General features: G+C 34.0%; 47 protein-coding genes. 10 read left to right on the top strand and 37 right to left on the bottom strand.

The genetic code is table 11. The features are described 5' to 3' along the window. Positions 1-160: 160 nt before the first annotated feature. The 36 genes from ACKWCA_RS17685 to xerA all read right to left on the bottom strand — a co-directional run bounded on the left by ACKWCA_RS17685 (position 161) and on the right by xerA (position 37792). On the bottom strand, positions 161-1261 hold the full coding sequence (locus ACKWCA_RS17685) for a nickel-binding protein (RefSeq protein ID WP_413979555.1): 1101 nt from the start codon (positions 1259-1261) through the stop codon (positions 161-163). A gap of 82 nt (positions 1262-1343) precedes the next feature. Next, positions 1344-1718 (bottom strand): DUF4242 domain-containing protein, encoded by a 375-nt coding sequence (locus tag ACKWCA_RS17680; protein ID WP_413979554.1) that lies wholly within the window; start codon positions 1716-1718, stop codon positions 1344-1346. A 248-nt stretch (positions 1719-1966) separates the two neighbouring features. Then, the gene (locus ACKWCA_RS17675; protein ID WP_413979553.1) at positions 1967-2524 is read right to left on the bottom strand and encodes a YbhB/YbcL family Raf kinase inhibitor-like protein; all 558 of its coding nucleotides are present in this window, start codon (positions 2522-2524) and stop codon (positions 1967-1969) included. A gap of 94 nt (positions 2525-2618) precedes the next feature. Then, positions 2619-3458, bottom strand: coding sequence for a helix-turn-helix domain-containing protein (locus ACKWCA_RS17670; protein WP_413979552.1), 840 nt, complete (start codon positions 3456-3458; stop codon positions 2619-2621). A gap of 144 nt (positions 3459-3602) precedes the next feature. After that, positions 3603-5312, bottom strand: coding sequence for an amidohydrolase (locus tag ACKWCA_RS17665; protein WP_413979551.1), 1710 nt, complete (start codon positions 5310-5312; stop codon positions 3603-3605). A 141-nt stretch (positions 5313-5453) separates the two neighbouring features. Continuing rightward, entirely contained in the window at positions 5454-6917 is a 1464-nt protein-coding gene (locus tag ACKWCA_RS17660) for a serine hydrolase (protein ID WP_413979550.1), read from the bottom strand. A gap of 160 nt (positions 6918-7077) precedes the next feature. Then, entirely contained in the window at positions 7078-7545 is a 468-nt protein-coding gene (locus ACKWCA_RS17655; protein WP_413979549.1) for a nuclear transport factor 2-like protein, read from the bottom strand. 68 nt (positions 7546-7613) lie between these two features. Further along, positions 7614-7961 (bottom strand): hypothetical protein, encoded by a 348-nt coding sequence (locus tag ACKWCA_RS17650; RefSeq protein ID WP_413979548.1) that lies wholly within the window; start codon positions 7959-7961, stop codon positions 7614-7616. Between the two features lie 343 nt (positions 7962-8304). Further along, a complete protein-coding gene (locus tag ACKWCA_RS17645) occupies positions 8305-8697 on the bottom strand; it encodes a DUF1428 domain-containing protein (RefSeq protein WP_413979547.1) in 393 nt (130 codons plus the stop codon). A gap of 295 nt (positions 8698-8992) precedes the next feature. Then, positions 8993-9511, bottom strand: coding sequence for a nuclear transport factor 2 family protein (locus ACKWCA_RS17640; protein ID WP_413979546.1), 519 nt, complete (start codon positions 9509-9511; stop codon positions 8993-8995). Between the two features lie 352 nt (positions 9512-9863). Continuing rightward, positions 9864-11357, bottom strand: coding sequence for an amidohydrolase family protein (locus ACKWCA_RS17635; protein WP_413979545.1), 1494 nt, complete (start codon positions 11355-11357; stop codon positions 9864-9866). A gap of 135 nt (positions 11358-11492) precedes the next feature. After that, the gene (locus ACKWCA_RS17630) at positions 11493-12233 is read right to left on the bottom strand and encodes a DUF2268 domain-containing putative Zn-dependent protease (protein WP_413979544.1); all 741 of its coding nucleotides are present in this window, start codon (positions 12231-12233) and stop codon (positions 11493-11495) included. Positions 12234-12414: 181 nt separating this feature from the next. Further along, positions 12415-13944, bottom strand: coding sequence for an alpha/beta hydrolase (locus ACKWCA_RS17625; protein ID WP_413979543.1), 1530 nt, complete (start codon positions 13942-13944; stop codon positions 12415-12417). A 186-nt stretch (positions 13945-14130) separates the two neighbouring features. Next, on the bottom strand, positions 14131-14931 hold the full coding sequence (locus ACKWCA_RS17620) for an alpha/beta hydrolase family protein (RefSeq protein ID WP_413979542.1): 801 nt from the start codon (positions 14929-14931) through the stop codon (positions 14131-14133). 403 nt (positions 14932-15334) lie between these two features. Continuing rightward, complete coding sequence (locus ACKWCA_RS17615; protein WP_413979541.1) at positions 15335-16279, bottom strand: glycoside hydrolase family 43 protein; 945 nt, start codon at positions 16277-16279, stop codon at positions 15335-15337. Between the two features lie 160 nt (positions 16280-16439). Further along, positions 16440-18299 carry a hypothetical protein gene (locus tag ACKWCA_RS17610; RefSeq protein WP_413979540.1) on the bottom strand — a complete coding sequence of 620 codons (1860 nt, stop codon included), beginning with the start codon at positions 18297-18299 and terminating at the stop codon, positions 16440-16442. Positions 18300-18389: 90 nt separating this feature from the next. Continuing rightward, on the bottom strand, positions 18390-19181 hold the full coding sequence (locus ACKWCA_RS17605) for a helix-turn-helix transcriptional regulator (protein WP_413979539.1): 792 nt from the start codon (positions 19179-19181) through the stop codon (positions 18390-18392). Between the two features lie 235 nt (positions 19182-19416). Then, the gene (locus ACKWCA_RS17600) at positions 19417-19932 is read right to left on the bottom strand and encodes a hypothetical protein (protein WP_413979538.1); all 516 of its coding nucleotides are present in this window, start codon (positions 19930-19932) and stop codon (positions 19417-19419) included. Positions 19933-20081: 149 nt separating this feature from the next. Beyond that, positions 20082-21587, bottom strand: coding sequence for a S41 family peptidase (locus ACKWCA_RS17595; RefSeq protein ID WP_413979537.1), 1506 nt, complete (start codon positions 21585-21587; stop codon positions 20082-20084). 207 nt (positions 21588-21794) lie between these two features. After that, positions 21795-22301, bottom strand: a complete 507-nt coding sequence (locus tag ACKWCA_RS17590) for a hypothetical protein (RefSeq protein ID WP_413979536.1) — start codon at positions 22299-22301, stop codon at positions 21795-21797. A gap of 186 nt (positions 22302-22487) precedes the next feature. Next, positions 22488-23870, bottom strand: coding sequence for an APC family permease (locus tag ACKWCA_RS17585; RefSeq protein ID WP_413979535.1), 1383 nt, complete (start codon positions 23868-23870; stop codon positions 22488-22490). Between the two features lies 1 nt (position 23871). Next, positions 23872-24609 (bottom strand): hypothetical protein, encoded by a 738-nt coding sequence (locus tag ACKWCA_RS17580; protein WP_413979534.1) that lies wholly within the window; start codon positions 24607-24609, stop codon positions 23872-23874. 524 nt (positions 24610-25133) lie between these two features. Beyond that, a complete protein-coding gene (locus ACKWCA_RS17575; RefSeq protein ID WP_413979533.1) occupies positions 25134-26885 on the bottom strand; it encodes a carboxypeptidase regulatory-like domain-containing protein in 1752 nt (583 codons plus the stop codon). 263 nt (positions 26886-27148) lie between these two features. After that, positions 27149-27682, bottom strand: coding sequence for a hypothetical protein (locus tag ACKWCA_RS17570; protein ID WP_413979532.1), 534 nt, complete (start codon positions 27680-27682; stop codon positions 27149-27151). A gap of 270 nt (positions 27683-27952) precedes the next feature. Further along, positions 27953-28687: a DUF7003 family protein gene (locus tag ACKWCA_RS17565; RefSeq protein WP_413979531.1), complete on the bottom strand. Its 735-nt coding sequence runs from the start codon at positions 28685-28687 to the stop codon at positions 27953-27955. Positions 28688-28868: 181 nt separating this feature from the next. After that, the gene (locus ACKWCA_RS17560) at positions 28869-29453 is read right to left on the bottom strand and encodes a hypothetical protein (RefSeq protein WP_413979530.1); all 585 of its coding nucleotides are present in this window, start codon (positions 29451-29453) and stop codon (positions 28869-28871) included. 224 nt (positions 29454-29677) lie between these two features. Continuing rightward, the gene (locus ACKWCA_RS17555; RefSeq protein WP_413979529.1) at positions 29678-30049 is read right to left on the bottom strand and encodes a hypothetical protein; all 372 of its coding nucleotides are present in this window, start codon (positions 30047-30049) and stop codon (positions 29678-29680) included. A 321-nt stretch (positions 30050-30370) separates the two neighbouring features. Then, positions 30371-31060: a hypothetical protein gene (locus ACKWCA_RS17550; protein ID WP_413979528.1), complete on the bottom strand. Its 690-nt coding sequence runs from the start codon at positions 31058-31060 to the stop codon at positions 30371-30373. A 142-nt stretch (positions 31061-31202) separates the two neighbouring features. After that, a complete protein-coding gene (locus ACKWCA_RS17545) occupies positions 31203-31664 on the bottom strand; it encodes a hypothetical protein (protein ID WP_413979527.1) in 462 nt (153 codons plus the stop codon). A 375-nt stretch (positions 31665-32039) separates the two neighbouring features. Then, positions 32040-32363, bottom strand: coding sequence for a hypothetical protein (locus ACKWCA_RS17540; RefSeq protein WP_413979526.1), 324 nt, complete (start codon positions 32361-32363; stop codon positions 32040-32042). Between the two features lie 243 nt (positions 32364-32606). Then, positions 32607-33185, bottom strand: a complete 579-nt coding sequence (locus ACKWCA_RS17535) for an RDD family protein (RefSeq protein ID WP_413979525.1) — start codon at positions 33183-33185, stop codon at positions 32607-32609. 190 nt (positions 33186-33375) lie between these two features. Beyond that, positions 33376-34116, bottom strand: a complete 741-nt coding sequence (locus tag ACKWCA_RS17530; RefSeq protein WP_413979524.1) for a YqjF family protein — start codon at positions 34114-34116, stop codon at positions 33376-33378. 269 nt (positions 34117-34385) lie between these two features. Next, a complete protein-coding gene (locus ACKWCA_RS17525; protein ID WP_413979523.1) occupies positions 34386-34838 on the bottom strand; it encodes a hypothetical protein in 453 nt (150 codons plus the stop codon). Positions 34839-35040: 202 nt separating this feature from the next. Next, positions 35041-35538 carry an MlaD family protein gene (locus tag ACKWCA_RS17520; RefSeq protein ID WP_413979522.1) on the bottom strand — a complete coding sequence of 166 codons (498 nt, stop codon included), beginning with the start codon at positions 35536-35538 and terminating at the stop codon, positions 35041-35043. Between the two features lie 144 nt (positions 35539-35682). Then, a complete protein-coding gene (locus ACKWCA_RS17515; RefSeq protein WP_413979521.1) occupies positions 35683-36594 on the bottom strand; it encodes a hypothetical protein in 912 nt (303 codons plus the stop codon). Positions 36595-36664: 70 nt separating this feature from the next. After that, the gene (gene xerA, locus ACKWCA_RS17510; protein WP_413979520.1) at positions 36665-37792 is read right to left on the bottom strand and encodes a site-specific tyrosine recombinase/integron integrase; all 1128 of its coding nucleotides are present in this window, start codon (positions 37790-37792) and stop codon (positions 36665-36667) included. Positions 37793-38576: 784 nt separating this feature from the next. Here xerA and ACKWCA_RS17505 point away from each other — a divergent pair. The 3 genes from ACKWCA_RS17505 (at position 38577) to ACKWCA_RS17495 (ending at position 40458) form a co-directional block, all read left to right on the top strand. Then, complete coding sequence (locus tag ACKWCA_RS17505) at positions 38577-39788, top strand: tyrosine-type recombinase/integrase (RefSeq protein ID WP_413979519.1); 1212 nt, start codon at positions 38577-38579, stop codon at positions 39786-39788. Positions 39789-39909: 121 nt separating this feature from the next. Further along, the gene (locus ACKWCA_RS17500; protein WP_413979518.1) at positions 39910-40179 is read left to right on the top strand and encodes a helix-turn-helix domain-containing protein; all 270 of its coding nucleotides are present in this window, start codon (positions 39910-39912) and stop codon (positions 40177-40179) included. A 3-nt stretch (positions 40180-40182) separates the two neighbouring features. Continuing rightward, positions 40183-40458 carry a hypothetical protein gene (locus ACKWCA_RS17495; RefSeq protein WP_413979517.1) on the top strand — a complete coding sequence of 92 codons (276 nt, stop codon included), beginning with the start codon at positions 40183-40185 and terminating at the stop codon, positions 40456-40458. A 35-nt stretch (positions 40459-40493) separates the two neighbouring features. Here the strand turns inward: ACKWCA_RS17495 and ACKWCA_RS17490 are convergent, their stop codons facing one another. Beyond that, the gene (locus ACKWCA_RS17490) at positions 40494-41195 is read right to left on the bottom strand and encodes a response regulator (protein WP_413979516.1); all 702 of its coding nucleotides are present in this window, start codon (positions 41193-41195) and stop codon (positions 40494-40496) included. A gap of 945 nt (positions 41196-42140) precedes the next feature. Between ACKWCA_RS17490 and ACKWCA_RS17485 the strand changes: the two genes are divergently transcribed. From ACKWCA_RS17485 to ACKWCA_RS17455, 7 genes are all read left to right on the top strand, one after another. Beyond that, positions 42141-42674: a UpxY family transcription antiterminator gene (locus ACKWCA_RS17485; protein WP_413979515.1), complete on the top strand. Its 534-nt coding sequence runs from the start codon at positions 42141-42143 to the stop codon at positions 42672-42674. A gap of 203 nt (positions 42675-42877) precedes the next feature. Further along, on the top strand, positions 42878-49318 hold the full coding sequence (locus ACKWCA_RS17480) for an amino acid adenylation domain-containing protein (protein ID WP_413979514.1): 6441 nt from the start codon (positions 42878-42880) through the stop codon (positions 49316-49318). 395 nt (positions 49319-49713) lie between these two features. Further along, positions 49714-50694 (top strand): 2,3-diaminopropionate biosynthesis protein SbnA, encoded by a 981-nt coding sequence (gene sbnA / locus ACKWCA_RS17475; RefSeq protein ID WP_413979513.1) that lies wholly within the window; start codon positions 49714-49716, stop codon positions 50692-50694. Positions 50695-50806: 112 nt separating this feature from the next. Continuing rightward, positions 50807-51775: a 2,3-diaminopropionate biosynthesis protein SbnB gene (locus tag ACKWCA_RS17470; protein WP_413979512.1), complete on the top strand. Its 969-nt coding sequence runs from the start codon at positions 50807-50809 to the stop codon at positions 51773-51775. Between the two features lie 387 nt (positions 51776-52162). After that, positions 52163-53653: a serine hydrolase gene (locus ACKWCA_RS17465; RefSeq protein WP_413979511.1), complete on the top strand. Its 1491-nt coding sequence runs from the start codon at positions 52163-52165 to the stop codon at positions 53651-53653. Between the two features lie 56 nt (positions 53654-53709). Further along, positions 53710-56088 carry an ABC transporter permease gene (locus ACKWCA_RS17460; protein WP_413979510.1) on the top strand — a complete coding sequence of 793 codons (2379 nt, stop codon included), beginning with the start codon at positions 53710-53712 and terminating at the stop codon, positions 56086-56088. A gap of 129 nt (positions 56089-56217) precedes the next feature. Then, positions 56218-57671 (top strand): condensation domain-containing protein (locus ACKWCA_RS17455; protein ID WP_413979509.1); only part of this gene is annotated, 1454 nt, incomplete at its 3' end.

Genomic DNA, 57671 nt, shown 5'->3' with positions numbered 1-57671 from the left:
GAATCTGCAGAATTTAAGGATATGCAATAAATCAGTAGTTTAAAGATATAAGTTTTAATTGGAGTAGAAGTAGAGCACTAATTATACACGTTGTAACCTGGTGCCTTTTCCTGAATAGGCTTGCATTAATTGGAAATCATATTGTTTGGGTATTTTTATCTTATGTCAATTGCAGCTTTAGATAATTTGACGGCAAAATTCCATATTCTTCCTGAAAACATTTAGAAAAATAAGTGGGGCTACTAAATCCAGTTTGATAGGCAATCTCTGAAATATTCGACTCTTGTTTTTCTAACAATTCAATAGCCATATTTAACCTATAATTCTTTAAAAAACCATTTGGAGACATACCTATGACGGACATCATGATTCTATAAAGTTTAGATTTACTATAGCCAAGGTTTTTATGAAAATCGGTAACATTAATATTTGAATATGACCATACCTTTTCAGTATACTGCATTAGTTTCACCACAAATTCCTCATCCGTTGAATTTAGTACATTAAATACATTATTTTCATGTTTAGAATTTTGTCGATTCTCGCTTTCATACAAATCTTTAACATCTTTTGAAATAGCAATTTTTTCACCGGCTAGATAGCATAAATAATTAGCTTTTTTTATTGTGTCTTCAAAAATACTTTCTTTAATAGTGACCGGTATACCAGCACTAATGCCTATTTGAAATTGTAAATCAGGAGTAATTACGGGGTTATAGATTTCTTGAATTTCTAAGGCGCTTTTGATTGCATTGGTGACTGAATCAAAAGACATCAAATACTTATTTGCTTTTTCTTTAACGATACGGCCTTTTTGTTTACTAATTATATTAGTAATTGATTTATGATATCCGCGAATGGCAGCACTTAAAGTTTTATAGCCCTCTTTTCGTAAGTTTTTCTTCCCTATGCTAACTACCATTAAAGTTCTAAAGGCGGGGTCGTTTATGATATTAAGTTTTGTGTTTTGCGACTTTTCCGGATCTTCAATTCTACCCAAAAAGGATTCTACAATTGTGTCGTTTACTTCAATAATTCGTTGTGGAACAGCACCATGCGCTTTTTGATGTAAGTCTACGATTGCTTGTTCGTTAGGGGCTTCTATTAAGCAAAATGCAGTTTGTCGACGTTCATCACACCAATAAGTTAAACCACGACAATTATATTTATGTTCAATTTTTAAATCTGCCTGGTGCATTTCGGCAACATGCGCTGCTGTTACTCCATCGGGTAAATCGTGAAAGTCCATATATATTGGCATAACATGTTTTTTTGTAAGGTACTAATTTCATAAAACAAGAAACACCATGATTTTGGTAATTTCTTGTTTATGGAATGTTCTGCTATTGTTCTGCTGTTACCGGGCTGATAGTTGCTGCGACTTCGCTTATTGAATTTGCCGGAAAATTTCCTTTTTCAGCATGTTCTTCAATTAATTCTTTGTTTTTTGCTTTGTAAACACAATAAACTTTATCGCCTGTCACATAGCTATGTTGCCACTCGATTATTGGTCCCATTTCCATTAAGACAGAACACGATGTTTGGGAGATTCCTTTTAGTTGTTCTGCTGTTAAGTCTCCTGCTCCTGGAATAATACGTTCGATAACATAAGTTTTCATAGTGTCATTGTTTTTAATTGTTTCATTTTCTTTTTGTTGTGCTTGTGCATAATTGAGCGTAAACACAATTAGGACTAAAACCAATTTGATTTTTTTCATTATAAATGTTTTAAGAATTAATACTTCAAAACTAAAACAGTTCATAATCAATCAATTATGCTTTTAGTCCAAAAAATCACAATTTTGGTTCAATGTTTATTTAGGCTTGTACGTAGCGAATAGTATAAGAGCTGTAACGGATTACTAAGCAACTACTTTTCGGATAATACTTTAACTATTTAGATACAAAAACGGCTTGAGTGTACACCCAAACCGTTATTACTTTTATACCTTGTTAGTGACTGTTTTTACTTCTTGTTTCTTTGATAATAAGTCACAATACTGGCCTTAGCCAATGTGTTGTTCCATAAGTAATATCCAACTACGGCAGGATTTGTACTTTCGTTTAATCCAAGTTTATCCGTTTTAAGAGCGTAAACTGTAATTACATATTGATGTAAACCATGTCCTTCTGGAGGACAAGGCCCACCATAACCACTTGCGCCATAATCTGTTATACTTTGTATAGCACCTTCAGGTGTTAGATTTAGTTCCGTATTGCCAGCTCCTGATACTAACTCATTAGTACTTGCCGGGATATCAAATACAACCCAATGCCACCATCCACTGCCTGTAGGAGCATCAGGGTCGTACATAGTTATAGCAAAACTTTTAGTGTCTTCTGGGGCATTTTTCCAAGACAACTGTGGGGACTTATTTTTGCCAAGACACCCAAAGCCATTGAATTCCTCGTTAATTGTAGCTTGTCCTCCTAGGTCTTTACTTGATAAAGTAAATGTATTTTGGCCGAAAACAGAGGTTGATAAGGCAATTAATACTGTTAAGATTTGAAATGATTTTATCATAATATTTGTTTTGATTATTAATTTATGATGCAAATCTAGGGAGCAATTTAGGGTTTGTGTTAATCAGAAAAGTTCAAAAAGTATTGATAAAAGTTCAACTTGATTGGTACTGTTTTGGAGTAACTCCGAATTTTGATTTAAAAGCTTGAATAAAATTGGATAAGTTTTCATACCCAATTTCTTCAAAAATATCTGAAGGTCTTTTTGATTCGTTTTTTAGCAGAAAAGCTGAATGTTCGAGTCTTTTATCTTGAAACCACTTGCTAGGTGAACTATGAAAGTTTTTCTTAAATTCTCTTTTGAAAGTCGACACACTCATATTGGATAAAAATGAAAGCTCTTTTATTGTAAGTTTATTAAGTCTGTTGTTTTCAATTGTTTGTATGAACTTTTGATTTTGATTATCACTATTGTTAATCAAGGAGTAAATGAAGTCTACCCCTTTGAAGTCTATAAGGTAAAGCAATATTTCCTCGAGTTTTGTTTTCAGAATATTTTCTTGAATCGACTTAGAAAGTTCCGATATATTTAAAAGGCTTTCAACAAATCTTTTGATAAATGAATCATAATTGAACGAATGTATCGAGTACAGTTGTCTAGAATTGGAAGTTTCTAATTTGAATTTTCGTAAAAATTTAAAAACTTCTTCGTCAGAAAAGAAAAATAGTACACTACGATAGTGCGCTGACTCGTTAGAGAGCTTTTCCGTCATTAAACAATGCCCAGATTTCATTAATAAAAATTGAGAATTATCTATTGCGTGTGCCGAATTATCAAAAAACACTTCTTTAGTCCCTTTTTGAAGAAAGCTAAACGTATTTTTATTCAATAAAACTTGTTGTTTTGATATTTCAGTAATACTCTCATAGTCATAAATTACAATAGACTTAGAAGAACTTAAATTTAATTCGTCAGGCAGTGTAATTGTTTTCATTGGGTTCTCTAACAACAGTTTTGTATATGATTTCGTTACGTGTTTATGAACCGAAATTAGCAAACACAAACCGAATGCAAAATCCTTTGGATTTTCTTAAGCAAGCCTTATCTAGCATTAAATTATATACGTTGTTGGCAACGGTTACTTTTTAAAGATTGTTTTACCGTCTTTTATAGTCTCCACTACAGTGATGTCCTTAATCTTTAACGGATTGACTTTTAAAGGGTTCTTGTCTAGTATAACTAGATCTGCTCTTTTACCTTTTTCTAAAGTACCTTTAGAATCTAGCTCATCGTATTGTTCCGCTGTAAACCTTGTCATTGTCAAAAGACCTTCATATGGAGTAACCTTTTGATCAGAACCTACTTCAGAACCTGCTCTTGAAATACGATTTACTGCAGAATACAGCATAAACATTTGGTCAAGAGGAGCAACTACGAAATCCGTATGGTTACTTGGTTTTAAACCTGCATCAATAGCATCACGCATAGGGCTTATATATTGTGCTTGTTCCAAACCTCGATTTGAAAGATGAGCCTCGTAAAAATAGTAAGTATGTAATGTATAAAATGAAGGCCGTATACCATATTCAACGAATTTTGGTATATGATCTTTCCTCATAAATTGTGTATGAATAGTTGTCACATTCCAAGGTTCCGTATCATCGTTACGAACATACTCATATGCTTCAAGGAAAGTGTCAATTGCAGCATCGCCATTACAATGAAGTATAAGAGGAACCTTTAAGTCGTAAACACGCTTTACCGCTTTGTTAACGATATCTTTTGGGAATGTAAGCTCTCCATACCAGTTTTTTTCGCCAGCTGGTCCCCCTTTTAAGTAAGGTGAAGTAAAAGCTGCTGTTTTTCCTTGAGGAGATCCATCAATAGTTATTTTAATTCCGCCAATTTTGAAGTTGTTAGTATATTTTAACCATTCAGATTTAGCAATAAGTTCTAATGATGTGTCAATTTCTGTAACGAAGGGGTAGGCAACAACATCAATAATATTAGCACCGGTATCGGAAACTGCTTTTATTGTTTTAAGGTTGTCTATAAGAGTAAACCCTTCTTGAGCTGTAGTTATTCCTTCCTTTGCATATAACATTTGCCCAGCTTTGGTCGCTTCAATCTCCTGCTCCAAAGACATTTTCTCAATCTTTTCCGCTATGGGTTTGTATGCAGTTTCCATAATTAAACCGTAAGGTTCATTTGTTCCTGGCTTTCTAACGATTATTCCACCTGGGGGTGTTTTTGTTTCAGCATTTATTCCGTAGTATTCCATAGCTTTACTATTTAATACCGTTCCATGCATGGAGACGTGGTCAATTCTCACGGGATTATCAGGGAAGGCTTCATCCAAATCATCTCTATTAAGAAGTCGACCATTCGGCATTACGGAATCATCATAACCATACCCAGTAATCATTTCTCCTTTTTTAATAGTGTTATCTGTTGCAAATTTTTTGAGTGTGGCAATAATACTTTCAACATCTGAACCTGGACCTGAAGGTGGCGCATACAACATACATTGATTGGCAACCATTAGTGAATTTATATAATGTCCATGACCATCTAAAAAACCTGGTAATAGTGTTTTTCCTTCAAGATTTATCATTTTATGTCCTGAACCGGCAATTTTCATGGCTTCATCTGATGTGCCCGTAAACTGAATTTTACCATCATTGATTACAATGGCTTCTGCATATTCAGGGTTATCCCCGGCCATAGTGATGATATCACCTCCAAAATATACAACTGCTTTGTTTTCTAGTTGCATTTTTTCATTGTCTTTACAGGAGAATAGTAATGACATTACTAAAACTAGCAGTAAGTGGATTTTTTGTTTCATATGAATTGTTTTAATTATTGCCAACGGTCTCCTGTAGGAGTAGTAATGGATTCTTACTTAAAAAACCTTTCGATTTTTTACTAAACATTGTTTTACGTTTATACGCTTGTTTTGTCACTTAAACCCCCTTGTAACAGAGAATTATTTATTTTCATTTAACCATTGTTGAGCTTCATTTGTATACCAATTTTTAGAAAAATTCTTAGCATTTACGATACTCTCAAAGTAGTTTTTGGCTTTTTCTTTTTTTCCTTTTCTATCGTAGAATGTTCCCAGATACATATGTGCATAAGGATTATTTGATTCTTCCGCTATCAATTTTTTTCCAATACGTTCTATTTGAGTGTCAAAATCATTAAACTCACCAAGTTCCATATGGAAGGCGACATCTTTTAGAAAGGTAAGATTATGTAATAGATTTAAATCGGCATACTCTAAATAGTTTGGGTATTCAGAAAAGACGTGATTTAATAGTTTTGCGCTTGACTTTAATTTTTCTGGGTCAAATCTGGCCATATACGATTCTGCGAGCGCTTGCCCCAATATCTTTTTTCTATGCAATTCTACATTTAAAAGTGTTTCAGATATAGCATCCGGTTTTTCAAACAAAGGCATTTCAGTCAGTCCCAGTATATAGTTTTTCATAAAACTGAGAGCAAACAAAGATGATGTGGCATCCCCATAAATAAGTCTGGCTGGGTCACTTAAAAGGTTATTATTTGCTAGTATGGTCAATGTGATATTTTCAGATGGAATTTTCAATAACAGACTGGAATAACAATCATATTGTCCGTAAGCCCAAACCATATTTAGGGTGTCAAATTGTTGATTGAAAATTCCATATCCGTATGGCAATCCTTCACTAGAGGAGGAGAACATAAAGTCTTTCGATTTTTTGTCTATGATTAGGTTGTTGTCCAATGCGTTGTTAAAAACGGCTAAATCTTCTAAATTTGAAACGATCCCAGCCGAAGACGAATAGCCATAATCAATAAAACCAGTTTCTATGCCATTATCCAAGATATAAGGTTTGGCTATTCTTTTAATTTGAGTGGAGTCTTTCAGTAAAAATGTGTTTTTAAGTTTTAAAGGAATTAAGATTTCCTTTTCCATTACTTCTGCAAAAGATTTACCAGTAGTTTGTTCGACTACATTTGTTAGAAGCCCAAACCTTGAACTATAATAAAATTTCTCTCCTACATTTCCTTGTGAGGTATGTGATAAAATGTGTTTCACTAAAATTGAATCCCCAAAAACAGGTTTCGGCAAGAATTTATTGATTGATTCATCAAGTGAAAGTTTTTTTTCCTCAACGAGTTTCATAACCAAAACTCCAGAAAAGACTTTGGTTATTGAAGCAATTGGGAATAAAGTTGTAGCATCTAAACTAGTGGGATTTTCTATATCCGATACACCGAAAAATTCTCGATAAATATTTTCTCCCTTTTTGTCAATAGAAACAGCAAGCCCAGGAATTTTAAAATATTCCTTTAATTCTATGAGCTCTGAAGTGAATTGTTCTGCTTGTTTGTCAATATGTTCTTTTTCCTCAGAACAGCCTGAAATCAATACGGTAAGAATCAGAATTTTTAAGAGTTCTTTCATTTAGGTTCTATAGTTGTTTGTAAAGTTTCGGCTATGATTAGTGCGGCGTAGAAATCCTACGGGTTTCCAGCAATGCGCTAAGCAAAAGCTTTTGGTTTTGCTGGCAGGTAAGCCCGAGGCTCGTATTGTTTATGGCCTTGTTGGGCACAGTTTTATTCCGCTACCAATACTCAAATATGCGGGAGATTTTTCCATCTCTAAACTCAAAAAGAGTCATTTCTGCTTTTCCATCTTCAATTACGCCATCTTTTTTTTCCACAAATCGTTTTTCCACCACTATGGCGTTGAGTCCAATGATTTTGTTTTCGATTTTTATATCGGCTATTTTTCCGGTATATCCCCCATTTTTCTGATTCCGAACATATCCCTTGTACAAGTCCTCTCTAGTATATATTCCTCCATATTTTGGATGAACGTATGTAAAGTCATCTGTAAAAAGGTCAAAGATTTCATCAATATCCTTGATGGTTGAATTCGTCTGAAATATTTTGAGGTTCAAATCGTAGTATTTGGTCACTATAACTTCTAATGAATCCCTATGGGCCGGTGTCACTTCTTGTGCAATAACATGACGGGCCGTCCATAAAATGAAGAAAAAAAGAACTATTAATTTTAAATGTATTTTCATATGTTCAAAGCTCATTTTTAAGTTGAGCCCAACCTTAAGTATAAGCTACGTCTTTAATGTATTTATACCTAGTTAGGTAACGTTTTTTTTCTTTTCATTTGGAGTATTAGCGCAACAAGGGATAGGAGTGCAGCAAAAATCCAAACAAATTGGATATAGGATTTATTTGCTAAAATATAATCAACTGCCACAGAAATGCAGACAACGATATTCATAGCGAGTATGATATGATTGAGTTTTTCAATTTTTCCTTTCTTTCTGATTTTCAAAACCATCATGATATTTAGAATCGAGGCTAGGAGTTGTATGGTAGCAAAAATCAATTTGCCATCGTCAATTAGCATTATACCGCCCATTAAAAAAAGAATGCCATTTAAAGCGTAAGCTATACTATTAAGTTTGTCTTTAGATTTCATTCTTCTGGTGCTCTATTTCCGACATTGCTTTTGGAAATTGTAAGTACAACTCTTGCTCAAATTCCAAAAGCTATTAAAAGTAAAAAATTGTATGGAATCACAGCGCAATTATTTTCTAACCTAGTCCGCAACCCAAAAATTGAGAACAACAATACAAATTAATGGTTTTACTTCTTGGTTTAATTTTACTCAACGGTTTCTGCTAGGATAAGTTGCGTGGTTTAGCAGTTAACTTAGAACGCACCAAACTGAAAATACACTAGGATTTTTAGAAGTAGGGAAGCAATTACTTATGACCATTATTGCTTGTCGGCTTTTATTATTTAGAGGGTACTATTATACCCTATTTAGATTCATTGGTGTTAGACTGAATGAGTGGTTGAAACCCTCCATAGACCATTCTTTCGGCATCAAAAATTAATTTTTTCGGATTGATCAATGGTGCAACTAATTCCGTCATTCTTGAATCGGTAGGAACTTGCTTGTTAGCCCTCTCACGAATCGCTTTAGAAGGGAAAACGACCCATCCGAATACAATAACTTCACTTTCTTTCAAATCCACTACTTCTACGAAAGAACGTACACCTTCCAATTTTAAATCTTCTCCGACATACTCAAAGTATGCAAGTGCTCCATACTCTTTCCAAATTTCTGCTATTTTTTCAGCTACATTTTTGTATTCATGCAGATAAGTTCGTGGAATAGGAAGTACAAATCCGTCAATATAGTTTTCCATAGCACTAGTTATTTTATTTGACTCGGCGTTAGTTTTCAGCTTTTACAAAACGGCTGGGTAATAACTAATGCAGAGAAGAAATCCAAAGGATTTTCAGCTACGCAAAAACCATGAGATTTTGCGGCATACTAAAAATACACAGACCTTGGCAGATTATCATCAAGTCAGGATCAATTATAGACTTTGTCACTCCCTTTTGCGATGCATAGAAGTAAACAAAGGCTATTTATGCAGATTGGTACGTTCTGAAAGCCGACCGAGCTAAGTCCATTTGTGTAAACAAACAGTTCATATTTTAACCGTATAATTTTTTAAAAAACAAATCAACAATCTTCTGGTTTTCTGGAAAATTATGAACTTCCTTAATTTTGTCGTCCTCAATTCTCCATAATAGACAAGACATGTTATCTAAATTTTCTTCATTTTCAAGATTGCTCCAGTTTCTATGACAGTCGATTACATGGGTATCATTTACGCCCATTACAATAGGTTCAGCTTTGAAAGAACCTTTACCTAATTGCTTGAAATATTCCAATACCTCCGCAACACCGGTTTTGGTTCCACTTAAAGGGTGTTCTCCTGGTATGTGCCATTTAATATTTTTATCTAACACTTTTTTTATACCAAGAGAATCATTATTGCCATATGCAGTAAAAAAGGCATGAATTAAATCTAAGTTCGGATGTTTTTGTTCCATGAATTTGAATTCTTTACTATTATTTGATTTTGTAAGTGCGTTCATTATTGAGATACTTCCGACGCTTGCAGCGCTAGCCAGCAAAGTTGTTTTTTGAATAAAATCTAATCTTTTCATAATTGAAATCAACCTTTTGTTAAACAATGGAAGTATTCTAAACGGTAAAGCAAGTTGATTTTGTTTATAATCTAATGAGGTCTGATAAGATTATACGATGCTCAAATTAAGGATTTCAGCGAATAGTCTATTTAACCATTTGTATAAACAAGCTAAGAAGGTCATCTACGTAATCGTGCTCCTTTTTTACTTTAAGAATCTGATTGAAGAATTAATTCCTCTAAGCATAATTTTGTTGAGCAATTGTGCGTAACGGTCTCGGCTATAAGTAGATGTTTGGTTTAGCGGTTGACCTAGCCAGCCCGCCTACCGGCAGAAGGGCAATTACTTATAGCCCCATTGTTGTCGCCAGTTATTCTTTGACTTCTAAATCTTCTCTTTTTATGATTTTGCCTCCAATAACAACGCTCTCTATGGCATCATATGCTTCAATATCCAATAAGGGGTTTTTGGCCATCATAAGTATATTAGCTTTTTTTCCGATAGCCAATGAGCCAAGAGAAGCATCTAAATGAAAAGCTTTGGCATTATTCAGTGTAGCAGACGCAAGTATTTTATTTAGAGGAACTCCCGCTTCTTTCATCAATTTAAGCTCCCAATTTCCATTATGACCCGGTTGATTGCTATAAATCGGGCCAGATGGAGTATCTGAGCCAAATAGGATCAGACCATTATTATCAGCAAGGTACTTCAAAGCTAACATGGCATGACCTTGCACATTGGCATACATTGTGTGAATCTCCTCTACAGTAAGTTCGCCAAAAATCTTTTTGCCAAACCATTGCGCTTCTTCCGTTTTATACCATTCAAGTAAATTTTTGGGAACTACTTTTTTTAATCCAGGCTGATTGAGAAATTCAGTATCGACCAGTGCTTCCTCTCCTTCAATTACAGTCAATGTAGGCGTATAGCCTATTTGCTTTTTAATTTGTAGGTCTAACATGTTTTTTATCGCTAATGGAAGAGAATCAGGAGGCACATTTTTATATCCTTCCCAGTTCCAAAGCCCGTGAGATATGATATCAACACCGATATCTGTTAAAAATGAATGTCCTGCAAAAGAATTAGCGTGAACTGTTAGCACAAGCTCATTGGAATGTGCTTCTGTAAGCAATTCCGCCATAATATCCTCGGTTGGTAAGGGCAACCCCTTCATGTGACCAAAACCAGATTCATAATACGATTTTACAGCAATAGCACCAGAATTTTTGATACGCTTGACAACTGCTTTGGGCGTATGATCGGCAGGGTCATATTTATCTGGTATATTTTCTGCCTGACTTTCCATATATATGAAATTTGGCATGGCTTCAAATCGATATGCTATGGGTATATTATTCATGGGGTAGCCATTTGCAATGGCAGCTCCTGAATTTCCTATATGATATAAATCGGGTTTTGCTTTTTCCATATTAAAAGAAGTAATACCTTCTTCATATATGCCTCCAAGATCGATTAAAGTGGTAAAACCATAGTATAAGTAGCTTCGCGGCATTTGGCTTTTAAACTCATTGGCTAGTTCGGGGTATTTTTCCATATGATGGGAAAGCATTCCCTGCACTCCCGGAAGATGGACATGACTATCAATCAACCCAGGAATTACAAATTTTCCAGTTCCATCGATTTGTTGAAATGTTCCGCTTATGCTTGGCTCATCTTTACCCACATAAACTATTTTATCTTTTTCAGTCACTACATGACCTATATAAGGGCTGTAAGTACCATCTTCAGTTGAGATTACGGTAACATTGGATATGTAGGCACCTTCGGTAAGATTCAGTTGTTCTTTACTCTCCTGACAAGAGAATAAAATTGTAGCAAGGAGAATAGTTAGTAATTTGTTCATGAATCATCTTCTTTGGTTCCTTGACTGAAGACGACTATATCTTAAGATTGTTACAGTTAGTTGAATTTTCAGCTTACTTCGCTTCATTTTCAGCCATGATTAACTACACCTTGTTGTGTGCCGTTTTTGACGGAATTAGTAGCCGGCCAGTTTTACTATTTCTTCTGGTATTAGCTCACTTAGTTTTAAAATGCTTATATCAGCATTGGTCATTGCCTTTCTTATCAAAAAATTTCCAGTTCGATAGCCAATATAGGTTCTACCATCAGGATGTTCTCCCATTACCCAGTCTGAGTAGCTCGCGTTGAGCGGCAGTTCCAAAATTTCTTTTACCCACCTATCAGCTTCATCAGTATAGGCATTTGCTGCATAGCTACTTCCTGTATAGATTTCTGTAAATGCAACAGCCAACCCTTCATTGACCATTGCGTTAGGGATTCCTGGCTCAAATTTATTGTCTTGGATGGCCCAGCCACGCGACAAGTGATGAAATTCGTGAAAAATGGTCGCTTTTAAACCAGAATAAATAGAATCAATTACTCCTTCTTGGTAATTATGCGATATTTGAACCATTACAAGAGGAGGAGCGTTTTTTTCTGTTCTTCCGGTTACGCCTTCAACAGCATCTAGATCCCAATCTACATTTTCTACAATAATCTTTATGCTATCCGGTAGTGTTGGCAAAAGTTTCCGAACTTCCTTTTCAGAATTAATAATGACCTCAAGAATAAAATCCTTTTGTGTTTCATTAAAGCTGATAGAACCTTCTTGAAAAACCACATCTGTCTTCACAAATGGGTATTCCTTTACATTGGATTTGCAAGAGGAGAAACATATTACTGAAATCATTAAAGAAAGACTTTTTAGTATATTCATTTTACATTTTTATAATGAATACCCTAAAAAGAGCTAAAGGTTACACCGGATTATTTTTTAATTGCTCACAACGGTCGAGTATGAGGGTAGTAGCCGACTACAACATACCTTATTGAACGCAAAAGCGGTTTGGATTACACCTTAAACCGCTATTACTTGTACACATTGTACTTTGCAGGCCTTATTTCATTTTAAAACCATTTTTCAACAAAAATTCTTCCGTAAGTTTTCTTCTTTCATCCGAATCCTCTGGGCGACCTCCATCAAAATAAAAATGTCCAGCACCAGCATAGGAACGCCAAGTGAAACTATTCTTGGTTTTTTGAATGGCATCCCTGAATTTTTCAAACTCAGAGAATTCTACCATATCATCATTCTCACCATGAAAGGCGATGATGGGAGGAAGATTTTCCTTTAAAAGATACATAGGTGAGATCGTTTTTGTATTGTAAGGAACGTTATAAACATCTCTACCAGCAATGTCGTAAGGGCAAGAACCTAAAATGATAGCATTTGGTTTTGAACTATATTTTGACATGACTCCAAAATCTTCTCTGTTTTCAATCATGCTTGAAACTAAGGCTAAGTGAGCTCCTGCAGAAAAACCATCTGCCAAAATCTTATTTGGTTTAATACCTAATTCCTTCGCATTTTCACGAACCCAAGCGATGGCGGATAGCGCATCACTTACCGAAGCTTTTACGTCCGTACCGTAGATGTTTCTAAGTCGATAATCGAAAGCGATTGCAACTCTTCCTTCTTTTGCAGCACTCTTACAAACACCATAACTCCATTCAGGTAATCCAATCGCCCAACCACCCCCGTTAAAAAACAGATGCGCAGGTTTTGCTTGACTTTTATCGTGATTTTCCGGGTAAAAAATATGGGCAGTAAGTGTAATATCATCTACCGTTTTGTAGACTTTTATTTCGCTGGCATCCTTCCTTCTGTTTTTACCCATTTTGTAGGTATCCTTAATTTCCTTTACATACTCTTCATTTTTGACATCTTCCAAAGCTCTCGCAAAAGCATAATCAAAAGCCTCCACACGAAAGGTCCAAATATTGGAAGTAAAATGCTCCTTGATGAAAAAATCTTTCACACTCTGATGCGCTTCTAATTCAGCAATCGCGTCATAACGATTGTCCAAACGTTTTAAAGGGACATATTCAAGATGTGAAAACTTGTATTTTCCTGCAGAAAGAATATCAAAATAATAATTCATACATCTTTTATACTCCTTAAACTGAACTAAAGAAGGGTCATCAAAACTTCCCTTCATCACATTTTCAAAATAGTCACTGGAAACGGCTGCGTTTCTCTTAAAATTTGCAAAACGGTGATAGTTGTTCGGATACAACAACCGATAGCGTTTGTGTTTGAATGTTGTTTCATTCAGCAGACTATCTAGTGTTTTCGAATCTATTTCTTCGGAACTTCTTTTGTATTTCTTAACTAATTTTAGCACGGTTTGCTCCAAAGAATCAATTATTAAGTTAAAGGGCCCTAATTCTTGACTGAATATCTTTTCACGGGTAGCCGTCACAAAAGAATCGTTTTTCTTCATAAGATTACTGTGGGCCTCCAGCAGTGACTGCTTTTGTTCTTTAGGTTGACTTGAGGAAGTCGCCTTACTTTGGACATTAGTTTGACTAAAAATGAATGTGCATTGGAACAGCACAATTGAGATTACGAAATATTTAAAATTCACCATCGGATTATCATAGTGTTAGTTCAGGTTTAACTGTTCTTATTTGGACTATGAAAGTATGTAAAGGTTTAATTGTGATGTTTTTTATGCTTGTAGAGAACGCTAAAGCTTATTGCCTGCGTCAGGTATACGTAGAACTTTGGTTTTAGCCCAAAAAGTCCGCATTACGTTTAGGTTTTGTAGTGCTTAGTTATTTATCCATTCTGTAACTTTCTCAATTAGCTCAAGCCTTTTATCTGAGAAAGAATGGTCGGTTTTCATTAGAAGGTATTCAACATTATCCAATTGCGCTATCCATTCTTTATTTCTCTCGTTTTCGTCAAATATCAATAAGTCTTTTTGAGATAATTCCTTCTTATGGTTAAGAGCATTAAAGGAATCTTTATTGTCAACTAGCTCTTTGTAAAATTTATCTGGATTTACATTTAGCATAAACAAACCCTTAGTGTAATTATAAACCCAGTCCAATAATTCTTGTGATGCGGTTCCAATATGTGCGGGTGAATATATTGCTATCTTTTTTACTCTATCCTCTTTGGCCCCACTCAATAAGGCAATTCCTCCACCCATACTATGTCCAAATAAAATATATGAGTTTTGTTTAACCCTGTATTTTATTGAATTTTCAGAGGTGTCGAAAAAGTCCATCACTTTTTTTACATCTTCTATACAGTTAGAATACAAGAATTCCCCCTGACTGCCCCAAGCTCCTCGATAATTAAAGTAGACCACATTTTTACCGTTTCTTCGTAATTCATGAGCTAAATCCAGATTTCTTTCATTTCCAGGAAGCCCATGCAGAAGAATAACCGTTTCTTTTTTTTCCTCTCCAGCAGCGAACATTCCAAAGGCCGCAATCGAATCATTTCCGATTGTAATAGTAATTTCTTCGCTAGTTGCTGGATAATTATTTTTACTAGTTTGAGCAATTAAATTGTAGCTGAATAGAAGGAAAATAATGAGTGATCGTATTGTTTGGTTTTTCATTTAGTTCGGTTTTCTTATAATTAATCACAACGGTTCGTAGAACCGTCAGTTACGGGTTAAAATGCGTTAATTTGCGGTTATACATTGTTGAGGTGTCATTTTTATTCAGTCTTTTTAGGTTCAAATATTTCACGAATTTCCGGTTTGAGTGTTGTCCAATTATTTTTGTCCTGTTTTGTCCAAATCTACGTTTTATTGAACACACTACCAGCTGGCCAAATAAGTCCAGCTCCGATTGCCTTAGAGTGTAATTCATAGCTTTCGTCAACTGTCAATTGAGAAAAAGCCCAATATTTCCATTTGACTATTTTATAACTCCACCAAACCCAACCGATACAAATAGCAATAATAGCAACAATCATTACAGGAAAATCTACTTTAGTAGACAGGCGAGAACAAGCAATTACTTATAACCATTGCTAAGTAACGATATTATATCGGTCAATATACTCTCCTTTACCTTAAATACGGTTCCGTGCCTAGTACCTTCTGGGAAACTGATTTTATCTGAAATATTATTCCATTGCTTTAAATCTGGAGAACTAACCGCACCCATTTTTTTTTCAGTATACATATCGTAATATACAATCCATCTGTTATCAATTTTTATGGCAGTTGGTCCTTCTACCCAACTAGGACTTATAGGCTCGGAAGCTTCGGAGTAGTTATCAGTAAGGGTATTACTGGTTGCTATTCGAATATTCTTTTCAGCCTTAGGGAGTTTTGTTTCATTTTTTAGAAACATTATATAGGTGTCATCTTCCTTTTGTATAGTAGCGTCTATTACATTAAAACCTTTGTCATATAGCATTTTAGTTTCGCTAAAATCAACAAAATCTTTAGTAGTGGTGTAATACATTCTGTGGTTTCTTCCGTTTCCATTGGAATCATCTGTTTCTGGAAATCTTCCAGAAATTGTGGTAGCCCAACATATTAAATATAACTCAGAGGTTTCATCATAAAATAATTCTGGTGCCCAACAGTTTACAGCATTTGGTTCATTATGCATTACGGGGATATATTTCTGTTCAGACCAATCTATTAAATTTGTAGAACTAGCATACCCAATCCCTCTTTCGTTCCAACTTACCGTCCAAACCATGTGGAATTTATTGTCACCTCCTATGATAATACATGGGTCTCTCATCAGTTTATCTTGACCAACTTTTGGTTTCAAGAATGATTTGTTGTTATTAAGTGCCTCCCAATTTAGACCATCCTTACTTGAAGCTAAGTGTAAACCATCTTCACCATTTTCTTTAAAAAATGAAAAGAGATATACTTCAGATTCTTTTTCTGAACAACTTAACATGGTGAGTACAAGAAGTATTGAAATTATTTTTCTCATGGGTTCTTTGTCATATTATTACATAACGGTTTCGGCCATGATTTCGGCCTGAAAAATCCGCTAGGAATTTTAATTCAAGAAATTGGGCTGTATTAAAAGTAGGAAATATTCTTTGTGTTGGGGAGCTAGGGCTGAATTATGGCCATAGTTAGTAACGTTTTTATCTATTTAAAGGGTCTGCCTGTCTATAACATTCCTTTAGCTGATCATTGGTCAATAGATAAAGTTGAGAAAAGGCCGATTTGTTATCTGAATACCCTGAAATGTCTTCTTTGTTTTCCTTTATCCATTCAATGGCCACATCTACAATCTTCTTGTTTGCTTTAATATGTCCATTATCGCCAGTAATACTGGCTATCATTCCGGGCAACTCCAATCTAGGTTCTGGTGCAAAAATAATTTGCGATAATTTTCCGCGGAACTCCCGTATTTCAGTGCTCCAATTTTCAAATTCTTCTGGCATATATTTTCGGTCAATGCTATGCCTGCCTTCATGTGCAAGCATGGAAGCTTCAGTTCTAAATTGCTCATATTTCGACAAGAATGCCAATTTCAGGTCCTTTCCCGATAATTCTTTTGCGGCAAGGTCGTCATATAGATCATTTATGGCATCTAATCTTAATTTAGCAGCCAAACCCTTTGCCTCTTCTAACTGATTTTCAGAAGAATTACCCAAAAACTCATTGATTGTCTTTTCAGTCTTACGTCGTTCAACAGAATCGGTAACCGTTTTCCAAGCATCGATAGGTCCACTCAAATAAACTTCCCGTACCCTTATTATTTCATTATCCGTGGCCCAACCGCCAATGGCTTTATGCTCCCAAAACCAGCTTGAAAAACCATTTGAAACCATCATGTCAATTTGTGTGTAGGTAAATTCAGGTTTGTAACCATACTGTTCAACTTTGGCTTTTTCTTGGTTTACAATGTGACCAAGCGCTAAAACATAACCACTATAATTTCCTGTACCGCCCGTAAAACCTCTTGCGCCAAAATGTTTTTCGATTTCATTTGAAAAATCATCTTCTTTATACTCTTTCTGCTTTGCAAACGAGAGCTTGTTCCAAAGTTGCTTTCTTTTGTTGTTCAACCATTCTATATAGGCGCTTTCATTTTCTTGCTCAATGGCAATTAATCGATAATATTCATTGGTCTTTTTTTCTACTTTTTTTAGAAATTGTGAATATGCAATAGCATCTTTTGTTTTTTGATTATAGCGGGATCCATCATGGTTTTTATAGACATAAGCAGGGATAAATTCATAAAACCTAGATGACGAAAGTGCATTGATCAACATTTCTTGGTTTGCAATGGATAGTTCATTTCCACTCCAATTTTCGCAAACTTGATTTAACTTTTTCACCGAAGTTTTTAAATATGGGTAAGCCTGCTGGATATTCTGAATTTGAAAATAAGATTGCCACCCTTTTATGACATTATCCCCATCATTATTTAACAAAGCTATCCCTAATATGAGTTTTGATGGTGTGGGCAAGCCTGCATCAGTTTCTAAAACCTTAGAAAGTAGTTTCGTGGTGCTGGTCAGTAAACTTGTATCAATCGAGTGCCCTATTCTTAGTCGGTGTATAGAAGAAGTGTATACCCCATTGGCATATTCGGTAATTGCCTCATTTACCTCAGTTTCTGATTGTGCAAATTCTCTAGCTTTTGAAGCCGCAAACAGTGCCTCATTTAAGTGTTGGGACTCTCTTTCGATTCTACTGAGTAGCATCCAGGTTTTGTGTTTTTCAATTCCAATTGAATCAGCCTTTTGTAATCTTTCTTTTGCCAAATCATAATTTTGATAATATTTCCAATCTTGATGTGCAAGTCGTCTGAGCGCTTTACACTTTTGTTCACTTTGAATCGTATCAGTAGTTAGGATAGATTTTAATATGGTACGTGACTCTTTTAGGTTGAAATGGTCGTAAGCGGCATCTGAAGATGCTATTGTGTTTTCTGGCTCCTCGAGCACACAACTGCTTAAAAATAAAAACAGGAAAAAGAGTAATTGCCTCATCTTAGCTTTATTAGTGTTCTTAGCCTATCCTCTGGATAACCAATTGACTAAATAACTCTAATTGGAGAATCTAAAATTGTATCAGGTTAACTATTTTAAGAGCAATCTAAATTGATGCGGCGTAATGCTATGACAAGCTTTGAAAGTCCTTATAAAGTGTGATTCATCAAAAAAACCACAGTCCGCTGCTATTTGTGTAATAGAGTTCTTCTCGGTAAACAGTTTTTTTGTCGCACTTTTAATTTTACACTCCATTTGATATTGCCCGATGGTCATACCAAAATGCTGCTTGAATATTCGTAACATGTAATTGGGGTGTACGAATACGCGCTCAGATAAAGTTAGCAATGAATGGGTTTTTTCAATTTCATTGTCCAAAATCCGAACTAATTTACCTAACCAGGGTTTTCTTAAAGGGCTAATTGCCTTTTCTCCACTGGTTATAAATTGAATGAGCAACTCCTCAAAAAAATCAATTTTCTGATGTTTCAAAAAGTCTATAAGCAAACGCAACACCAATGGTTGGCTTTGTATGTCTTTAATTTGTGGTTTGATTTTTTTTGGGTCTATCTCGTGTTTATGAAACCATTCTGAACCGAATTCGATATTCAGGCATTTGGTTTTTTCTGCAATGAACTGGTTTTTGTGTTCGTGATGAGCTGGTCTGTAAAGAACATTGCTGGGAGAAACAATTTTTTGTGAATCCGATGTGGTCTCGGAATACTTTCCAGAGAGTAAAATACTCAGATATGCATTACTATGTGCATGGAATTTTGATTCGAATTTTTGATGAAGCGTACTTTTTACCGAAATCATATCGGTCTTATAAGACTCAATAGTTTGCCCCAAGTATTGCCCTTCATATAGTACATGTTCACGCATCGAAATGTTTGCTAACGGTTGAGCTATGATTAGTGCGGTGCGGAAATCCGACGGATTTCCAGCCAAGCGCTAAGCAAAAGCTTTTGGTTTTGCCTGCCTGCCGGCAGGTTTTTTCTTTTTTGGTTCGAAAGCAAAATGCCAAAGATTTTGCGACTTTATAAATATGCTCAGACCTTTCGATTTTGTCCTAAAGTGCGCATTGTGTTTGGGCTTTGTTGTAAAACGTTTTTCTCGGTTAGTTTGCGTTTTCCATATACCTTTCGTTTTTGGCTAAAGTCCATATATTCAGGACTCTGCTTTTAAGTCCATTTACGCTATTAGGCTCCACAATTTCTATTTCTGTAATTCCGTTTAAAGCTATTCGAAACTTTTTGTTTTCCAACAAATATCCATCAATGTAGATTTCACTTTGTTTGTCCAGTCCGAAAAATTCATTCAATTCAAATTGAGATTTACTTGCTATTTTGTTTTTCAAATCTACCAGTAGTACGCCATGTTCTGAGAGATTATAATCTGGATTTTGCTTTCTATCTTGTTTATCTATTAAAACTGAAACATTTTTAACCTGTTCGTTTAATTTATCATCAGTAGGCTTTAAACTTTTTGCTAAGTATTCATTTCCAACAATTTTTTCATTAAAAATATAAAATGGTTTTTGAGTCTTGGCTTGAGGTAATTTGAAATATTCATCTTGAGAAAATAGATTTAAGGACACAAATAAAATGAGAAGGAATGTTATGAATTTGTGCATTTTCAAAATATTTTACAACGGTCTAGTGTATGATTTCGTTGCGTGTTTAAGCAACTTAATTAGCAAGTACAAACCGAATAGAAAATCTGCGAGAACTTTCGTAATTAGGCTAGAACCAGCAATGAACTATAAATGTTGTTGGCAACAGGCTACTTATAATTCAATATTTCTATTGTCTTATCAATCCACTCGTAAGGTTTAATAGTTTTATCAAAATAGTAATCGGGTTGTATCCCTTTTCCATCAATTGTCATTTCAGGAATTCTGTAACTTTTTGACAGACTATACCACAATTTAAATTCTTTTGATGGTGAAATGATATTGTACATATTTGAAATATCTAATACACCTGCTGTAGTAGCTCCAACAAGTTTTACTTTTTTACTTTGTTTTGCTTCTAATAGAAATTGTTCTGTAGTACTCCCACAATATCTATTTATCAAAATTGCTACATTCTTTGGATTTGGATAGACATTTTTAAGAGTATCAATACTTACAATACTTTCATCTAAGTTCACAAATTCTCCGATATGCTTATTTAATTTGTTTAAACTTTCTTTTGCCCATTTTTTATCATCATTTGACCTATCTGGATCATTTATAAAATCAACCATTCGTTTATTGTTTAATTCTGTTGATAAATATGCTACACCAATTCCTCTTATTGGGTTTGTGTATAAATAAGGCTTTATTCCTTCATAACTAGCATCTGCGCCACCACCATTATATCTTACATCAATAATTAAATTCTCTGTACTCTTTATCAAATTATCATTGCTGTTTAACAAACTATCAATATATTTTTTATTGGAATAACTAAATGATGGAACTTTCATGAGCAAGGTATTATCAGATACTTTTTCTATAAAAGGTTTGTTGGAATACATTGAGTTAAAGTATCGTTCAATATTTGCTTCAGTTTTTTCTTGGGGTAAAACCCTTTTAAGAATAATAAAGCCTGAACCAGCATTTATATAATTTTTGCCATAAAATTCAACTATTTCAAAATCTTGTGCTGAATGGTCTCTCATATAATACTTCATACTATACTCTCCTTCATTTGATTTAAAAATTTCAAGTTTGACTTGATTTTCTTGCCAATAAGGACTTGTAGAATTGACTATAAATCCAACATATTCTCTGTTTGGATTTTTATCGTCTTTTAATATTCCAATTGTATAAGGTTCTGAAAACCAGACACCTTCAAAACCTGGGTTGTTTCCAAGCTTCTCTACATAGTTGTCGAACTCTTGTTTCTCTATTTTAAATTGTTCAGAATTTTTATATTTCTCTATTATTTCTTTGTCCGAAGATCCAGTTTGCTCAGATGTATTCTCACTTTGGGGCATTAACTGAACATTGAGATGGCCTTTTCTAAAAAACTCTGTCCAGTCATTTAGTAATTTATGGCATTCATTTAAGTCCGATATTTTCGATGCTTTTTCATCATAAAGTTCATTATGTGCTGCGTAAGAATTTTCTCCTTTTATTTCAATAACATATTGAAATCCTGCATCATTTTTTTCAAATGTTTCAGTTAGCCATTTTAGGTTTGAAGAACAGTCACAAGTTTGTGAAAATCCATTGTGTGAAAGTTGAACTAAAATTATAAGGATAATTAATTTTTTCATTTTCTTTTGAATTACGTTTTTCATTTAATGACACACGGTTGAGCTATGAACAGTACGGGAGCAAACTAGCGTTTGCTTTCCGCCACTCACATAGCGAAATCTTTTTGTTTTCTTTTTTTCTTTGTCCAGCTAAAAAGCAAAATCCAAAAGATTTTGCGGACTTCATAAAAATACACAAACCTTGCGATTAAGCCCGAAGCCCGTATTGTTTATAGGTTGTGTTGTGTTTAGTTATTTTTTCAATCGTTCGGTCATTCGTTTGGCATGTTTAATAGAATAGATTTTGCTACTAAGAATCCAATAAATAATTCTACCAAAAACGATACTCGCCAAAATTGTAGTCCATCCAATTCCTAACCAGTAAAACAGTCCAGTCAATATTAGAAGAAGAACAATTTCCAGAAAATATTTTTCCTTTCCATTTTCTTCTTTCCTTCTTTTAAGAATCATATTATTACCTTTTCCTTTTTTAATTCTAGCGCTTACTTTCTTAGCTAATCCATTAACGCTGTAGGTTTTGTCTAAATCAGCATAGGTGAAACATATTCCAAATTCATATTCAATGGAGTCCATAAATCTGTAATATTTACGGGCACCACCAAATGAGTTTTTTAGGTTTTTTTTCGGAGGTGAAGTTAAAAAGTCCATAAAACGGGATTCCACAAAATCTAGTCCTGGACTATTTCTTTCCGACTCAAAGACTTCTAATATTCTACTTTTTATCTCGTCTTCTGACATTTTTATAATTAAACACAACGGTCTCGGCTATGATTTCGTTGTGGAATTATCCGCAGGATTATTCCGCCGAAATCCAGTGTTTGATTTATACTTTTATTTTGGTGTGGCACAAAAGCACAATGAATTATAGCCATTGTTAGGTGCTTTTTATTTTTCATTATGCATACTCCAAATGCAAGTAAACTTCTAGTCCTCTAGCACCTTTTCTATTGGCTCTGGTTCAAACCAACCTTTTTTCATTTTAAACTTAACCCAAACGGCCGCGTAGATGGTAGCAATAAGTACCATAAGCCCGGCATTCATATACACTTGCAGTGTCATTTCTGGGGAAGGTGAATTATTCAAGATCATATAAACCATCCCGATGATTCCCAGTATTTGAGGAAAAGGATACCAAGGACTTTTAAACGGACGCTTATAATCTGGATATCTTCTGCGTAATACAATAAGATTTATATGCGAAATGACATAGGCAACCAGCCAGATTGTTGCGGCAGAAATCACCAAGGTCAAAATAATATCATCTTGACCACTAAGCAGTATTGTAGGAATCAGTATAAGTGAAGCAACAAATACAATGGCCACCCAAGGAGTATTTGTTTTGGGATGTAGACGTGTAAACAGGGTGGGTAATTGTTGGTTACGGCCCATACCGTAGAGCATTCGCGGAATAGTGGCTAGTACTGTATTGATTGTACTACAGGTGGCTGTGACGGCCAATATAGCAAGGATTATTTTTCCTGATTCCCCAAAAAGTGCAGTTACCAATATACTATGGGGAATCTCCGATTCGGACAAAGCTGTTTGAGGAACGGTCAGATATCCCGATAATGCAACCAAAGCATAAACCACCAACAAAACGATAGCTGCCAGTATCATGGAGCGGGGTATATTTTTGCCGGGGTTTTTGGTTTCCTCGATCATTGGGCAAACGAATTCCAATCCAAAAAAAGACCATAGTGCCAACATCGTTAGAGACAGCACACCAATATCAAGATCTTTTAACCCTTCGAAAATGGAGATTACCGATGCGCCTTGAGGTTCACTTTGGGCCAATCCTGCTATGCCAATTACCAATAACGATACTATCATTAAATAGGCAAACAAATTCTGAACTTTGGCAAAAAAGTCTACCCCAAGAATATTCAGGAACAGTAACACCAAAATGATCAGCCAGCCTATTTGGGTAAAGGACTCTGGGAACAAAGTGTCTAAAACGGCTTCCAATAAGAATAACTCTGCTGGTAAACCAAAAACTGCTGGCGCCAGGTATCCGGCAATTGTAGCTATAATTGCCGGCACATGGCCTATCGACACTTCTGTATAGGCACTAATACTTCCTGCTTTGGGAAGCATAACCGCCAGTTCAGAAAAAGTAAATACATAACAGAGCGTCAGAATAAAGGCGACGATAAGGGCTACAAAAAAGTCACTTCCTCCTATGCCGACTCCTTGTAGTATACTTATGAATACAACTTGTGCCACTACAACTCCCACAGCAATGGCAAACAAAGAGCTGAGGCCCAATATCCTCCTTAATTTTCCAGTTTCGCCATGTGTTGTATCCATCTTATAGTTTTAGGGCGTATATCATCAGCCCGCTATCTTTGTTGGAAATATACCCATCTGAGGAATAGGGTTCATTTTGTTTAGCCTTAGTCTCAATGGCAACTCGTTGCTCATCTCGAAAGGGGCAAAAGTAAATTCGGGTTGATCCCAAAGCTTCACAAGCAGCACCGGTCCATTGATTGGTGCCTGTTATCATCATGTATTCATATCCATGCTCCTGAAAATGCTCAAAAGATGCTGCAAAGAGCTCAAAGGTGTGTTCAGTGGGTAGTGAAGTAGATCGGGCAATCATGGCGATGTATCCTACCTTCCCAGAGTTTAGGGCCTTTTCGAAATCTGGATAGGTGTCATTTAGCGCTTTAATAGCCTTATGTTCATGCTTATGGATAAAGTCGAGTATTGGATCTTGATACGAAAACATGGCCCGGAGGAAGGGATCATCCTCTCTTAAATCATCTTCTTGGGGAGGCAACGTAATGTTCAGAGCACCGCCAATTGGTTTGGAATGTGTATCTGTTATCATCAATGAATGGCGCAAAAGATCTTGGTTTATCCCTATACGGCCTTTTGGTTGGGAGGGATCCGTTAACATAATCAATCGGATACACCAAAAAAGAATGTTTTCCGTAGTCCAGAGACCAAAAGCATCCTTGCCAAAAGCATCCTGGTGTTTGGTATTTATAATTTCCGCTGGAACCTTCATCGGAGGATGAACGTGCCTGTTCATTGGTTCATTCATAGCGAACGATTTGGCAATGATGTGGGCTAATTCCAAAATTTTGGATTTGTCAAATCCATTAAGGGGTATTGCCAAGTATGTGTGACTCCGATAATTTCGAGCCGACTCAAAATCAACTAGTGATAGTTCTTTTGGAAGGTCAAATATTCCATGGTTTGGTGTATCATCAGCTGTTGGATAATTACAACGTGGCAATCTAAGGGGTGTGGTTGGTTGGGTCATGCCATTGAAAGGTACATATAATTATCAAATATGACATTGAGCTAATTGCACCTAACGGTTGAGTTATGAACAGTATGGGAGCAAACTAGCGTTTGCTTTCCGCCCGCACATAGCAAAATCTTTTGATTTTCTTTTTTTCTTTGTCCCGCTAAAAAGCAAAATCCAAAAGATTTTGCGGACTTAATAAAAATACACAGACCCAGCGATTAAGCCCGAAGCCCGTATTGTTTATAGGTTTTGTTAGCTTTAGTCAATTTATTATTTGGTAGATTAATGTTTTAGGATAATAATAAGATATTTCTCTAGTTTCTTGATGGGTCAAATTCCCAAACTTCATCTATTTTTCTATCAAAACTTGTGCGAAAGGGGATGATATAACCTTTATTTTTTATTGCAAAACTTGCATAAACAGACATATTTGTTGGGGAATTTTGAAGTTTATCCCATTTGTCATTAATAAGGTCGTATTTCCATAAGGTATTGGAAACATATCCATCTCCCCACTCAAAGTTTCTACCTAGTCCTAAATAAGCGACATTGTCAATAATAAAGCTTGCATATGAGTCATAGGCATTTGAAGGTATTGGTGATCTGGGTATCCATATATCTTGCTCAGGATTATACTCCCATAGTGTATTAATTGCAAATGCGGTTTGACTAACTCCTAAAAAGCTTTTTTGGTTTAATGAAAATGTAAAATTCCCCCAAACGGGATTACTCGTGTTAAAATTCCCGGTAAAATCAGCTTTTCGACTCCAAGTATCATCTAAAATGTTATAGCTCCAGAATTCATATGTTTTATAACAATTACCTATATATAAATTTGTTCCAATGCTAAAATTAAAATTATACCTTCTATCAGTTTGCAATGAACCAGGAAAATTGGATTTTTGTATCCAATTGTCGGCGGTATATTCCCAAAACCCATTGGCAAGCATGATAAATATTCTTGAGCCAGAAGTAAAAGCAAATGGTTTTTCTCCAGAGTTTTCTGGTAAGACTAAATTGTTTTCCCATAAATCATTTTCTGGATTATATTTTAGCATATTGGAACTATTTGCCCCAATGACATATCCATTATCATGCGCGACAAAGGATGCGGCATTTAGGGTTTTTGAATCTTGATTGTTTAACTTATTCCAGGGAAACCATATATCAAAAAGATTCAGAGAAATATCTGTCATATCTTCAGTTGTTACTGAAATATTTACTTTTTGAGATTTATCTACATATGGCACTTTAACTATTAATAAGTTTTCTGATACTGATTCTATTTCTGCTATAAAATTTCCAAATTTTACAAAGTTTTCTGAAATAGTTGAAAAATGGTTACCACTTATTTCGACCAGTGTTCCAACGGGTCCAAACTTGGGGTTGAAATCGTTTATTTCAGGAGGATAAGGTTTCGTTTTAAATTCTACCTGGTCACTATAAAAAACAAATGTTCCTATTTGTATGTAGGATCGGACATAATAAATGGTTTTTGCTTCAAGTGAGGTAATCTCACTTTCATATTCACCAGTTGATTTTGCTGTACCTAATTCTGTTTTAGAATCATTTATTGTTGGTTCTGTGTTAGTAGACCAACAATGACCGTGTTGTATTGTTCCAGAATATCCTGCTCCTAAAAAACTAATATTACCTTTAACGGTTGCAGTAGTTTGAAAAATATCTGAGACTGCACCTATATATATTACAGGTTCGCTAATTTTAGTAATATCAAAGTTCTTTGTTTGGGTTTGACCACCTAAAACAGTGAGGTCTTCATTAATATTTACATATCCTTCTTTTTCCACCATTATTTTATAGGTTTTGGCTTCAACATCTTCAAGGCTATATCGCCCCTGAAAATCACTAGTAGTTTGATTTGTTGATTCTAATATGATGGAAGCGCCATCAACCGCAATACCTTCTGAAGAAACAATACCTTGAACATTACCAGTAGATTCTTGTTCATCTTCGTCACAGGCAAGAAATGTGATTACCAGTATGATCAATATTCTGGCATTGAACTTCGTTAGTGTTTTATCAAAATATTGTTTTGCTTTAGTCATTTGCTCTAGAGTTTTATTTAAATGTTTTGATGTTAAAAAATATAGTTTTTTGATTAAAGCTAACGGTCTTGTGTATGAAACGTAGCGTGTAAAAAGACACTTACTTTTCGGATTTAGCACGAGCCGAATTTTTTATTTCTATGTTTAATTTTCTTTTATGAATATAACCAAATAAAAAATTTGGTGGCTTTTGTAAAAAAGTACAAACCTTTTGATTTAGCATTTATTTGCTATGTTTCATACACGTTGTTACCTGCTGGCTTTTATTTATTAATAGATTCTAATTCCGTTTTCATTCGTTTTCCGCAATCAATCAGTCTTTTCATCAGAGTGGAATCAATTATAGTTGAAACTACTTTGTTATCAGCCATTTTTTTAAATTCATATTTATTCAATGAAGTACTTTCGTAAATAGTATCAGAATATGTCATTTTACTTGGGTCATATTCGTACTTTTCAAGTGGATAATTTTTTAAATATTTTCCATCCTCTGGGAAATATTCCCGATAGTTTATCTTAAGTATTTTGTTCCCATTACAATATATTTTTTTACTTGAAAACCCTAATTCTGCTCCATATTCAGAATCAATTATTTTTAGTTCATCTTTGTAATAATATCCATAAAGCGCACCACCACAATAAGACATATTTGGATAGAATTTTTTAGTCAGAATTCCATTATTAAAAAGCGAGTCAATTTCCAATATCGTAAAATTGGTCGATTCAGTTTTCTGTTTTTGTTCAACTTCTATTTTCTGGTCAGATTTTAACTCAATCGAATCCTTTCCAGATTCCATTTTACAGGAACTTAATGTCAAAATCAGAATTATTATTTTTAAACTGCTCTTCATTTCAGCTTGCAGGTAACGGTTCGGCTAACCGTAGTGCGGGGACAAGGAAACTTTTCGTTTCCGTCTGCGCATGGAGCTAAATCTTTTTGTTTTGATTTATTTTTTCCTGTCCAGAGCAAAATCCCAAAGATTTTGCGGACATCATAAAAATACGCAAACCCAGCGACCAAAACCTAAACACGTATTGTTTATAGGTTTTGTTACCATACGTACTTTTTACAGCGAACCTCCATCAGGCCAATTTTTCCAATGATTATTTGGTTTTTCAGTCGGTTTGTAAAACTCCGTTTTTCCAGTTTCCAAAACCTTTGCTATTTGCCTAAATGTTTCGTTTTTGCTTGGAAGTTCAGAATCCGCACAGTCAGGATGATTCCATTCCGTTAATTCCATAATCTTTGGCAAGTCCATTGGGATTCTTTCTCTAATTTCTTTTTCAGTTGCCTCAAACTCTTTATTGTATTCAGGTTCTAAACCTCTTAAAAATTCCCAAATGAAAATTTTATCTTCTTCTTCCAATTCAATTCCTTTGTTCAAATAGAATTCCCGATTATGATTGATTACGATTTCTATACTTCGCAACATCATAGTCTTCGATTTTGGATTTAAACTCTCTTCGTATTCTTCATCGAAAGTTGGAAAGTCTGAACTATTATCCGTGATGTAAATAAAATTGGCGTTATCAGTTCCCGGTTTTGTGTCAATACAGTTTCCAAATATGTGCAAACAGTTACTAATTCCATTGTGTCCGCCACCACGATAATTAAATCCGATAGCCTCAATTATCAAAGCCCAACGTCTATCATCTCGATATGCGCTCAATTTAGAATGAACAGGATAAACATATCCATTATCAAGCATTGGAAAGGTGTAATCTTCAGCGCACTTGTCAAGTTGTTTTAAAATATCCTTTGCTGAATATTCCTGTTTTTTGTTAAATCCGAAAATGTTCATTCGTATGTATGGTAACGCCTAGGCTATGATTAGTGCGACGCAGAAATCCAGCGGATTTCCAGCTACACGCTAAGCAAAAGCTTTTGGTTTTGTTTTTTCTTTTTTAGTCGAAAGCAAAATCCCAAAGATTTTGCGACTCCCTAAATATACACAGACCTTGGCCTAAAGCTCGAAGTCCGTATTAATTATAGGTATTGTTAGCAACTGGATTTATTTTTTCAATAAAATGCTCGGATTGCTTGGATATATCGTATAAATCGTTTTTTCGAAATTCAGGATGACTTTTCCAATATTTATAGTAGGTTTCAAAAGTTTCATCTCCTTCATAAATTGCGTCTGTCGAAAATCCAGCTTCAGATGAATAGATTAGTTCTTTGAGGCCATACTTCGAAGCAATAAGTCCAAAAAAATTGCGCCAACCTTCTGTTGCTATTTTTCCTCTTCCATTTATAAAGTCCCACCAATTGTAAAAATAATATTGAGGAGCGTAAAAGCTAATAAAATCAGGGTTTTCAATAAAAATACGAATTGAGTCCATGTCCAGATTATCTATTTCAGAGTCTGATTTAAATGAATATTGAAAATATTCGAATGCATTGTGTTTTTTGAGTTTCCAGTTCTTTGAATTATACGGTTGATGTAAATTCCAGTCACTGATAAAATCAAAATCTGTTTCCAACTCAGATAGGATTTTCGAAAATCTATTCTTTTCAGCTGAAAGAGAATCCAATTTTCTCAACCCAATTATTTGCATCCAAACTGCCATGGATTTAACTTTTTTATCTTGTTGCTAACGTTTAGTATATGGCAAGTAGGGCAGTAGAAAGCAATAAACTTTCAAGTTTGCACTGAGCCAAATCGTTGTATTTTGTTTTTAATTTATTCATTCTTAAAAGCCAAATCAACGATTTGGCGGCGTTGGTAAAAGCACTGAACTTTCGTAAACCACCAAACGCCCTATTTGCTATATACAGTGTTACCAACAGTTTTTTATCCAACTTTCGAGTTTCCTTCTATAGTTGTATAACTATAAGTTCTCCCTTCCCAAGTAAAATATACCGCTCTGTCCACTTCAAAATCTTTTATATCGTTATGAATATTTTGAATTTTGTTTTCAAAGTCTTTGGTCAGTCCTTTTTTCTCCGCTAATTTTAATTGCTCTTTATTTTCAAAAATTATTTCTAAGCTTGGGTAACCGTATGAATAGCCTGTATTTAGTTTTGGAATTTGAATTTCTTGGTTCGAAAAGGTTTCCAAGAAAGCATTTTGATATTCTCGCTTTTTCTTTCGTAGATAAATGACCCTGTAGACAAGCCATCCTAAAATGATTACTCCAATAATATACAAAACGATTTCTAGCATCTTATTCTTTTTCTATTGTTGGTAACGGTTGGGCTAAGCGTAGTGCGGAGCCAAGGAAACTTTTTCGTTTCCGTCTGCGCACGAAGCTAAAGCTTTTGGTTTTGCTTTTTCTTTTTTTGTCCAAAGCTAAATCCCAAAGATCTAGCCACTTCATAAATATACTCAGACCTTTCGATTTTGCCCTAAAGTCCGCATTACGTTTAGGTATTGTTACCCAACGTTTTCCATCTGATTAAACTTTTCAGGACAAATTAAGTTCATTTACGCAACAGTTGCGTTTGAGTGAGTTGTCCATTTACAAACTGTTTTTGCCAAACGTTTTTAGTCGTACATGATTTTTTCCAGTTCGCTTTTTTGTCCATTATAGATATTGAAGAAGTCTTCGGGCTTATTTGCTATTAACCTAACCTCTTCTTCATGGTCATGGTTTAGCCTATATATTTTTCCTTTGTTGTCAACAGCAATATAGTTTCCGTCTTCCATATTCAAAATCGGATAGAACAGTTTTTCATCAAGTTCCATTTCAAAAGTATGTTCCAATTCCAGAAGTCCAAGTTGCTCCTCAGATAAAGACTTTAGAAGTTTTTCCACTTTTTCTTTATCGGAATTCTTGATTTCTTTTTCCTCTAGCTTGATTTGCCCTTTTTTGAGTTGGCTCAAATCGAATGTTTTATGAAAACGTTCTGGGTTCTGAACTGCAAACCAAGAAATAGTATTGTTTAGGTAGCTCAACGAAATTGCTTCAAAACTTTTTGATTCTTTATTCCAAACGGAAATACCATTTAAAACAAAACTTGATTTACCATTTCGATTGATTTCTGCAAAATCTTTTTCAGAATAACTATGTATAATGGAGATTCCTTTTGGTTTATGCGCAAAATAAATACCCTCAATTTTTGACATATCAAGTGCCTTTTTCAATTGGGGTAATTCAGACTTTAATAGTTCGGCAATATTATACTCAAACTGTTGAATATGTCTCTGCTTTGTCTTTCTATTAAAAATGTTCATTTAAAATGTTGGGTAACGGTTGGGCTAAGGTTCGTTGCTGTGATTTGTCCGAAGGACAATCCAGCCGAACCTAAAGATAGCTTTTTGCGTGTGATTTCCGTTTAGGAAATCCGCAAGCAATGAACTTTAGCCATTGTTGTCATTAGTTTTTTGCCCGCACTGTTTCGTAGAGAACTCCGCTTTTTTTCTGTCCGAATTTGTTTCCAACATTCATATCTATTCGGATTGTGTTTTCCGTATCCTTAAGTATAGTTTTATATTTAAATCCGCCGTTGCTCTGTTTTAATGTGTCCGGGTTTATTTTTTGTCCATCTACAATACTATCGAATTTTACGAAAAAACTTTTCTCCGGATTATATCCAACAACCAAGAGTTCGACGTTAAATTCCGAATTCAGTTTGTTAGTATTTTTTGGGCTATAGATTTCTCTAAACGAAATACTGTCGAAAACATATTTGTTATTTATTTCCGCAACTAGTCTTTTCAAACTATCGTTTTCTGTCCGTAATCTGTCCAGCTGCGAAGTCCATTTTTCGCCGTTTTTTTGTTCCTGACAACCGAAAATAAATAGAATTAAAAGCAAGAAGATTATGGTTTTCTGCATTTTTTGAAAATTAATGACAACGGTTCGGCTATGATTAGTGCGGCGCGGAAATCCGATGGATTTCCAGCAATGCGCTAAGCAAAAGCTTTTGGTTTTGTTTTTTCTTTTTTTGTTCGAAAGCAAAATCCCAAAGATTTTGCGACTTCATAAATATACACAGACCTTGGCGTAAACCTTGAAGTCCGTATTAATTATAGGTATTGTTGTGAACTGTAGCGACACGTTTGAGTAAGCACGAACGATTACGTTTCTCTTTTTTCTCGGTCCGAGTAGAGTCCATCTGCGCAACAGTTGCGTTTGAGTGGTGTCCACCTGCAGGTACTTGCTAAAAGTCCATTTATAATCGGACCAAGTATTATTATAAACTACTAAATTTTAAGATTCTTCAATATTAAAAAAAACTCTATTCCGATAAAGTAGTGATACATTTTGATAGAATAAGGCATTTACAACTACTGGATTTCCTTCTTTATCAATTGCGTCTATTGTGTAATGATGTTTTCTGAAGTGCAGCCATGTGAATATGCCTTCTCCGATTTCAAAGTTTTTATTAAGAGGTTTAAAAACTTCCTTATGTCGGACGTAATCTAACTTTTTTGATTCTAAATACGCTTTTATTTTTTGAGGTTTTAAATCGGCGTTTGCAATGAAGAACCAAAACGAATAAGCTAAAATTAAACCAAAAATTATATAACCCATTTTGTTCGTTCGGCTTACTGTTTATTTATTGAGCTATTGTTCACAACGGTTGGGCTATGATTGGTGCGGCGCAGAAATCCATCGGATTTCCAGCTACGCGCTAAGCAAAAGCTTTTGGTTTTGTTTTTTCTTTTTTTGTTCTAAAGCAAAATCCCAAAGATTTTGCGACCTCATAAATATACACAGACCTTGGCTTAAAGACCGAAGTCCGGATTAATTATAGGTATTGTTGGCAAATCGTTTTTATTCCAACATGGGTGCAGGCATAATTAGACTAAGTCCATAAAAATAAATAATGCCAATTATAACGATTCCGATATAGCTTGGCTTAAAGCGCATTTTTTTTAATTCCGACCAGAGTGAATTTAGTTTTTCCTTTTCAGCTTGGATGACTTTTGTATTTGCCAAATAGTCCCCAAGCCTTCTTTCAGGATTAATAAGTCCGACTATTACTTCGATTGGCCAAATAATGCAAATTGTTAGATTTCTAATGAAACATTGCAATTCACTTGCTGGCCTTTCCGTTTTTCGGTCCATTACTTGATAACCCATAATACGTTTGGCTGGACTTTTTCCATTCAGAATGTCTTTGTTTAGGTAAATGAAGAATGGGAGAAACATTAAACTTAATACAATCCACTTATTTAAATTCTCTTGGAATTGAAAAAGAATAATAAATATCAAAACCCCCAATGGAACCACCGTAAAAGTCATAAAAATATGGTCTAATAACATACTTGAAATCCTATGAAATCTCGGATTGATGCTTGCAAGTTTATTAACCTCTTTATGTCCAATTCCTTTGTACTTGGTTTCACTCATTTTAAATGTTTGCCAACGGTTCGGCTAAGCGTAGTGCGGAGGCAAGGAAACTTTTCGTTTCCGTCTGCCGACGTAGCTAAAGCTTATTGTTTTGCTTTTTCTTTTTTTGTTCAAAGCTAAATCCATAAGATTTAGCGACTTTATAAATATACACAGACCTTTGCTTTTAGCCCTAAAGTCCGCATTACGTTTAGGTTTTGTTGTAGCCAGTTTTTTCCGCGCTGTGTTTTCCCCACGCCACAACTTGTACTCCGTCTGAGTATTGAACTTTATCAGGTTTTCCTTTGATTAAATTCTTAAACCTTGGGTAATTAAATTCAAGTTTTTGTAGTTCAATTTCATTTATTTCCCACTCTAAATGATGAATTTCAAATGCGTTGATTGATTTGTCAGTATCTTGGAAAAGAGCATATCTTTCTGTTAACCATTTGTCCAGTTCCTCTTTTTCATTAATTTTTTCCCCAATTTTGAAACCCAATCTCAGGTAATCGTTAAATTCCGAGTTTGTAGATGAGTATTCGTTTTCCGTTCTCTCCATTTTTGAAAATCGGTAAGGGAGTTCAGACATTCCTTTCGCAATTTTACAAGACAAACTTTTTCCACCTTCTATACTCAAAAAATATACTCCTGTTTTACTATTTGATTTTACATAAGTTCGAATATTAATTTCATCAAAATCCGAAATAGGAGGGAAAGAAGGTAGGTTTTTCGGTCTTATCTTTTCCATTGTAAAAGCAACAACCGAAATCCAAGGTTTTCCGTCAAAAAGGTCAATTTCTAATTCTTGCGGGACAAATTTTTTGAGCTCATTTAGTTCCACTTGCCAATGAAGAAATATGGTATTATTCCACTCTTGATAAAATTTCCAACCTTCTGGTGGTATTTTCCAAGGTCTATGGTCTGAAGTGTTTAATATTTCTTGGATTGTCATTTTTTAAATTGGCTACAACGGTCTCGTATAACCGTCAGTTACGGGTTAATATGCGTTAATTTTCGGTTTGGCACTGACTTTAGCAATTCCGAATGGATTCGGACGCAGTCGAATCCGCCGTAATTGCGGTTATACATTGTTGCCCACAGTATTTTTTTAATCGAAATCATAATCGTCAAAATCTGATTCTCCTCCACTACCATTTCTATATCGAAAAGCTAGAATTCCGATTACTATAATTGTCAATATTATCGGAAAATATTCTCGCATTATTTTAAAAGTTTTTTCGGAACTTCATAACTCGCTGCATATAACAATTCCTTTCCACTTGCTTTAAATTCCGTAAATGCTTTTCTGTACCATTTTGGGTCAGTTGCAACAGTATTAAAATCTTCAACAATCAGAACGCCATAAAAATCTCCGTCAATCCAAGGTTCAATTCCGTAAATTCCAAGTCCATTTTTTTCTACTCGGTCAAGTACAATTTCAAAGTCAGATTCCGAGAAATAATAAATCGATTCAGAGTCGAATCCGTCATTCAGATTTTCAAGTCCATTAAATACGCTGGTTTTTAAATATTCCAGTTCTTTCATTCGGTCTTCCTCGCTGTAATTTGATAATTCCAATTCCGCTTCCTCAAAAGTTTTCGGTTCAGTTTTCTTTTTTGAGTTACAACTCAATGTTAAAAATCCGATTAATATTATTTGAAGCAGTTTTTTCATATTGTGGGCAACGGTTGAGCTAAGCGTAGTGCGGGGGCAAGGAAACTTTTGGTTTCCGTCTGCGCACGAAGCTAAAGCTTATTGTTTAGTTTTATTTTTTTCTTGTCCAAAGCTAAATCCATAAGATTTAGCGACTTCACAAATAAACACAGACCTTTAGATTTAGCCCTGAAGTTCGCATTACGTTTAGGTTTTGTTGTAATCAGTTATTCTTGCGTTCGAGTTTTAAGTCCTCCATATTTTTATTCAATCTTCGCAATTCAAAAAGTAACGAATCTGTATTATGTTGTCCGCCAAATAAGGACTTTACTTCGTTTATTGCTTTGCTAAAGACATCTTCATAATCATGAGAATCTTCTTCTACCAATGTTACTGACATACCAGTTTCGATAAATTCATTTGCCGAACCCATTTTAATTCCAATCGACTTACCGCCTAGAAGTCCTAAATTCTTTGAATAGAACTTTGAGTCGAGCGGAATTTGAATCTCGTTATTGTTAATTTCACAAATCAAATTTACGGTTCCATCTTTTCCTAAATTTATTTCAACAACTTGTCCGATTTCAAGTCCATTCACATCCAATTTCGATTCCGTTGTCAGTCCATCCGCGTTTTGTGTATTCACAATTATTGTCCGACCATTTTTTGAACAGGAGACCAAAAAAACTAATAAAAGTGAAATTTTAAATAGGTTTTTCATAATTGATTACAACGGTCTCGGCTATGAGTAGTTGCGTGGTTTAGCACTTAACTTTGCAAGTACACACCAAGTTGGAAATTCCGCAGGAATTTCCAAAGTAGGCGAGAACAAGCAATTACTTATAGCCATTGTTGTAAAACGTTTTTATTTCAGCCCTTTTATAGTTTCTTTCAAGTCTTTAAGTTCAGACCTCTCTTCATTAATTTTTCTAATCACAAACTCAAGTAACTTTAATATTTTCTCTGATTTTTCAAGACACTCTTTTTCTGTCAGCGAATGAAGTCCTTCTGATGTTTGGTTGTACAACAACTTAATTGGATTATCTCCCAATACTTTTAACGAGTTTGGAAGGTGTTGGAATATGTTGTCATAAATAGTACTAACTTTTGGATTTTCATTATGCTTATCAAGTAATTTCTGAATTTCAGCTGTATGTGAGTCAGGTAATAGTTTTATGCTCTCTACAATATTTATTAATTCTTTTTCTATGATTCTTCTAAAATATGCGAAGGACCCGATTCCAAAATTTTTATCGAGAGCATTTATTCCTTTGAAATACCATTGATTGGTTTCTCTGTCAAAATAGTTGCTTATTATTTTATTTGGAACTCTCTTAATTTCAGGAAAAGCTCCTACTTTTTGAATGTAAATGTTGGTATTTGGGTGTTGTTCTGTATTCTTTTTGTGAAAAGCAATATTATGAACGTTATCAATAATGTTTGAAATCGGTTTATTCGAATAAACATTTAGGTCGAAATAAATATGATATTTATTGCAAGACTTACATTTTCCGATTGCTGTAAATATGAAGTTCAGTTTTCCATCAATAAAGTGGTCATCGTGTATTAAATCAGCTCTATGACTACCAAAATAATCCTTTCTTGCTTCATCTAAATCCAATTCAAATGTTCTGGTTGCCTGTTCATTTTCACACCAATATTCAAATGTCCTGCCAACAAAGTCAATTGGGTCGGTGAAATCTTGATTCCCAATATAATAGTCCTCTAAAAGAGTATATTCTTTGTAAAGTCCATAATTAGTAAGAAATTCTTCCATTGGGTTTTGTCAAAATGTTTTACAACAATTGTGTATAGTAACAAGTTACTATATTCCTATTTTACGAATACTAATCTAAGGGATTTTTAATGTCTTTGAAAGTGTTGGTCGCCACATGGGTGTATATTTCTGTTGTCTTGCTAGAACCATGTCCTAAGAGGACCTGAATTTGTCTTAGGTCAACACCTGATTCCAATAGGTGTGTAGCAAAACTATGCCTTAGCATATGTGGTGTCACCGTCTGACGTATGCCTGCTTTGGCCGCTGCCCTTTTAACTATGCTTAATACACTTTCTGCACCATATTTGGATGCCTTCCGCCCTTCGAAAAGATATTCTTGAGGCTTCCATTCCTTAAAATAAACACGTAGATCCTCTAAGGTCGATTTTGATAATAAAGTTTGTCTGTCCTTTTTCCCTTTACCACCTCTGACCATAACCAACATTCTTTTACTATCTATATCGGTTATTTTCAGGTTTAGAAGTTCACTGCGACGGAGACCAGAGCTATATAGAAGTTTTACGATGCATTTGTGTTTGATATTGTTCGTGTTTTCAATAATAGAAAGTACCTCGTCTTTCGATATCACTTGAGGAAGTTTTGATTCTTTCCTTGGTCGTTCAATCTCGTAAAATCGATTGGGCATTCCCAATACCACCTCATAATAGAATTTGATGGCGTTGATCGCTTGATTGACATATGAGTTGGATGAATTTTTCTGTATAAGGCTTTGTAGGAATACTCTAATGTCACCCTCATCGATAGAATTTAGTTCTTTGTCCTTGTGAAAATTGATGAACATCTCAAAGAAGGTCACATAGGTCTTGATGGTACTGTTTGCATATCGCTTTAGTTCTAGTTTTAATAGATACTCCTCAGGACAAAGCCTGTAATCGGTGATCGGCTTTCTTTTCCTGAACCAGGCTACATCAACGGTTTCGTTTTTTCTATTTACCGGTTTATTGATTAAAAAACGATTGTAGTTTATCCATACCACGCCCTTAAAAGTATTGAAAATAACCCCAAGATTAGCTTTAGTATTGGGTATGTAGGCCATGTTGTATCGTTTACTCCACTTAGGGTTTGGAAGTCCCTTGACCAAATTCTGTATTAGTTTATCCGGTGAGAACTTTATGCCTATCATCTTCTGATTGTTGATCATGAGATGGTACAGTGTTATCGATTTCATGGAATTCATAGTACAATGCTAATTAGGATTTATAAACTAAATAGTATATTATAAGTATAATATACTGGTAGTTTTATGAGCACGAAAAAATGTCCAATTTGCAGTTCTACAGTAAAAGGTCGCACAGATAAAATATTTTGTTCCACAAAGTGCAAATCAATTGACCAATATGAAAAACGCCAAAAAACCGAGGCCTTCTATTTTAAAGTTGAAAGGCAACTTAGAACCAATAGGAAAATATTAAGGAAGTTTAATAAATCCGGCTTTACTACCATTCGAAAATCCAAACTGATAGAAGATGGGTTTAACCCTAAGTTCTTCACACACTATTGGAAAAACCAAAAAGGAGACGTCTATTTATTCGTATATGAATATGGTTTCTTAACAAAGAACGAAAGCGGCAAAGAAAAATATGTTCTGGTCACGTGGCAGGATTATATGGAAAGATAGTTCACAAAACTTTATGACCATTTGACATGAAATACAGCCAATAAAAAATGGTTGTTGAAAAGTTGAATCTGATGTACCCGAGATAAAGAAAAAGGGTCTTCAAAAATTGAAGACCCTTTAATGATTTGTAGCGAGAGAGGGACTTGAACCCTCGGCCTCCGGGTTATGAATCCTAAGACATTTGTTTCGATATGGTCTTAAATGATTTTATAATAATCTGTTTATAAGTTATTTATGATTTTGGACATACTTTTAAAAACCATCAAGTTTCATGTAAAAACACAAAATGTTGTACATATGTTGTACATAGATTTCGTATATTTAGTTATCAAATCAAGACGGTATGGCAACTGTGAAGATAGTATTGAGAAAAAATTATCAGAAGAAGGACGGAACTTTCCCGATTGCTTTGCGATTAACTAAAGATAGAAAGTCAAAATTTTTATTTACTGGGGAGTATGTTCTAGAAAAAGATTGGGATAAGATTAAAGGGTTGGCAAAAAAGAGTCATCCTACTTTCTCACGACTTAATAACATGTTACTGAAAAAGGTTACCGAGGCTCATGATATGGCTTTGGAAATAGAGGCAAGCGAAAAAAAACAGTCCGTATCGACAATTGCCAAAAAGATTGTGGGCGAGGACAAATATGATTTTTTCAAAGTAAGTGAAGTTTTTCTTGTAAATCTTTTAAAACGAAAGAAATTCAATCAGCATTACAATCAGGAAAAAAGGCTGAACATATTCAAATCATTTTTGGGGAGAAAGGAACTTTCTTTTACGGATCTAGGTGTCACCTTGTTAAAAGATTTCAAAGCATATCTCATACACAAGAGAAAGGTTGCTGAAAGAACAGCAATAAATTATTTAATGCTAATTCGAACCATCTACAATTTTGCTCGAAAAGAATACCATGTTGATGATAGAAACTATCCATTTGGTAAAGGCAAAATCCAGATTAAGTTTCCCGAAAGTGAAAAGATTGGATTGAATAGGGAAGAGGTCCAATTACTTGAAACGGCAAACGGATTAACACCTGCCCAGCAACATGCGGTAAATACTTGGCTCATGAGTTTCTATTTTGCCGGTATTCGAGTAGCGGATGTACTTCAACTAAAATGGTCCGATTTCATAGATAATCGGCTTTATTACCGAATGGGAAAGAACAAAAAACTTGTTTCGTTAGCAAATCCTGAAAAAGTCGAAAAAATATTGAACAACTACGTTTCTTATCGAAAAAAGAAAGATGATCTAATCTTTCATTACCTGAAAGGTACAAATCTAAAAGATGAAAAACGCTTGGCTACTCGTATCAAGACTATAAATCGAAATCTAAACAGGCGCTTAGAAATAGTCGCAGAAAAGCTAGGTATCGAGAAAAAACTCAGTATGCACATAGCCCGTCATAGTTTTGGTAATATTTCCGGAGATAAAATCCCTATTCAAATGCTTCAAAAGCTTTATCGGCATTCTTCGATTACAACGACTGTTAATTATCAATCGAATTTCATGCACAAGGAAACGGATGACGCTTTGGAGAAAGTTGTGAACTTTTAACTAGACTTTCAACTTAAAAAATTGTGTTCTGTCGATTTATGGACAATAAAAATAAATTAATCGTTAACTTTTGGAAATAGAGTACATTAAAAAATCTCTCAACAATCTGAAGACCTAAGCAATGCAAGTCGTTTGTTTACAAGAAGAAGCTTTTTACGCCCTGTTTGATAAGGTAATCGAACATGTAGAAGCTAAAAGAAAAGATAAGCCAGTAAAATGGATTGATGGCGAAGAGGCTATGCTTTTGCTAAACATAAAATCGACTACTACTTTACAAAAATTGAGGAATGTAGGAAAAATTAGGTTTTCACAACCTCAAAAGAAAATTATCCTTTATGATAGGGACTCAATAAATGAGTACATTGAAAAACATGCACGTGAAACTTTTTAAGATATGAGCGAGGAAATCAAAGTTGATAGGGATTATTTGGAAGCGTTTAATCTTGGCTATGAATTGGCGATTGAATTGGATTTAAAATCGCCAATGTCTAAGGATTTGGATTCAAGAAATAATCGCATGAAAGCTATGCAAGCCGGTATGATTCAATATACATTAGAAATCGTCAAACCCAGTAAAAAAGAAATTGATCATTCTTTAGATTTTAATGACAATGGTATTATCAAAAAACGCGATAATCAAAATGGTAAAGGATTTGACTTATCTATTTGATTGCTAGAAACATATATTTAAATTGCGTTATAGGGTTATAAATATCCCTTCGCCTTAGCAATTTGTATTAGTTCACGGTTAGATCCTTCAGATATCCCAAAAAAATTTTTTATATTTTTCTTCCTTCTTTCTATACTAGCCATGGAAAGAGGAAGGTGCTTCGGTAGGTTCTTCATTTTTTCACCAATAGAAATATAGTACAAAATTTTTCTGTCAATGGCACTTAAATCTTCAACATTAGGAGTAAGCATCGATAATATCTTCTTTATTTCATAACTAAATGATTGGTTGTTATTTAAAACTTCGATAATTGAATTAAAAAGTAACTCGGGGGTAATTTCAGATTTGATAATAAATCCATCTGGATTTAGATTTTTCAGGATCCCTTGAATTCTCAAATAATCGTTTAACATCGTCAAAACGATTATTTTTATTTGAGGATAGATTTCTCTTATTTTTTTACCCAATTCCTCACCATTTTTCACAAATGTATTATCTGATTTTCTAAAGTTGATATCTAACAGAACTAAATCGTAAGAAATAATACTATTTCTTTTTAGTAGATTAAGTGCTTGATCACAATCAGTAGCTTTCCCAATATTCCACTGGTAGTTTTCAGCGTACATTTTTAAAGTAAGTTCGTAACCCCAAATCGTCATTGGGTGGTCATCTACGATTAGTAAGTTTATTGTTTTTGGAAACCGAATAAGCTCATTAAAATCTCGCGAATCACCCATGCTTTTTTGAATTTTACTCGTCTAATGTATTTCTCATCAAGTTGATTTCATGTCAATCTGATAAAATAATGGTTGGTAAAAACTAAATAAGTGGATTGGCGTAGGCAAGGTTGTTTACTAAATATACTAATCAAATTTCTAAATACATTCCCAAAACCAAAATTTGAGGGTAAATCCATCATGATCATATCAAAACCGGGCAAAATTTTGAGGTTTTGTCAGATTTGGACCAAATTCAGATTCAAATTTTAGAGTGGTAGATTCATTTCTATTAAAATATAAGGTCTAAACACCCTTACTTCACACTGAGAATCCCCTTTCGTCCAAAAGGATTTTATTCTCCTTTTTTGAGATAAAGAATCAAATACCTCTTTTCAGCTATTCTTTACGTATATCAAATAATTTGAATGAAAATATCAATTTCTAGATTTAGATGAAGTTATTCGAAAACAGGAAGAACTTGAACCTCTGAAATTAGTTTTTATTTTGTGTGGAAAATAGAAAAAGAATATTTGCTCTACTAATTCACATGTTTAAAATTAAACTTACACTATTTACCTTTTAAATATAACTTTGGCAAGCTACATAAAGGAAAACTACATGTCATATGGATGTCCTCCCTAAATGATAATTTTCCGAAAACATAAGGTTAAATAGAATCAAAATTTTAGGGGCCATAAAAATGAGGGTAAATCCATCATTTTTATAGCCCCTAATTTCTTACATTTAGATAATTAAAAGTCCTATCAAATTAAGAGGTGCCCGATGTGATTCGGAACGGCGTAGCCCTATCCTCTACAAACCACCAAAGTTTATAGTTTACTGCTTAGTCTAAGTTCTTTATAGAATAAGACTGATTACCTGATTGCGTTAACCAATTTTTATTGTTAAACTTAACGTAGATCGGGCGCGAGAAGCTTTTTTTAATTTGTAACCTATTCGATAATGACCAATAAATATTGTGGTTGGCGCGTACTATATGTTAAATCTCAACATGAAAAAAAAATAGATGCTTTGTTAAAGGAATCTAAATTGGATTCGTTTCTTCCTACAGTTAGTACTGTCAGACAGTGGAGCGATAGAAAAAAGAAAGTGATAGTACCTCTCTTTCCCTCCTATGTTTTTCTTAATGTGAATTCCAAAGAAGAATTTTTTACGGCCTTAGATATAAGAGGAGTCTTTAAATATCTTCGAGTAGGGAGTCAATATGCTAGGTTGAAAGATGAGGAGATATACAGGATTAAGCAATTTCTAAACATGGACGCGGTATCCGATATTAAGGTAGTAAAAAATTCTCCAAAAGTTGGAGAGAAAATGATAATTAATTATGGCCCTTTATCTGGTCTTGAATGTAAGGTTATCAAGAAGAAGAATGCTAACAGAATTTTTGTTAGAATCAATTCCATTAGAAATAGCATTAGCGCCTCTTTGCCTATTTCTTTTTTGACTCCTATATCTCCCAAGACTTTAATTAAATAGGGGTTTTGATGATGTTTAAAACCTCAGGACTTTCTTTGGAATAGGTAATAAAGAATCAGTTTTCATACAATTTTGCTCAGTTTTTAGAGAAAATCATACCGCAATATTCAAATTGAAAAGTGAATATCATATCGTTTTAAGGAGTATCCATGTTTTATAAAGTATATAGTATTTAAAGTACGATGGTAGAAAAAAATATACACATGACCTTAATTGATTTATTTAAAGAAAGAAGTCAATTATTGGATGTTGGTATTACTTTTATTAGAGGAGTGAATAAAGAGGAGTTTTTATCATATGCTGGCTTGTATGAGTCCGCTCTTAGCATACTAGCCTTTATGCAAAAACGGGGAATCGAACCCAAGTCAGAAATCATTATTCAATTGGAGAACAATAAAGATTTTTTGATAGTTTTTTGGGCTTGTATTCTAGGTGGTATTATACCCATCCCTGTGACCGTTGGGTTAAATAATGAACATTATACAAAGCTATTTAACATATGGAAAATTTTAACCAATCCATTTATTTTTGGTACCAAAACCAATCTTGAAAAAGTTAAAAAATTTGCTTTTAATAATGGTCTTGAAAAGAGCTTCATTGGTATGGAAAATGGCTTTCTTCAATTTAATGAAATCACCTCAAGCGACAAATATCCATGTCTATATGAGGCCAATGAGGATGACCTTGCATTTGTACAGTTTTCATCTGGTTCAACAGGAGAACCTAAAGGAGTGATGCTAACTCACAAAAATTTAATTACCAACCTTCATGATATAAGCAAATCGGCTAATTATTCTATACAGGATAAAATGTTGAGCTGGATGCCTTTAACACATGACATGGGATTGATCGGTTTTCATCTGAATCCATTATATATAGGGATGGACCAATATTTGATGCCAAGTAATCTTTTTATTAGAAGGCCATCTTTATGGCTAGACAAGGTTTCTGAACATAAGGCAAGTGTTATATGCTCACCCAATTTTGGTTACCATTATCTACTTAAGCACAGAAATGATTCTAGTGAGAAAAACCTGAATTTGTCCAGCGTGCGAGTCTTATATAATGGAGCGGAACCAATTTCTACTAAACTGTGCAAAGAATTTACCACGACATTCAAACAATTTGGATTAAAAGAAAAATCTTTACGACCGGTATATGGACTTGCCGAAGCATCATTGGCAGTATGTATGTCAAAGCTAGGAAAACCAATTAAATCAATTCATTTGGATAGAAATCAATTAAGTGTAGGCGATGAAATTCAAGCCTTACCCTTGAATGAGAGTGGCGTGTCATTTGTAAATGTTGGAAGTTGTATTGAGAATTGCAACGTGCGAATTACAAACAATTACGATATTGAATGCCCAAAAGAAGTAATAGGGAATATACAAATCAAGGGAGATAATGTTACTTCAGGTTATTATAATGATATGAATAAGACAAAGGATGTCTTTTCTAAAGATGGTTGGTTGAAAACGGGTGATTTGGGTTTTGTTCAAAAAAATTCATTATACATTACGGGAAGAGCTAAAGATATTATTTTTAAGAATGGTCAAAACCTATATTCACATGATATCGAACGAGTAGCCGAAAATGTGAATGGTGTTGAGTTGAACAAAATTGCCGTTGCCAGTTTCTATAATGGAAGTATACAAGAAGATGAAGTCATTGGCTTTGTGATGTACCGCCAAAGTATTTCTACTTTTATTAGGGTAGTAGATTCTCTGAATGCCACAATATCTGAACATTTTGGATTTCAGTTTTCATATGTCATTCCACTAAAAAAGATTCCAAAAACCACTAGTGGAAAATTGCAGAGATTTAAACTTTTAGATCAATATAGGAAAGGAGTGTTTAATTCTATAAAGGCGGAATTGGATTTCGAATTGAAATCGTCTACCACTTCCTCAGTGTCTAATTTTCAGTCTATAAGTGAGTTAGAATATAAGTTACAACTGATTTGGAAAAAGGTTCTTGGAATAAATAAAATTGGATTAACAGATAATTTTTTTGCTATTGGGGGAAATTCTTTGAGACTCGCTGAAGTTAGCATGCATATACATAAGGAATTTCACGTAGAGATTTCGTTAAATGTGTTATACGAGAATCAAACAATTACTTTGATAGCCAAGAAGCTTAGTAATTGTAAAAAGCAGAAATATGAACCAATTCCAATCACAAAAGAACTAGAGAATTACCCACTTTCATACGCTCAAGAAATGTTGTACTACGCCTGGGAAGCAAACAAGCTCTCGGTAGCATATAATAACCCTTCCTCGTTCTTGATTGAAAAGAGTATTGACGTTAAAATTTTACAAGATTGTTTAGAATGCTTGATTAAAGACAATCGTATTTTTAAAATGACTTTTGAATTTTTATCAGAACCAAATTTCTATTTTCATGATTTTATAGATTGCAAGATTGACTCTTATTTATGTCTTGAAAGTGAACTGAACGATAAACTTAAATCTTTTATTCAACCATTTGACCTAAAAAGTCTACCATTGTTCCGAATAAAGATAATTAATGTGGAAGACAGATATTCTATTTTATTCTTGGATTTTCATCATATAATAATTGATGGAATCTCTGTTTATAAGTTTTTAGAAGACTTGTCCAAACTTTATGATGGAAAAGCATTAGGTAAGGAATTAATCGATTATAAGGATTTTGTAGTGTGGGAAAGAAACACCTTTGTTTCGGGACAATTTAGTGAACAAGAAAAGTATTGGTCTGCATATTTATCGGGAAATATCCCTATTCTAAACCTTCCAACTGACTTTATAAGACCTTCGATTCTTTCTACAGAAGGGGGTAAAATTGAGTTCACCATTGATATAGGAATTGTGAATCGGCTGAACTCTATCGCAAATACCCACTTCTGTACACCTTTTGTTTTAATATTTACGGTTTATCAGGTTTTCCTTTCAAAATTTTCTGGGCAGAAGGAATTAATGATAGGGGTTCCTGTTTCAGGCAGAAAACACCCTAGTTTGAGAAATATGTATGGAATGTTTGTCAATAGTATTGCGCTAAAATGCATAGTCAATGACAACGACACGTTTGTTGAATTACTAAAAAAACAGAATGATAATGTACGCGATGGACTAAATAATCAGGAATATCCTTTTCAAGAGGTAATAGCCAATATTGATAAGAAGCGAGATGTTAGCCGAAACCCAATTTTTGATACAATGTTCATTTTTCAAAATATGGTTTTACCTAATTTAAACATGGGCTCTTTAAAGTACTCCAAGAATTTTTTTGATACTGGTTATTCGAAATTTGATCTTTCCTTGGAAATTTTCCAGCTTGAGGACTCTTATGAATGTGCTTTTGAATACAATTCAAAACTTTTCAAAAAGGAAACCATTGTTCAGCTTACTGAGAATTTCCAGAATCTGATTATCCAAATTTCTGAATTTCCTTCCAAACGAATCTCTGAATTGAACATGATTGGCAAAACTGAATTCAACAAAAAGATTTTTGCTATAAATACCACAAAAAAACACGTTGAGAATTACACAATTCATGAATTGTTTGAACAACAAGTTGTAAAAACACCAGGTAATATTGCCTTAGAGTTCAATAATAAAAAAATAACATATGATGAGCTAAATGATCAAGCAAACCTTCTTGCGGATTATCTCGACAACCTATGTGGTGTCCAGAAAACAGTCGCACTAATCTTAGATAGAAACCCAAATTTTTTTGTTAGTATATTGGCGATTTTGAAATCAGGAAGGAGCTTTTTACCAATAGACTTTAACCTTCCAAAAGAGCGTATTAAATATGTAATAAATGATAGTAGATGCAACACCGTAATTACATGTTTTGAACATTCATCGAAAGTTGAACATATTGACGGCCTTACGTTGATTGATGTTGATAAAGCCGTACCAAAGGTTTTATCCAAAACTAGACGTTCAAAAAAAATGCATTTCAAAGATTTAGCTTATGTTATTTACACTTCCGGTACTTCTGGAGAACCTAAGGGAGTGATGGTTGAGCATAAATCACTTGTCAATTATACTATTTGGGCTGCAGATTACTATCTGGAAAAAGAAAAAACATCATTCCCTTTTTTTACATCTGCGGCTTTTGATTTATGTATAACCTCAATTTTCACCCCTTTGATAACCGGTAACAAGGTGATTATTTATGATGATAGAGAAAATGAAATATTAATACAAAATATAGTTCTTGATAATAAGGTTAATATAATAAAACTTACACCATCTCATCTGAAATTATTAAGAGAGAATAGGTCCACTGTTAATCAAATCAATGTCAAAAAGATTATTGTTGGGGGTGAAAAGTTGGATTTTCAATTAGCATCTCAGATTCATGAAATTTACGATGGTAGAGTCGAAATATATAATGAATATGGTCCTACAGAGGCAACCGTCGGTTGCATGATTCACAAGTTTGAGCCCTCATCAGAACCCAATAGCCAATCGGTTCCTATAGGGAAGCCTATTTACAATACGCAGATTTATATTTTGGATAAATTTTTAAATCCGACCCCAGTTGGGGTAGTTGGTGAAATCTATATTTCTGGAAATTGTTTGTCAAGAGGATACATGTTTAATGAAGAACTAACCTGTAGTTTGTTTGTCCCTAATCCTTTTGCGAAAGGCAAAAAAATGTATAAATCAGGTGATTTAGCCAAATACTTGATTGACGGGAATATCGAATATATTGGCCGTCACGATAATCAAGTAAAGATAAATGGTTATAGGGTAGAATTGTCTGCAATTGAAAAATGTATTAGAGCTCATAAGATGATTGAGGATGCCATTGTGACACTAAAAAAAATAGAAGGGAAAGAAATTTTAGTTACATACGTTAAATCAAAAACAAAGTTTGAAAACAATAGATTTAAGGAATTAAAGAATTATCTGAGATTAAAATTGCCAAGATATATGATTCCGTCTCACTTTGTTTCAATTAAAAATATTCCATTAACGAATAATGGCAAACTCAATTATGAGAGATTACCGAAACCAATAATTGAATTAGAGGTATCTGAGAAGAGAAGGCCAAAAAACAAAATTGAAGAATTATTGGTAAAAGCTTGGGAGGAAATACTGGCTGTAAATAACCTTTCGGTGGATGATAATTTTTTTGAACTTGGAGGAGATTCCATACAGGCCGTTAGAATTGCTTCCAAGCTTAGAGAAAATGGAATCGGAATAGAAGGCAAGGATATTCTTACTTTTCAAACTGTAGAGTTAATTAGTAATCAAGTTAAAAAATCAAAACCTCCCAACTCTATAGACCATGGGTTAATTGAAGGAGAAGTCGGGTTCACACCAATCCTTAGTTGGTTTTTTAACAAACGACATAAAAACATTAATAACTATTGCCAGTCAGTTTTACTGTTCCTAAAAGGAAATTTGGATATTACCATTTTAAAAGGTGTAATAAAAAAATTGACAGAACATCATGACGTCCTGAGATTAAATTTTAATAAGGATAAGAGTACTTTATTCTATAACAACTCACTCTTAGATTCTGAACCTGTAATTAAAGAAATATTTGTAAATAATCGTGAGGAATTAAACGCTGAACGTGAAGTTCTTAAGAAATCTATTGATATAGAAAGTTCATTACTGATTAAGTGCGCTATTTTAAACTTGGCAAATAGTGAAAAATATTTGTTTATTTCTGCTCATCACATTGCAATCGATGGTGTTTCATGGCGAATTATACTCACTGATTTTTATAATAGCTATAAACAGATTTCAGAATTTAATAGTATTAGTTTGCCATCTAAATCATCATCATTTATGGCTTGGAGCCAAAAACTAATTGACCTTTTTCATTTAGATAAATTTAGAAACGAGGTTGAATATTGGAATAGAATCGAGTTGACTAAATTTTGTTTAACTAAAAATACCTCAAAACAGAAGCCTAAAGTAAAAGATTTATCACAAATTCAAATGACATTTGATAAAGTATTTACACATGATTTACTTCTCTATGCACGTAAGGTTTACCGAACTGATATTTCAACATTGCTAATTTCTTCCCTTACATTAACTCTTAAAGAGTGGAACCAATACGACGAGTATGTTATGTATATGGAGAATCATGGAAGGTCTATTGAAGAGATTAATGTTAGTAATACGTTAGGGTGGTTTACTAGTCTATACCCTGTTCGATTAGAATACGAACTGGGCATAAGTAATCTTATTAAACGAACTAAAGAAATATTAAATGAAGTGCCAAATAATGGGGTGGGATATGGTATTAACAAATATTATAGTGCAGATTCAGCAATCGCAAAAGGCATTCCAGAAATTACCTTCAATTATTTGGGCCAGTTTGGAAACGAAGTTGAAAATGATGTTTTTTCATTAAATCCGACGGATTTTAGTTTAGACTCAGATCCTTTAAACTTTATTTCAGCAATGTGGGAATGGAATCTAATGATAATTGATGACCAACTTCATATGAGGATTGATTATTACAATAAGGCTTTTAACGAGTCAGACATGCATACAATAATCCATTTGTTCAAAAAAAATCTTTCAAAAATAATGGAGCATCTAAGAAGGGAAGATGATATACATTTAACTTCTTCTGATTTCGATACTATTGATTTAGATGATGAGGAATTAAAGGCTCTTTTTGATTAACACAACTTATTTATTACATAATTTCAACTTTTTTAATCAATTTCTGACTACCATTTGGAAAATGATTCATACCATTTTTGGAAGTGTGTTTATAGCAGGCTATACGATTTGCGATTCAAGTTTCGTTAAATTTAAATGTTCCCAAATTCAGAAAGCTATTGTCGTACAGCATATTGCTTATTATCTCCATTTACTTGATTATAGTTCAAAACTTAATCCAAAAAGTAACGAAACACCGGATTGCCGTTTGAAATCAATATCAAACTTCTGATATGTCATTAAAACGTCTTTTGCAAAGTTAAGAAACAAATAGTTCGTGTTTTGTACTACAAATATTAGCATACTTTTTTCGGATTTATAGAAGCTAATTTTTTTAACCACTGAATCATATAACAATGTTGTCAAACATCTTAAGCAAAGTAGGAAATACGCCAGTTGTTTCAATAAGGTCAGAATCAATGCCAAATATCAGAGTGTTTGCAAAACTAGAATTTTATAACCCAACAGGAAGTGTGAAAGATAGAGCGGCATGTTACATAATTAATAGAGCTTTGAATGAAGGTATAATTAATAAGAATACAGTGATAATTGAATCGTCCTCAGGGAATTTTGGAGTTGCCCTGTCTGCCCATGCAAAACTTAATGGTTTACGATTTATTTGTGTAATTGATAAAAACACTTTGCCCGTCAATGAAATGTTAATAAAACTACATGGGGCAGAAATCATAAAAATTACCGAACCTGACAAGTATGGCGGCTATTTGATGAATAGAATAAAAAAAATAAAAGAGTTGCTACATGAACGGAAGGATTTATATTGGGTTAATCAGTACGGAAATCCTCTAAATTCTGAGGCCTATTATTCATCTTTGGGTAAAGAAATATGCAGGGAAGCCCCAAGACAGCATGTGGAATATGTTTTCATGGGAGTCAGTTCTGGCGGTACGATTTCAGGAGTATCTAGACGAGTAAAAGAAGAAAACCCAAATGCTAAAATAATTGCAGTCGATATTTACGGTTCAGTTATTTTTGGAGGCCGCGCGAAAAAAAGATATATACCAGGAATCGGTTCAAGTATGAAACCCTCTATCCTTGAAGAGGCATTAATCGACGATGTTATTATGGTTAGTGAATATGAAACAATTTTGTCCTGCAAAGAGATTCTAGAAAAACAAAGCATATTTGTTGGAGGGTCTTCCGGATCGGTGTATGCCGGAATTGCTAAATATTTTAGAAACATAGAGGTGAATCAACCGATAAATGTTATGTGCATTTTTGCCGATAGGGGAGAGCGGTATATTGAAACTATCTATAACGAAAAGTGGTGCGAAAGAATCAAAGAGCATTCTGAAGTTATGAAGACAGTGTTGAAATAACCTTTTTGAGTCGCTTAATTGTGATTTTACGAAACAATCTAAAAAAATTGCAAACTATTTTCCAAAGATATTTAGTTTGCCCAAAGTACCAAAAAAAGTTAATTGATAATATATGATTTACATAAGTGAAAAACGGTTAGAGGCAACCTCTGTTGATTGGATTCAAAATATAAATGTTATTGAAGAGTGTTTGGCATGCCTTGATAAAGAAGACTTTTCACAACCCATAAAGCCTTACCTGAGATATGGAGATTTTAATAACAGAATAATCGCTATGCCCGCTTTTGTAGGTGGAAATATCAATATGTGCGGCATCAAATGGATTTCAAGTTTTCCTGATAACCTTAAACATGGTATTCCCAGAGCAAATTGTGTAGTAATTTTAAACAATCCGAAAACAGGTCAGCCTATTGGGATAATAAATACTGCAAAAATATCCTCAATAAGGACCGCTTCAGTAAGCGGATTTGTTATTAGAAAATACCTAGATAGTCGAGGCAAAAAGAGGGATTTGAAAATAGGAATAGTAGGATTTGGTCCAATTGGACAACATCATCTTAGCATGTGTTCTTTACTGATAGGACCCCAACTCACAAAAATATTTTTATTTGATATTAATGGGATAGACATGGAGAGCATACCTTCGAGGCTAAGAAAACGTATTGAAATTGTTGAAAGCTGGGAGCAGGCTTATGATGATTCTGATATTTTTATAACCTGCACGGTATCGAAGGAAAGATATATTGATAGGGAACCTAAATCTGGGTCACTGCATTTAAATGTTTCCTTACGAGATTATAGTGCTTCAGTATTCAAGTGGTTTGAAGGTGCTTTTGTTGTTGACAATTGGGAAGAGGTCTGTAGGGAAAATACAGATATTGAGATGTTTCATTTAGAAAAAGGTTTACAAAGACATGAAGTAAAGTTAATTCAAAAATTAGATGCTCAATGGATTGGTTCATTGGCTGATGAGCAGGCTATTATGTTTAACCCAATGGGTATGGCAATATTTGACATTGCTATTTCCAAGTATTATTTAGAAAAAATTAAGTTGGAAAATAACTCCTTAGTTTTAGACTGAGCTAGAACCTTAGGAAAATTGAACGGAGGAATTACTTACTTTATCTTTAGAATTTGGAAACTAAAAGCAATCTGAGCTATCAGGTTGAGCTTAGGAAAGAGTAATAGATATTTCTAATAGATATAATTGAGTCTTAATAAGAAATATCTTGGGCTTATAACAAATTGGTCAATAACGATTGTAATGTTTGAAAACGATTTATATCAAGGTGTACTTATTCAGTAACAATAATAAAAAATAATAAACGTCAAAATATTGGACAGTTTGCGTAAAAACATTTTACAGTGGTTAGTACTTCCTATTTACAAAAAATTAGTTAGTGTGTTGATAATCAATTGAATGTGGATTTGGCATAAAATTAGCCTTAAAATCAATAATATTTTTCAAATGAATTATAAAAAATATACTTTATTGCTTTTTGCCTTAATTAATTTAGTCTCTTCGTTTACTTTTTTTGTTATATCCCAGAGTTCTATTAAGACTTTTGAGGTTGATGGTCAATTAATAGATATTCGAAAACTAAATAAACAAATTGAAAAGATTTTGGATGAAACGGATGTTCCTGGTTTGTCTTTTGCTGTTTTCGATGAAGGTCAAATTGTTTTTCACAATTCATATGGTTACAAGAAATATGAAACTTCTAAAAATGGATTACAGGTAGGTGATGAAAGGGTAAACAAGAGAACCGTATTTGAGGCATGTTCAATGTCAAAGAGTTTTTTGGTATTTGCAGTTCATAGATTGGTTGATCAAGGTGTGCTAGATTTAGATAAGCCTTTGTACGATTATCTTTCTTACCCAAGACTTGAACATGATAAGAGGTACAAGCTGATTACAAGTAGAATGGTCTTGACACATTCTTCAGGTTTGGAGAACTGGCAGTTTTACAATAATCCGGATACACTGGAAATACTGACAGAACCAGGTCTAGAGTATAACTACTCTGGTGAAGGATATATTTATTTGTCCCTAGTTTTACAAGAAATTTTAGGAAAAAACATTGAGATTTATATGAAGAACCTAGTTTATAAACCACTTAACTTAAAAAATACGTTCACGACTTATTCTCAAAACGGCCGTAAACCTAAGAACTACAGTTATGGTCACAATGCCTTTAAAAAATCTTTACCAAAGGAAAAGAACACTTATCCTGAAGTGGCTTCTATGATAAGTACAACTGCGAGAGACTATGGTAAACTTTTGATTGGAATTTTCGGAGGAAACTATTTATCAAAGGATAGAATGAATAACCTAACACAAACTGGGATAAAATTGGGAGAGGATACAGGATTAGGAGAGAAGTTTTATTATGGGCCTGGTTTTCAAATACTGTATACAAAGAGGGATACTGTTCTTTACCAGCGTGGTGACAATGATGGGTTCCGAGGGTTCGGATTTTATTCTCTCTCCAAAAAATCCGGGTATACAATGTTTGCTAATAGCGATTCTGGAGATAAGATTCTAAAAATACTTGATGATATAACCCTCAAGTATGATTTATTCGGCAGTAAAAACCAATATCCAAATTTGGAATTCACGATTCTGAATGTTTACAACGAAGAAGGGTATTTAGCGGCGTTGACTAAATTAAGAAGTGTAATTTTAGATACAAATTATAAAGTTGAAACTAATAATTTGGAAAGTCTAGGAAAACTTTTTCTTTTTCAGGATCCCAAGTTGTCCGAGCAAATTGCCATCGAATATATGAAATTGCATCCTAAATCTATAGGAGCAATTGTTTTGTTCGGACGTTCAAAAATGGAAGATCATCGTTTTGAAGAGGCAATCGAGGAATTTAAAAAGGCTAAAGAATTGGACAAATCCAATAGTTCAAATATTGACAAACTTATAACGAGGTGTTATGAACTACTCAATTGAAAATAGGAGATGTTTTGACTAAGAGAGCTAAAAAAAACAAATTTAATTAATTCGAAATGTTAAAATACATCCGAAATATAAAGCGATCAAAAATCAGTTTCATAATAAATCTAATTGGGCTTACAAGTGGCTTGGCATGTATTCTTCTTATTTATCTTTGGGTTAAAGATGAACTTGAACATGATAAGTTTCATAAGGCGGATACACATCTCTTTCAAATGATGACTAGCAGGATGGTGAATGGAGAGTTTCAAACCGATTCTTATACTGCTATGCCCATGGTGAATATTTTTTCAGAGTCATTCCCTGAAATAAAAAACTCGGTTTCAATAACTGAGTCGTACTCAATGAATAAGTTAACTGTTAATGAAAATGACATTACGTCAAGAGGCATTTATGCTGATAAAGATTTTTTTGAATTCTTTACGTTTGATTTATTAGCAGGGAGTCGTGAAAGTTTACTTGGCGATAAGTATAACATTGTTCTAACAGAGGAATTGGCAATAAAACTTTTCGGTACAATAAAAGATGTAGTCGGTAAATCTATAAAATTTGATGAAAAAGATCAATTTGTAATTTCGGGCGTGATAGATAATATTCCATCGAACTCATCCATCCAGTTTGATTTTGTAATCCCCTTATCACTATATGAGGAACATTCTGGCATAGAGCTAACATGGGGTGAGAATGTGGTATCTGGTTATTTTTTGGTCCAAGAAGGTACAACTACCACTCAGCTGAATAGTAAAATGCTGAAGTGGTTGGAAGAAGAGGGTGTTGATATTAGTAAAACTAGGATTTTTACACGACGTTTCTCGGATGGATATTTGTATGGAAATTATGAAAATGGAATTCAGCAAGGAGGTAGAATTGATTATGTAAGGCTATTTATTATTATTGGAATTGTTATTTTATTGATTGCATGTATCAATTTTATCAGCTTATCGACAGCGGTTGCGTCAGACAGATTAAAAGAAATAGGAATAAAAAAGGTTCTTGGCGTTAAAAGAAAATCTATTATTATTCAACTTCTTGGTGAATCGACTTTGTTAGCACTAGTATCATTTTTTATTTCTCTTTTATTAGTGTTTCTATTTTTACCGTCATTTAATGAAATAGCAGGCAAACAAATGACTTTAAATTTCAGTTATGACTTGATATTGCCCTTTTTACTAATTGTGTTAGTCACAGGAGTGCTATCTGGTATTTATCCAGCTATTTATGTTTCTAGTTTTAAACCGGCAGCAATTCTTTCCAATAACGTTTCTGGCGTTGGAGGTAAGGAGTGGGTTAGAAAGGGATTGGTAATCGTACAGTTTACCACATCAATCATATTAGTTGTGTTCACGATAGTTGTGTATTATCAATTTTCTATGATTCAAAACAGGAACTTAGGTTATGATAAGGACAATGTATTGTACTTTGAAATGGATGGGGAAGTCATAAAACGAAGGGAGGCATTTCTTTCGGAATTACGAAGAATCCCCGGTGTTACTAAGGCATCTAGCGTTTTCATATTTAAAGAAGGCCTTTTGGGGAATGATATGGTAACAAACGATATAAACTGGCCAACGAAGTCGCCAGATGAGACTTTCTTAATAGAATATAGGGTGGTTAACTATGATTTTATTGAGGTTTTGGGAATGGAAATGATAGAAGGTAGATCATTTTCTGAGGAGTTTACTTCTCCAAACAATGATGTGTATGAGGTCTTGCTTAACGAAACAGCGGTAAAATCTATGGGCTTAGAAAATCCTGTTGGGCAAAAAATAAATATCTGGGGAGGCGATAAGATAATTGTTGGAATAGTGAAAGATTTTTCAGAATCCATCTATGACGGAAATGTTAAACCAATGGTTTTTATGCACTTAATAAATCGAGGTTTTGGTGCGTTTAACACAATTACCGTAAAACTGGACAATAGTTTTGAGGTGGCTAGAACGATAAAGGACATAGAAAGCTATTATAGTCAATTTAACCCCAACTTTCCGTTCAATTACAAATTTCTTGATCAAGATTATCAAAGTCTATATGCTGCAGAAAGAAAGCTATCCATATTGTCAAAATATTTTGCAATACTGGCCATTCTTATCTCTTGTTTGGGATTATATGGGTTGACTGCTTTTACCATAAATAAGCGGAGAAGAGAGATAGGTGTTAGAAAAGTAATGGGGTCAAGTGGATTCCAAATTATGATTTTGTTGTTTAAGGATGTTTCAAAACTCGTGCTAGTTTCCTTGTTTTTAGGTATTCCTATTTGTTATTTACTTGCTCAAAATTGGCTCGAGAATTTTTCAGTTCGTATTGATTTGGAACCATGGTTTTTCGTAGTATCTGGTGGATTGTTTTTTGTCCTGATGATTATTGCTTCAGGTTTTCAAGTAGTTAGAACACTGTCAATAAGTCCGTCGATAGTATTACGAAATGAAGCTTAACTATTATTCTTCGATTTAAGTTCCAATAGCACCACATTACCTAGCTTAGTTTGAATTGATAGGTTTCACTTAAAAAAAATCTATCAAATAATAATCATCTATGCCTATCTATATCATAAATTTTATAATATGAGTTTCAAAGTATCAAAACGTAATGTACAGGATATATTTGAGCTGAATCTAACTCAAAAAGGTATGTTATTTCATTATTTGAAAGATGTCGATTCAAATGTGTATAACATTCAATTAGTTCTAGAAATTGAGGGGTTATTGAATGTTGATTTGTTTGAAAAATCTATTTTTGAAGTGGTTCGGAATAATGAAGTTTTAAGATCGGTGTTTACATGGGAAAATATTAATAGACCGCTTCAAATAATTCTAAAAAATGTAAGCGTTAAGCTAAAGGTTCAAGATTTATCCAATGAAGGCCAGCTAAATACTTTTTTGGAATTATATTTTGAAAAAGATAGGGAAAAAAGGTTTGACTTAACCAATAAAGCAATTCGATTTGGAATGGTTAGACTTTCGTCCGATCGTTGTTTATTTCATATTACTCATCATCATATTTTATATGATGGTTGGAGTACTGGAATATTGTTAAAGGAATTATTTACTATTTATGAGGCGTTGATTCATAATAATGAACGAATAATTCTTCCCAAGACTAGCTATAAAGAAGTTCGGAAAAGCCTGAAATCAATAACAACCTATGACAATGGTAAAAAATATTGGTCAGATTATTTAAAGAACTACAGTATTACCCATTTAAGTATTCAAAAATCAAACGATTACAGTGGGTATAATTTAAGAAAAGTCGCTTTGTCGTTTGATGCGGACCTTGAAACGTTTTCCAGTACTCATAAGGTTACCAAAGCATCTATATTTTATGCTGCATATGCGATATTATTACAGAAATACCTTTATACTTCGGATATTATTTTTGGGACTACCGTCTCTTGCAGGGAAACAAAAAAAAACAATAGTGATGCGGTAATGGGTAACTTTATAAGTACCATTCCTTTAAGAGTGTCAGAAAATGAGGATAGGACACTTAAGGAAATTGTAGTGTCGGTACATCAAGATTTGATTGAAAGACTTTCATTCAGTAATACTTCTTATTTTGAAATAAAACAAGTCATGGGATTAACCCATTCTGACAACTTGTTTGATTCTGTCATCGCTATTGAAAATTATCCTTTGGACAATAATATATTTAACCTTAACGATGATTATAAAGTAAAATTTAAATCAGTTTATGAGAATGCAGCTGTACCTCTTTATATTACAGTATTTTTTGATAAGTCCTTAAGGATTGAGTTTGTTTATGATACAAAGAAATTTCCTAATGGGGTAATTGACAGATTGTCTAAGCACTTACAATTGATAATAGAGGAAATTTTAGATAATCCTTTTAAGAAACCTAAAGATATTAATATTTTATCCAATGATGATTTAAAAGATTTGCACGCTTACAATGATACGGCGGTGGCCTATCCCTTGGACAGGACGGTCATCGACCTTTTCGAGGACCAGGTCGAGAAGGCTCCTGATAGTGTAGCTGTTTTTAATGGTGGTGAAAGTGT

This window comes from Maribacter corallii (genome assembly GCF_047345415.1).
GTDB lineage: Bacteria > Bacteroidota > Bacteroidia > Flavobacteriales > Flavobacteriaceae > Maribacter_C.
The sequence above is the reverse complement of the archived record's forward strand: the minus strand, read 5'-3'. Positions and strand labels throughout refer to the sequence as shown.

Bases quoted from the DNA above. Each gene is read 5' to 3' on its own strand.
- ACKWCA_RS17685 (WP_413979555.1), bottom strand. From the start codon at position 1,261: ATGCCAATATATATGGACTTTCACGATTTACCCGATGGAGTAACAGCA.
- ACKWCA_RS17680 (WP_413979554.1), bottom strand. From the start codon at position 1,718: ATGAAAAAAATCAAATTGGTTTTAGTCCTAATTGTGTTTACGCTCAAT.
- ACKWCA_RS17675 (WP_413979553.1), bottom strand. From the start codon at position 2,524: ATGATAAAATCATTTCAAATCTTAACAGTATTAATTGCCTTATCAACC.
- ACKWCA_RS17670 (WP_413979552.1), bottom strand. From the start codon at position 3,458: ATGAAAACAATTACACTGCCTGACGAATTAAATTTAAGTTCTTCTAAG.
- ACKWCA_RS17665 (WP_413979551.1), bottom strand. From the start codon at position 5,312: ATGAAACAAAAAATCCACTTACTGCTAGTTTTAGTAATGTCATTACTA.
- ACKWCA_RS17660 (WP_413979550.1), bottom strand. From the start codon at position 6,917: ATGAAAGAACTCTTAAAAATTCTGATTCTTACCGTATTGATTTCAGGC.
- ACKWCA_RS17655 (WP_413979549.1), bottom strand. From the start codon at position 7,545: ATGAAAATACATTTAAAATTAATAGTTCTTTTTTTCTTCATTTTATGG.
- ACKWCA_RS17650 (WP_413979548.1), bottom strand. From the start codon at position 7,961: ATGAAATCTAAAGACAAACTTAATAGTATAGCTTACGCTTTAAATGGC.
- ACKWCA_RS17645 (WP_413979547.1), bottom strand. From the start codon at position 8,697: ATGGAAAACTATATTGACGGATTTGTACTTCCTATTCCACGAACTTAT.
- ACKWCA_RS17640 (WP_413979546.1), bottom strand. From the start codon at position 9,511: ATGAAAAGATTAGATTTTATTCAAAAAACAACTTTGCTGGCTAGCGCT.
- ACKWCA_RS17635 (WP_413979545.1), bottom strand. From the start codon at position 11,357: ATGAACAAATTACTAACTATTCTCCTTGCTACAATTTTATTCTCTTGT.
- ACKWCA_RS17630 (WP_413979544.1), bottom strand. From the start codon at position 12,233: ATGAATATACTAAAAAGTCTTTCTTTAATGATTTCAGTAATATGTTTC.
- ACKWCA_RS17620 (WP_413979542.1), bottom strand. From the start codon at position 14,931: ATGAAAAACCAAACAATACGATCACTCATTATTTTCCTTCTATTCAGC.
- ACKWCA_RS17615 (WP_413979541.1), bottom strand. From the start codon at position 16,279: ATGAGAAAAATAATTTCAATACTTCTTGTACTCACCATGTTAAGTTGT.
- ACKWCA_RS17610 (WP_413979540.1), bottom strand. From the start codon at position 18,299: ATGAGGCAATTACTCTTTTTCCTGTTTTTATTTTTAAGCAGTTGTGTG.
- ACKWCA_RS17605 (WP_413979539.1), bottom strand. From the start codon at position 19,181: ATGCGTGAACATGTACTATATGAAGGGCAATACTTGGGGCAAACTATT.
- ACKWCA_RS17600 (WP_413979538.1), bottom strand. From the start codon at position 19,932: ATGCACAAATTCATAACATTCCTTCTCATTTTATTTGTGTCCTTAAAT.
- ACKWCA_RS17595 (WP_413979537.1), bottom strand. From the start codon at position 21,587: ATGAAAAACGTAATTCAAAAGAAAATGAAAAAATTAATTATCCTTATA.
- ACKWCA_RS17590 (WP_413979536.1), bottom strand. From the start codon at position 22,301: ATGTCAGAAGACGAGATAAAAAGTAGAATATTAGAAGTCTTTGAGTCG.
- ACKWCA_RS17585 (WP_413979535.1), bottom strand. From the start codon at position 23,870: ATGGATACAACACATGGCGAAACTGGAAAATTAAGGAGGATATTGGGC.
- ACKWCA_RS17580 (WP_413979534.1), bottom strand. From the start codon at position 24,609: ATGAATGAACCAATGAACAGGCACGTTCATCCTCCGATGAAGGTTCCA.
- ACKWCA_RS17575 (WP_413979533.1), bottom strand. From the start codon at position 26,885: ATGACTAAAGCAAAACAATATTTTGATAAAACACTAACGAAGTTCAAT.
- ACKWCA_RS17570 (WP_413979532.1), bottom strand. From the start codon at position 27,682: ATGGAATCTGGAAAGGATTCGATTGAGTTAAAATCTGACCAGAAAATA.
- ACKWCA_RS17565 (WP_413979531.1), bottom strand. From the start codon at position 28,687: ATGAACATTTTCGGATTTAACAAAAAACAGGAATATTCAGCAAAGGAT.
- ACKWCA_RS17560 (WP_413979530.1), bottom strand. From the start codon at position 29,453: ATGGCAGTTTGGATGCAAATAATTGGGTTGAGAAAATTGGATTCTCTT.
- ACKWCA_RS17555 (WP_413979529.1), bottom strand. From the start codon at position 30,049: ATGCTAGAAATCGTTTTGTATATTATTGGAGTAATCATTTTAGGATGG.
- ACKWCA_RS17550 (WP_413979528.1), bottom strand. From the start codon at position 31,060: ATGAACATTTTTAATAGAAAGACAAAGCAGAGACATATTCAACAGTTT.
- ACKWCA_RS17545 (WP_413979527.1), bottom strand. From the start codon at position 31,664: ATGCAGAAAACCATAATCTTCTTGCTTTTAATTCTATTTATTTTCGGT.
- ACKWCA_RS17540 (WP_413979526.1), bottom strand. From the start codon at position 32,363: ATGGGTTATATAATTTTTGGTTTAATTTTAGCTTATTCGTTTTGGTTC.
- ACKWCA_RS17535 (WP_413979525.1), bottom strand. From the start codon at position 33,185: ATGAGTGAAACCAAGTACAAAGGAATTGGACATAAAGAGGTTAATAAA.
- ACKWCA_RS17530 (WP_413979524.1), bottom strand. From the start codon at position 34,116: ATGACAATCCAAGAAATATTAAACACTTCAGACCATAGACCTTGGAAA.
- ACKWCA_RS17525 (WP_413979523.1), bottom strand. From the start codon at position 34,838: ATGAAAAAACTGCTTCAAATAATATTAATCGGATTTTTAACATTGAGT.
- ACKWCA_RS17520 (WP_413979522.1), bottom strand. From the start codon at position 35,538: ATGAAAAACCTATTTAAAATTTCACTTTTATTAGTTTTTTTGGTCTCC.
- ACKWCA_RS17515 (WP_413979521.1), bottom strand. From the start codon at position 36,594: ATGGAAGAATTTCTTACTAATTATGGACTTTACAAAGAATATACTCTT.
- xerA (WP_413979520.1), bottom strand. From the start codon at position 37,792: ATGAATTCCATGAAATCGATAACACTGTACCATCTCATGATCAACAAT.
- ACKWCA_RS17505 (WP_413979519.1), top strand. From the start codon at position 38,577: ATGGCAACTGTGAAGATAGTATTGAGAAAAAATTATCAGAAGAAGGAC.
- ACKWCA_RS17500 (WP_413979518.1), top strand. From the start codon at position 39,910: ATGCAAGTCGTTTGTTTACAAGAAGAAGCTTTTTACGCCCTGTTTGAT.
- ACKWCA_RS17495 (WP_413979517.1), top strand. From the start codon at position 40,183: ATGAGCGAGGAAATCAAAGTTGATAGGGATTATTTGGAAGCGTTTAAT.
- ACKWCA_RS17490 (WP_413979516.1), bottom strand. From the start codon at position 41,195: ATGGGTGATTCGCGAGATTTTAATGAGCTTATTCGGTTTCCAAAAACA.
- ACKWCA_RS17485 (WP_413979515.1), top strand. From the start codon at position 42,141: ATGACCAATAAATATTGTGGTTGGCGCGTACTATATGTTAAATCTCAA.
- ACKWCA_RS17480 (WP_413979514.1), top strand. From the start codon at position 42,878: ATGACCTTAATTGATTTATTTAAAGAAAGAAGTCAATTATTGGATGTT.
- sbnA (WP_413979513.1), top strand. From the start codon at position 49,714: ATGTTGTCAAACATCTTAAGCAAAGTAGGAAATACGCCAGTTGTTTCA.
- ACKWCA_RS17470 (WP_413979512.1), top strand. From the start codon at position 50,807: ATGATTTACATAAGTGAAAAACGGTTAGAGGCAACCTCTGTTGATTGG.
- ACKWCA_RS17465 (WP_413979511.1), top strand. From the start codon at position 52,163: ATGAATTATAAAAAATATACTTTATTGCTTTTTGCCTTAATTAATTTA.
- ACKWCA_RS17460 (WP_413979510.1), top strand. From the start codon at position 53,710: ATGTTAAAATACATCCGAAATATAAAGCGATCAAAAATCAGTTTCATA.